This window comes from Streptomyces sp. NPDC001450 (genome assembly GCF_053597295.1).
Map to the genome: position 1 here is coordinate 57,672 of NZ_JBSFHY010000016.1, position 55,130 is coordinate 112,801.

Annotated in this window: 51 protein-coding genes, 1 tRNA gene and 4 pseudogenes (2 of these 56 cut by a window edge); 30 read left to right on the forward strand and 26 right to left on the reverse strand. The window is 70.9% G+C overall.

Translation table 11 applies throughout. From position 1 onward, the window contains the following. On the forward strand, positions 1-480 hold the 3' portion of the coding sequence (locus ACWC5O_RS19390; RefSeq protein ID WP_450584561.1) for a DNA polymerase III subunit alpha. It extends 2,961 nt beyond the left edge of the window; 480 of the gene's 3,441 nt are visible here — the last part of the coding sequence; its start codon lies beyond the left edge, outside the window; it ends in the stop codon at positions 478-480. Then, positions 477-1,451: a DNA polymerase Y family protein gene (locus ACWC5O_RS19395; RefSeq protein ID WP_450584559.1), complete on the forward strand. Its 975-nt coding sequence runs from the start codon at positions 477-479 to the stop codon at positions 1,449-1,451. The genes ACWC5O_RS19390 and ACWC5O_RS19395 overlap by 4 nt, the downstream gene beginning before the upstream one ends. Before the next feature lie 17 nt (positions 1,452-1,468). Here ACWC5O_RS19395 and ACWC5O_RS19400 read toward each other — a convergent pair whose 3' ends face one another. Then, positions 1,469-1,843 carry a cupin domain-containing protein gene (locus ACWC5O_RS19400; RefSeq protein ID WP_450584558.1) on the reverse strand — a complete coding sequence of 125 codons (375 nt, stop codon included), beginning with the start codon at positions 1,841-1,843 and terminating at the stop codon, positions 1,469-1,471. A gap of 85 nt (positions 1,844-1,928) precedes the next feature. On the opposite strand from ACWC5O_RS19400, the gene ACWC5O_RS19405 reads away from it, so the two are divergent. Together ACWC5O_RS19405 and ACWC5O_RS19410 are read left to right on the forward strand one after the other, a co-directional pair. Next, positions 1,929-2,375: a MarR family winged helix-turn-helix transcriptional regulator gene (locus ACWC5O_RS19405; RefSeq protein WP_450584556.1), complete on the forward strand. Its 447-nt coding sequence runs from the start codon at positions 1,929-1,931 to the stop codon at positions 2,373-2,375. A 171-nt stretch (positions 2,376-2,546) separates the two neighbouring features. Next, on the forward strand, positions 2,547-3,410 hold the full coding sequence (locus tag ACWC5O_RS19410; RefSeq protein ID WP_450584554.1) for an esterase/lipase family protein: 864 nt from the start codon (positions 2,547-2,549) through the stop codon (positions 3,408-3,410). A gap of 55 nt (positions 3,411-3,465) precedes the next feature. On the opposite strand, the gene ACWC5O_RS19415 is transcribed toward ACWC5O_RS19410, so the two are convergent. Continuing rightward, positions 3,466-4,419, reverse strand: a complete 954-nt coding sequence (locus ACWC5O_RS19415; protein ID WP_450584552.1) for a lytic polysaccharide monooxygenase auxiliary activity family 9 protein — start codon at positions 4,417-4,419, stop codon at positions 3,466-3,468. A gap of 634 nt (positions 4,420-5,053) precedes the next feature. On the opposite strand from ACWC5O_RS19415, the gene ACWC5O_RS19420 reads away from it, so the two are divergent. From ACWC5O_RS19420 to ACWC5O_RS19430, 3 genes are all read left to right on the forward strand, one after another. Further along, complete coding sequence (locus ACWC5O_RS19420) at positions 5,054-5,518, forward strand: RICIN domain-containing protein (protein WP_450584550.1); 465 nt, start codon at positions 5,054-5,056, stop codon at positions 5,516-5,518. A 112-nt stretch (positions 5,519-5,630) separates the two neighbouring features. Then, positions 5,631-6,038 carry an RICIN domain-containing protein gene (locus ACWC5O_RS19425; RefSeq protein WP_450584549.1) on the forward strand — a complete coding sequence of 136 codons (408 nt, stop codon included), beginning with the start codon at positions 5,631-5,633 and terminating at the stop codon, positions 6,036-6,038. 442 nt (positions 6,039-6,480) lie between these two features. Next, positions 6,481-7,425 carry a methylenetetrahydrofolate reductase gene (locus ACWC5O_RS19430; RefSeq protein ID WP_355944478.1) on the forward strand — a complete coding sequence of 315 codons (945 nt, stop codon included), beginning with the start codon at positions 6,481-6,483 and terminating at the stop codon, positions 7,423-7,425. 48 nt (positions 7,426-7,473) lie between these two features. On the opposite strand, the pseudogene ACWC5O_RS19435 reads toward ACWC5O_RS19430, so the two are convergent. After that, positions 7,474-8,725, reverse strand: a pseudogene (locus ACWC5O_RS19435) (IS256 family transposase). 262 nt (positions 8,726-8,987) lie between these two features. Here ACWC5O_RS19435 and ACWC5O_RS19440 point away from each other — a divergent pair. Next, a complete protein-coding gene (locus tag ACWC5O_RS19440; RefSeq protein WP_450584547.1) occupies positions 8,988-9,494 on the forward strand; it encodes a hypothetical protein in 507 nt (168 codons plus the stop codon). Between the two features lie 381 nt (positions 9,495-9,875). Here the strand turns inward: ACWC5O_RS19440 and ACWC5O_RS19445 are convergent. After that, positions 9,876-9,989, reverse strand: a tRNA-OTHER gene (locus ACWC5O_RS19445). A 256-nt stretch (positions 9,990-10,245) separates the two neighbouring features. Here ACWC5O_RS19445 and ACWC5O_RS19450 point away from each other — a divergent pair. Together ACWC5O_RS19450 and ACWC5O_RS19455 are read left to right on the forward strand one after the other, a co-directional pair. Continuing rightward, positions 10,246-10,449, forward strand: coding sequence for a hypothetical protein (locus tag ACWC5O_RS19450; protein ID WP_450584546.1), 204 nt, complete (start codon positions 10,246-10,248; stop codon positions 10,447-10,449). A 252-nt stretch (positions 10,450-10,701) separates the two neighbouring features. Then, positions 10,702-11,322 carry a hypothetical protein gene (locus ACWC5O_RS19455; RefSeq protein ID WP_450584544.1) on the forward strand — a complete coding sequence of 207 codons (621 nt, stop codon included), beginning with the start codon at positions 10,702-10,704 and terminating at the stop codon, positions 11,320-11,322. A gap of 496 nt (positions 11,323-11,818) precedes the next feature. Here ACWC5O_RS19455 and ACWC5O_RS19460 read toward each other — a convergent pair. Together ACWC5O_RS19460 and ACWC5O_RS19465 are read right to left on the reverse strand one after the other, a co-directional pair. Continuing rightward, a pseudogene (locus tag ACWC5O_RS19460) lies at positions 11,819-12,127 on the reverse strand (transposase family protein); the annotation flags it as partial. A gap of 112 nt (positions 12,128-12,239) precedes the next feature. Then, positions 12,240-12,965, reverse strand: a complete 726-nt coding sequence (locus ACWC5O_RS19465; RefSeq protein ID WP_450584542.1) for a hypothetical protein — start codon at positions 12,963-12,965, stop codon at positions 12,240-12,242. A 115-nt stretch (positions 12,966-13,080) separates the two neighbouring features. Between ACWC5O_RS19465 and ACWC5O_RS19470 the strand changes: the two genes are divergently transcribed. Both ACWC5O_RS19470 and ACWC5O_RS19475 read left to right on the forward strand, forming a co-directional pair. Beyond that, positions 13,081-14,157, forward strand: a complete 1,077-nt coding sequence (locus tag ACWC5O_RS19470; RefSeq protein WP_450584541.1) for a medium chain dehydrogenase/reductase family protein — start codon at positions 13,081-13,083, stop codon at positions 14,155-14,157. Positions 14,158-14,201: 44 nt separating this feature from the next. Then, positions 14,202-14,651, forward strand: coding sequence for a GNAT family N-acetyltransferase (locus ACWC5O_RS19475; RefSeq protein WP_450584539.1), 450 nt, complete (start codon positions 14,202-14,204; stop codon positions 14,649-14,651). A 27-nt stretch (positions 14,652-14,678) separates the two neighbouring features. Here ACWC5O_RS19475 and ACWC5O_RS19480 read toward each other — a convergent pair whose 3' ends face one another. Beyond that, positions 14,679-14,813 carry a hypothetical protein gene (locus ACWC5O_RS19480; RefSeq protein WP_450584537.1) on the reverse strand — a complete coding sequence of 45 codons (135 nt, stop codon included), beginning with the start codon at positions 14,811-14,813 and terminating at the stop codon, positions 14,679-14,681. 138 nt (positions 14,814-14,951) lie between these two features. Between ACWC5O_RS19480 and ACWC5O_RS19485 the strand changes: the two genes are divergently transcribed. Continuing rightward, a complete protein-coding gene (locus tag ACWC5O_RS19485) occupies positions 14,952-15,572 on the forward strand; it encodes a class I SAM-dependent methyltransferase (protein WP_450584535.1) in 621 nt (206 codons plus the stop codon). Between the two features lie 52 nt (positions 15,573-15,624). On the opposite strand, the gene ACWC5O_RS19490 is transcribed toward ACWC5O_RS19485, so the two are convergent. Beyond that, a complete protein-coding gene (locus ACWC5O_RS19490; protein WP_450584534.1) occupies positions 15,625-16,125 on the reverse strand; it encodes a DUF402 domain-containing protein in 501 nt (166 codons plus the stop codon). Beyond that, positions 16,106-17,071 (reverse strand): GNAT family N-acetyltransferase, encoded by a 966-nt coding sequence (locus ACWC5O_RS19495; RefSeq protein ID WP_450584533.1) that lies wholly within the window; start codon positions 17,069-17,071, stop codon positions 16,106-16,108. The genes ACWC5O_RS19490 and ACWC5O_RS19495 overlap by 20 nt, the downstream gene beginning before the upstream one ends. A gap of 72 nt (positions 17,072-17,143) precedes the next feature. Between ACWC5O_RS19495 and ACWC5O_RS19500 the strand changes: the two genes are divergently transcribed. After that, positions 17,144-17,515 (forward strand): GntR family transcriptional regulator, encoded by a 372-nt coding sequence (locus tag ACWC5O_RS19500; protein ID WP_450584532.1) that lies wholly within the window; start codon positions 17,144-17,146, stop codon positions 17,513-17,515. A 60-nt stretch (positions 17,516-17,575) separates the two neighbouring features. Here ACWC5O_RS19500 and ACWC5O_RS19505 read toward each other — a convergent pair whose 3' ends face one another. Continuing rightward, entirely contained in the window at positions 17,576-18,349 is a 774-nt protein-coding gene (locus tag ACWC5O_RS19505; RefSeq protein ID WP_450584530.1) for a DUF72 domain-containing protein, read from the reverse strand. 49 nt (positions 18,350-18,398) lie between these two features. After that, positions 18,399-19,493 carry a DUF5925 domain-containing protein gene (locus ACWC5O_RS19510; protein ID WP_450584529.1) on the reverse strand — a complete coding sequence of 365 codons (1,095 nt, stop codon included), beginning with the start codon at positions 19,491-19,493 and terminating at the stop codon, positions 18,399-18,401. A 110-nt stretch (positions 19,494-19,603) separates the two neighbouring features. Here ACWC5O_RS19510 and ACWC5O_RS19515 point away from each other — a divergent pair, with 110 nt between their 5' ends. After that, the gene (locus ACWC5O_RS19515) at positions 19,604-21,025 is read left to right on the forward strand and encodes a GH39 family glycosyl hydrolase (RefSeq protein WP_450584650.1); all 1,422 of its coding nucleotides are present in this window, start codon (positions 19,604-19,606) and stop codon (positions 21,023-21,025) included. 18 nt (positions 21,026-21,043) lie between these two features. Here the strand turns inward: ACWC5O_RS19515 and ACWC5O_RS19520 are convergent, their stop codons facing one another. The 5 genes from ACWC5O_RS19520 to ACWC5O_RS19540 form a co-directional block, all read right to left on the reverse strand. After that, on the reverse strand, positions 21,044-24,832 hold the full coding sequence (locus ACWC5O_RS19520) for a lipopolysaccharide biosynthesis protein (RefSeq protein WP_450584527.1): 3,789 nt from the start codon (positions 24,830-24,832) through the stop codon (positions 21,044-21,046). Beyond that, positions 24,825-25,625 carry a polysaccharide deacetylase family protein gene (locus ACWC5O_RS19525; RefSeq protein ID WP_450584525.1) on the reverse strand — a complete coding sequence of 267 codons (801 nt, stop codon included), beginning with the start codon at positions 25,623-25,625 and terminating at the stop codon, positions 24,825-24,827. Before ACWC5O_RS19525 ends, ACWC5O_RS19520 begins: the two co-directional genes overlap by 8 nt. Positions 25,626-25,659: 34 nt before the next feature. After that, positions 25,660-26,691, reverse strand: coding sequence for a glycosyltransferase (locus tag ACWC5O_RS19530; protein ID WP_450584523.1), 1,032 nt, complete (start codon positions 26,689-26,691; stop codon positions 25,660-25,662). Further along, positions 26,688-27,509 carry a glycosyltransferase family 2 protein gene (locus ACWC5O_RS19535; protein WP_450584521.1) on the reverse strand — a complete coding sequence of 274 codons (822 nt, stop codon included), beginning with the start codon at positions 27,507-27,509 and terminating at the stop codon, positions 26,688-26,690. Before ACWC5O_RS19535 ends, ACWC5O_RS19530 begins: the two co-directional genes overlap by 4 nt. 389 nt (positions 27,510-27,898) lie before the next feature. Continuing rightward, positions 27,899-28,333: a hypothetical protein gene (locus ACWC5O_RS19540; RefSeq protein WP_450584520.1), complete on the reverse strand. Its 435-nt coding sequence runs from the start codon at positions 28,331-28,333 to the stop codon at positions 27,899-27,901. A 263-nt stretch (positions 28,334-28,596) separates the two neighbouring features. Here ACWC5O_RS19540 and ACWC5O_RS19545 point away from each other — a divergent pair, with 263 nt between their 5' ends. After that, entirely contained in the window at positions 28,597-29,403 is an 807-nt protein-coding gene (locus tag ACWC5O_RS19545) for an SGNH/GDSL hydrolase family protein (RefSeq protein ID WP_450584518.1), read from the forward strand. Between the two features lie 3 nt (positions 29,404-29,406). On the opposite strand, the gene ACWC5O_RS19550 is transcribed toward ACWC5O_RS19545, so the two are convergent. From ACWC5O_RS19550 to ACWC5O_RS19565, 4 genes are all read right to left on the reverse strand, one after another. Then, complete coding sequence (locus tag ACWC5O_RS19550) at positions 29,407-31,026, reverse strand: protein kinase domain-containing protein (RefSeq protein ID WP_450584516.1); 1,620 nt, start codon at positions 31,024-31,026, stop codon at positions 29,407-29,409. Positions 31,027-31,052: 26 nt separating this feature from the next. Then, a complete protein-coding gene (locus ACWC5O_RS19555; protein WP_450584514.1) occupies positions 31,053-32,678 on the reverse strand; it encodes a HoxN/HupN/NixA family nickel/cobalt transporter in 1,626 nt (541 codons plus the stop codon). Further along, on the reverse strand, positions 32,675-34,360 hold the full coding sequence (locus ACWC5O_RS19560) for a tetratricopeptide repeat protein (RefSeq protein ID WP_450584512.1): 1,686 nt from the start codon (positions 34,358-34,360) through the stop codon (positions 32,675-32,677). The genes ACWC5O_RS19555 and ACWC5O_RS19560 overlap by 4 nt, the downstream gene beginning before the upstream one ends. Positions 34,361-34,457: 97 nt before the next feature. After that, the gene (locus ACWC5O_RS19565; protein WP_450584511.1) at positions 34,458-35,999 is read right to left on the reverse strand and encodes a DUF4331 domain-containing protein; all 1,542 of its coding nucleotides are present in this window, start codon (positions 35,997-35,999) and stop codon (positions 34,458-34,460) included. A gap of 211 nt (positions 36,000-36,210) precedes the next feature. On the opposite strand from ACWC5O_RS19565, the gene ACWC5O_RS19570 reads away from it, so the two are divergent. The 3 genes from ACWC5O_RS19570 to ACWC5O_RS19580 all read left to right on the forward strand — a co-directional run bounded on the left by ACWC5O_RS19570 (position 36,211) and on the right by ACWC5O_RS19580 (position 37,964). Next, positions 36,211-36,753, forward strand: a complete 543-nt coding sequence (locus ACWC5O_RS19570; protein ID WP_450584510.1) for a sigma-70 family RNA polymerase sigma factor — start codon at positions 36,211-36,213, stop codon at positions 36,751-36,753. Next, positions 36,750-37,568 (forward strand): anti-sigma factor, encoded by an 819-nt coding sequence (locus tag ACWC5O_RS19575; protein ID WP_450584509.1) that lies wholly within the window; start codon positions 36,750-36,752, stop codon positions 37,566-37,568. The genes ACWC5O_RS19570 and ACWC5O_RS19575 overlap by 4 nt, the downstream gene beginning before the upstream one ends. A gap of 126 nt (positions 37,569-37,694) precedes the next feature. Then, on the forward strand, positions 37,695-37,964 hold the full coding sequence (locus ACWC5O_RS19580; protein ID WP_450584507.1) for a hypothetical protein: 270 nt from the start codon (positions 37,695-37,697) through the stop codon (positions 37,962-37,964). A gap of 53 nt (positions 37,965-38,017) precedes the next feature. Here ACWC5O_RS19580 and ACWC5O_RS19585 read toward each other — a convergent pair whose 3' ends face one another. The 3 genes and pseudogenes from ACWC5O_RS19585 to ACWC5O_RS19595 form a co-directional block, all read right to left on the reverse strand. Further along, positions 38,018-39,214 carry a CaiB/BaiF CoA transferase family protein gene (locus ACWC5O_RS19585; RefSeq protein ID WP_450584505.1) on the reverse strand — a complete coding sequence of 399 codons (1,197 nt, stop codon included), beginning with the start codon at positions 39,212-39,214 and terminating at the stop codon, positions 38,018-38,020. Between the two features lie 44 nt (positions 39,215-39,258). Next, the gene (locus ACWC5O_RS19590) at positions 39,259-40,041 is read right to left on the reverse strand and encodes an ABC transporter permease (RefSeq protein ID WP_450584503.1); all 783 of its coding nucleotides are present in this window, start codon (positions 40,039-40,041) and stop codon (positions 39,259-39,261) included. Next, a pseudogene (locus tag ACWC5O_RS19595) lies at positions 40,038-40,992 on the reverse strand (ATP-binding cassette domain-containing protein). The gene ACWC5O_RS19590 and the pseudogene ACWC5O_RS19595 overlap by 4 nt, the downstream one beginning before the upstream one ends. A 63-nt stretch (positions 40,993-41,055) precedes the next feature. Between ACWC5O_RS19595 and ACWC5O_RS19600 the strand changes: the two are divergent. Further along, a complete protein-coding gene (locus ACWC5O_RS19600) occupies positions 41,056-41,778 on the forward strand; it encodes a TetR/AcrR family transcriptional regulator C-terminal domain-containing protein (protein ID WP_450584502.1) in 723 nt (240 codons plus the stop codon). Between the two features lie 16 nt (positions 41,779-41,794). Further along, positions 41,795-42,106, forward strand: a complete 312-nt coding sequence (locus ACWC5O_RS19605) for a hypothetical protein (RefSeq protein WP_450584500.1) — start codon at positions 41,795-41,797, stop codon at positions 42,104-42,106. Here the strand turns inward: ACWC5O_RS19605 and ACWC5O_RS19610 are convergent. From ACWC5O_RS19610 to hmgA, 3 genes are read right to left on the reverse strand one after another with little or no spacing between them, the layout of a single operon-like run. Further along, positions 42,103-43,266 (reverse strand): type ISP restriction/modification enzyme, encoded by a 1,164-nt coding sequence (locus ACWC5O_RS19610; RefSeq protein ID WP_450584499.1) that lies wholly within the window; start codon positions 43,264-43,266, stop codon positions 42,103-42,105. The genes ACWC5O_RS19605 and ACWC5O_RS19610 overlap by 4 nt on opposite strands. 26 nt (positions 43,267-43,292) lie before the next feature. Continuing rightward, on the reverse strand, positions 43,293-44,042 hold the full coding sequence (locus ACWC5O_RS19615; protein ID WP_450584497.1) for a GntR family transcriptional regulator: 750 nt from the start codon (positions 44,040-44,042) through the stop codon (positions 43,293-43,295). Positions 44,043-44,087: 45 nt separating this feature from the next. Beyond that, on the reverse strand, positions 44,088-45,425 hold the full coding sequence (gene hmgA / locus ACWC5O_RS19620; RefSeq protein WP_450584495.1) for a homogentisate 1,2-dioxygenase: 1,338 nt from the start codon (positions 45,423-45,425) through the stop codon (positions 44,088-44,090). A 154-nt stretch (positions 45,426-45,579) separates the two neighbouring features. Here hmgA and ACWC5O_RS19625 point away from each other — a divergent pair, with 154 nt between their 5' ends. The 9 genes and pseudogenes from ACWC5O_RS19625 to ACWC5O_RS19665 form a co-directional block, all read left to right on the forward strand. Further along, complete coding sequence (locus ACWC5O_RS19625; RefSeq protein ID WP_450584494.1) at positions 45,580-46,107, forward strand: hypothetical protein; 528 nt, start codon at positions 45,580-45,582, stop codon at positions 46,105-46,107. A gap of 88 nt (positions 46,108-46,195) precedes the next feature. Continuing rightward, positions 46,196-46,813 carry a TetR family transcriptional regulator gene (locus ACWC5O_RS19630; protein WP_450584492.1) on the forward strand — a complete coding sequence of 206 codons (618 nt, stop codon included), beginning with the start codon at positions 46,196-46,198 and terminating at the stop codon, positions 46,811-46,813. Between the two features lie 163 nt (positions 46,814-46,976). Continuing rightward, a complete protein-coding gene (locus ACWC5O_RS19635) occupies positions 46,977-49,208 on the forward strand; it encodes a molybdopterin oxidoreductase family protein (protein ID WP_450584491.1) in 2,232 nt (743 codons plus the stop codon). Between the two features lie 123 nt (positions 49,209-49,331). Further along, positions 49,332-50,726 (forward strand): CitMHS family transporter, encoded by a 1,395-nt coding sequence (locus tag ACWC5O_RS19640; protein WP_450584489.1) that lies wholly within the window; start codon positions 49,332-49,334, stop codon positions 50,724-50,726. A 23-nt stretch (positions 50,727-50,749) separates the two neighbouring features. Further along, positions 50,750-51,348: pseudogene (locus tag ACWC5O_RS19645) on the forward strand (MFS transporter); the annotation flags it as partial. A gap of 102 nt (positions 51,349-51,450) precedes the next feature. Continuing rightward, positions 51,451-52,137, forward strand: a complete 687-nt coding sequence (locus tag ACWC5O_RS19650; RefSeq protein WP_450584487.1) for a hypothetical protein — start codon at positions 51,451-51,453, stop codon at positions 52,135-52,137. Further along, the gene (locus tag ACWC5O_RS19655) at positions 52,124-52,825 is read left to right on the forward strand and encodes a class F sortase (RefSeq protein WP_450584486.1); all 702 of its coding nucleotides are present in this window, start codon (positions 52,124-52,126) and stop codon (positions 52,823-52,825) included. Before ACWC5O_RS19650 ends, ACWC5O_RS19655 begins: the two co-directional genes overlap by 14 nt. 216 nt (positions 52,826-53,041) lie before the next feature. Then, on the forward strand, positions 53,042-54,382 hold the full coding sequence (locus ACWC5O_RS19660; RefSeq protein ID WP_450584484.1) for an ABC transporter ATP-binding protein: 1,341 nt from the start codon (positions 53,042-53,044) through the stop codon (positions 54,380-54,382). Positions 54,383-54,579: 197 nt separating this feature from the next. Then, positions 54,580-55,130, forward strand: partial view of an aldehyde dehydrogenase family protein gene (locus ACWC5O_RS19665; protein WP_450584482.1) — the 5' end (the start) only. The gene runs 838 nt beyond the window's last position; only the first 551 of its 1,389 coding nucleotides appear in the window; the start codon lies at positions 54,580-54,582; its stop codon lies off the right edge, out of view.

Genomic DNA, 55,130 nt, shown 5'->3' on the forward strand with positions numbered 1-55,130 from the left:
GAGACGGTGCTGGTCGCGGGTGCCAAGGCGGCCACCCAGACCCCGCCGATCCGGTCCGGCAAGCGGGTCATCTTCAGCACGCTGGACGACGGCACGGGCCTGGTCGACCTCGCCTTCTTCGACGACTCGCACGATGCCTGCGCCCACACCGTCTTCCACTCCTGGCTGCTGCTGGTGCGCGGGGTGGTGCAGCGGCGCGGGCCGCGCAGCCTGAGTGTGGTGGGCTCGGCCGCCTGGAACCTCGCCGAACTGGTCGAACTGCGTGCCGAGGGCGGTCTCGACGAGGTGGCCGCCCGGCTGGCGGAGCCCGTTCGGGAGGGCGCGGGCGGGGAGGACCCGACGGGTGGCCGCCGGATCCATCTGCCGACCGGGTACGAGATGCATCCGTGGGCCGACCTGCGGCCCGCGGGTCAGGAGGCCGCACAAGGGCCTTCAGCGGTACGGAAGTTGTGGCACCAGAGTCCGGGGAGTGCGGGATGACCATTCTCTGCGTACGTTTCCAGCTGCCGCCGATGTACGAGGCGGCCCTGCCCGGGCTGCTCGGGCTGCTGGAGGAGTTCACCCCGGTCGTGGAGGCCTTGCCCCCGGACGGGGCGCTGGCCGATCTCCGGGGTGCCGAGCGGTACTTCGGGCGCAGCGCCGTGGAACTGGCCTCGGTGATCCGGGTCCGGGCCCTCGCGCTGTACGGCGTCGACTGTGTGATCGGCGCCGGACCGGGGCCGATGCTGGCCCGCGTGGCGTTGCGCGACGCCCGTCCCGGGGTGACCTGTGCCGTGCCCGACGAGCCGGACGCCATCGCGGAGTTCCTTGCCGAGCGGCCCGTGTCCGCACTGCCCGGCGTCGGTACGGCGACCTCCCGCACCCTGTGCGAGTACGGCCTGGACACGCTGGGTCTGGTCGCCGCCGCACCCCTGTCCACGCTGCAGCGGCTGATCGGTGCGAAGGCGGGGCGTGAGCTGCGGGAGAAGGCGAGCGGCGTCGACCGGGGGCGGGTCGTACCGAACGCCGTCTCCCGGTCCCTCGCCGCCGACCGCTCCTTCGACCTGGACGAGCTGGACCCCGACCGGCACCGCACGGCACTGCTGTCCGCCGCCGAGGAACTCGGGGCCCGGCTGCGTGCGGTGGGGAAGGTCTGCCGCACCCTGACCCTCACCGTGCGCTACGCCGACCGCTCCTCGACCACCCGCAGCCGCACCCTCAAGGAACCGACCGCACACTCGGCGTCCCTGACGCGGACGGCCTACGGCATGTACGAGGCGCTCGGCCTCCAGCGCGCCCGGGTCCGCGCGCTCACCCTGCGCGCCGAGGGCCTGGCCCCTGCCGACCAGGCCTCCTACCAGCTCACCTTCGACCCCGTGGACGAGAAGGTCCGCCGCATCGAGGAGGTCGCGGACCGGGCCCGGGCGAAGTTCGGGGCACGGGCCGTGATGCCGGGGGCGTTGGCGGCGTAACGCCCTGTCCCACGAAGTCAGTTGGCCCACGGCGGGGTGAGGACCGTGCCGTCGGCCAGTTCCGCCGTGAGGCCGACGGAGGTGGTGACCCAGGAGACCGCGGTGTGGTCGGTGGGGTTCTCGACGGCCAGGGTCGAGCCGGGGTTGATGATCACCGTGTCGCCGGCGGAGATCCGCTCGGTGCGGCCGTCGAGCGTGATCAGCAGTTCGCCGATGAGCAGGAGGAAGATCTCCTCCCGGTTGACGGTGTGGGCGGGCGCTTTGGTCCCTGCGGGGATCTCACCCCGCCAGGCGCACAGTTCCTTGCTCCCGGTCAGGGGGGTCGCGTACGACACGAAGCGGGCGCCGTGGATCTCGTGGGTCACGGCCTCGGACGAGCGGACGACTGGCACGGTGGTCTCCGTTTCATTTGGTCAAGTAACTTGACTACATGGTCAAGCTGCTTGACCGATCCGTCAAGGGTGTTTCAATGCCTCCGTGCAGAACTCCGAAGCCATGGCCCTGTCCGCAGCCCTGCTCGCCGCCGCGGGCGATCTCACGCAACGCATCCACGACGGGGTCGTGGCCCGCGGCTTCACGGACCTCCGGCCGGCCCACGGCTTCGCCTTCGCGCGGCTCGCGCCGGGCGGCGCCACCGTCACCGACCTCGCCGCGCACCTCGGGGTGACCAAGCAGGCCGCCAGCCAGCTGGTGGACGAGATCGTGCGCAAGGGATACGCCGAGCGGCGCCCGCATCCCGAGGACGCCCGGGCCCGGCTGATCGTGCTCACCGAGCAGGGGTGGGCCTGCACCCGGGCCGCGGAGGCGGCGGCCGCCGAGGTCGTGGGCGCGTGGGTCGAACTGCTGGGCGAGGGTGAAGTGCGGGTGTTGCGGGACCGTTTGACGCGGATCGCGCCCTACGGTCCGATCAGGCCTGCCTGGTGAAGGTTCATCGGCTACTGGATGAGCCTCTAATTATCACTGGAAGTTTTTACTGACGCGTAACTTCACAGCTGCGCTACTCGCCCGTAACTTGACGAGTGAACAGCATCCTCGTGATCCGGATCACAGGGTTAGGCCGTCGCACCTCCCCTTGAGCCGCAAGGAGATCACCCGATGCTGCCCTGGAAGCGAGTATTCAGGCCCCTCGCAGCGCTGCTCCTGACCGCCGCCGTGGCCGCCGTTCCCACCGCCACCGCCCACGCCGCCGACGCCGCTCCCAGCAGCGGCTGGAACGACTACTCCTGCAAGCCCTCCGCCGCCCACCCCCGCCCGGTGATCCTGGTCCACGGCACCCTGGGCAACTCCATCGACAACTGGCTGTCCCTCGCACCGTATCTGAAGGTCCGCGGATACTGCGTCTACTCCCTCGACTACGGCCAACTGCCCGGCGTCCCGCTCTTCTACGGCCTCGGGCCCATCGACAAGTCGGCAGAGCAACTGTCCGCCTTCGTCGACAAGGTGCTCTCCGCGACCGGGGCGGGCAAGGCCGACCTGGTCGGCCACTCCCAGGGCGGCATGATGCCCCGCTACTACCTCAAGTTCCTCGGCGGAGCCGCCAAGGTGAACTCCCTGGTCGGCCTCGCCCCCGACAACCACGGCACCGACCTGGACGGCCTCGCCAACCTGCTGCCGTACTTCCCCGGCGCCGAGGACCTGATCAAGGCCACCACCCCCGGCCTCGCCGACCAGATCGCCGGCTCCGCCTTCCTCACCAAGCTCAACGCGGGCGGCGACACCGTCCCCGGAGTGCACTACACGGTCATCGCCACCAAGTACGACGAGGTGGCCACACCCTGGCGCGACCAGTACCTGAGCGGCTCGGACGTCCACAACGTCCTGCTCCAGGACCTGTGCCCGCTCGACCTCTCCGAGCACGTCGCGATCGGGCTCTTCGACCGCATCGCCTTCCACGAGGTGGCCAACGCCCTCGACCCGGCCCACGCCAAGGCCACCACCTGCGCGTCGGCCTTCAGCTGACGCGCCGCCGGGGCCTGTCCGACCTGAGCCGCCGGACAGGCCCCGGAGTCCTGGATCACCGCCCGTGCCGGCCGCCCGCGGCACGCCGTCGCACCGACATGAACAGCGCCGCCGAACCCAGCGCCAGCGCCGCAGCGCCACCGATCGCCACGTACGTGGTGCCGGTGGAGGCGCCGGTCTCGGCGAGGTTCTCCGAAGTCCCGGCGGTCTTCGGCTCGTTGGCCGGGGTCGCCGGGGCCGCGGTGGTCGGCTCCGCGGACGTGCTCGCGTCGTCGTCCCCGTGCCCGTGGTGCTCGATCGTCGACTTGTCGGCACCGTCCGCGATCTGCTCGTCGGAGGGCGCGGAGGCGCTCGGAGCGGGGGTGCTGCCGCCCGCCGAACCGCCGCCGAAGTCGACGTCGGAGCAGGAGTAGAAGGCCTCCGGACTGTCCGAGCGCTGCCAGACCGCGTACAGCAGCTGCTTGCCCGAGCGCTCGGGAAGGGTGCCCGAGAAGGTGTAGAAGCCGCCCGAGGAGACCGGGTCGGTGGCCGTCGCGACCGGGTGCTCCAGATCCAGGTCGCCCCAGGCCAGCGGCTTCGACGGGTCGTAGCCCGGCTTGGTGAGGTAGACCTTGAAGGTGCCCTTGTGCGGCGCGGTCACGCGGTACTTGAAGGTGTACGACCCGCTGCGCACACTCGTCGCCGGCCAGTCCGCACGGGCCAGGTCCAGCCCCTTGAACTCCTCGTTGTCGGCGCTGCACAGCTTGCCGTCCGGAATCAGCTGCTGGTGCCGTCCGGCGGCGTCGCCGATGCGGATGCCGTTCCAGTCGTACAGCGCCTGCGTACCGCCCGCCGCGACCGCGGCCTTGCACGCGGCCGACCTGGGGCTCTCCGGCCCCTCCGCGTAGCACTGCGACACCCTGCTGACCGGATCCCCCATCGAACCGTGCGCGGAAGCGGGCGCGGCGGACAGCGTGAGCGCGGCGCTGCCGAGGGCGGCGACGACGGCGGCCTTACGGCGTGCGGACATGGGGAACTCCTCGGAACGGTCCTCGGGGGGGTGGGGTGAATCCCGTGGGGGTGATCAGAAGCTAGCCCCAAGAATCCGTGAAATCGCCTGTTGGGGGCGGGGGATGGAGATCCTTATGGTGCCGTTAAGGCGGGGCTAACTGGGGGCTCAGGAAGGAGCGCTGGGGAGCCCCGTGGCACCTGCTTCCGAGAGGTGTCGCCGTCCGTGGAAGTCCGCGTTCGTCCGCGCTCGTCCGCAGCCGGACGCCTCGGTTGGCTCCCGGAATGGCTCCTGGCGAGGCTGCCTACGTGGCTTGCCCCACGAGGATCCGAACCTGCGCACGCGGCTCCGGAGCCCAGGTGAGGGCGAGGACCTCCGAGGGCTCTGACCTGCGGGGGAGCGGTGCCAGGAGTCGACCCCGACCAAGATCATTATCGTGGGACGTCCCAGGGATGCGGAGGCTCGGTGTCCCAAGTCGCAGGTCACGTCGGTGAGATGGCGGCGGGACGCGTCCCAGCAGTCTTTGCGTACTGCTCGGCGGGGGGCGGCTGCATACGGTTGCGTGGGGCGTCGGCGGGGAGTCGGCGCCTGCGTGGTCCGGACTCCGGATGAGTCCGGAAAAAAATGACCGAAGTGCGAAACAGGGGGAACAGGCATGCGTGTCAAGCGCGTTGCTCAAGCGGTCGGAACGATGGCGCTCGCTCCGCTCTTCGTGCTGGCGACGAGCGTGGCGGCTCACGCCGACTCGGACGTCCACTGGACCCACAAGCGGGACAACATGTGCCTGGAGCCGAGCTACAACTGGGCAGGCACGCCGGACGACGTCGAGGTCGACAGCTGTCACAACACCGTCGCCTTCTGGCACGACGTGCACCAGAGCGACGGAAGCTGGCTGGAGAAGGACGCGACCAACCTCGGCTACTGCATGACGGCCTACACGGACCATGACGTCTACCTGGAGTCCTGCAGCGGAAACAACTACCAGCGCTGGGACGAGATCGACACCGGTAACGGCTGGAAGCTGCGGAACCGTCAGACGCGCGAATGCCTCGACAGCAACGGGAGCTCCGTCTACATGCACGAGTGCAACGACGGAAACGTCTACCAGCTCTGGTACTGAGACCGAGACAACCTGCCGCAGATCGCCACAACGAGAGGGAACCAAATTGATTCGGCAGCGTATTGGGCGCGTGCTGGGGGCAGTACTTGTCGCGCCGCTTCTGGTCGTCGGGGTGAGCACCGCAGCCCATGCCGACGGTGACGTCGTGTGGAACCACAAGCGCGGTGGAGGCTGTCTCTCCGGCATGTGGGACCACCACTTCGGCTGGAACGACGTGGGCCTCTACCCTTGCTCGTTCGGCGCCGCGAAGTGGCATGACGTCAATGTCGGAGGCGACGTCTGGATCGAGCAGATGGGGGAGGTCCCGGGCTCGTGTCTCGCCGGGTACACCGACCACGACGCCTACGTGGAGGCCTGCAGCAGCGGCCGAAACAACTACCAGCGCTGGCACGAGATCAATACCGGTGACGGCTGGAAGCTGAAGAACGTGGCTACCGGCGAATGCCTCGACGCCAACGACGCCAACAAGGTCTACACGCACGAGTGCAACGACGGAAATGTCTACCAGCTCTGGTCGTGACGGACTGACCGCCCGACGACCCCGCGCGTCCCGTGGGGTGAGACGGGTCCTGGGGTGACCAGGGCCCGTCTACGTCTACGCCGGCGAGGAGAGGAGGGATGGCGCCGTCTTCGGATACAAGCTCCGGCGGCCGGCCTGCGATGACAGCTTCGGAGCCCTCAGCTTGGGAAGCTTGGGTTCTCAGTGAGAGGCTGCTTGGCTGAACTGCGGCGGAGCGGGCGCGGGGCCTCACAGACCGGCGGCCTGGTCCCCGCCATTCCCCGTGGTTCCCCGCACGATCTGGCACGTGTCTGGCACGGGATCGCCCGTCCGATCTGGAGCAATTGTCAAATCCTGTGGATCTGGTCCGCGCGGCCGGACGTCAGTTGGTTCAGAACCGAGTCCGGTCTCACAGGGTGGTGTTCGCCTGCCGCATGGCGGATGAGCTGCTAACTTCCGCGTCATGGCGAACCAGAGCGACGGCACAGATCTCCGAAGCCGGGTGGCCGATGCCGACAGCGGTGTCCTGTTGTTCGGCATCACGCCGCCCCGCCTGAGCAACACTCCCGAGCGGATCCGGGAGATCACCGCAGCCACCCTGGCACGGTTGGAGTCCCTCGATGTCGACGGTCTGGCGCTGTACGACATCGACGATGAGAGCGACCGTAATCCGGCGCAGCGGCCGTTTCCGTACCTGCCGACCATCGACCCTGCCGTGTACCACGCGGACTATCTCGGCAAGTGGAACCGCCCGGTGGTCGTCTACCGGTGCGTCGGCAAGTACTCCCAGACGGAGCTGCGGACCTGGCTGCGGACGGCCGACGCCGACCGGCTGCTCGGCGTCTTCGTCGGCGCGTCCTCGAAGGGGAAGGCGGTGCGGACCGGCCTGTCCGAGGCGCAGGACCTGCGCCGCGATGTCCGCCCAGACCTGCTGCTCGGTGGCGTGGCCATCACCGAACGCCCCGAGGAGCATCTGCGGCTCGTCGCCAAGCAGGTGGCCGGATGCGCGTACTTCATCTCGCAGGTCATCTACAGCGCCGACGCGGCGAAAAGCATGGTCTCCGACTACTACTACGCCTGCCGCGAGCGGGACCTCGAACCGAGGCCCGTCCTGTTCACGCTCTCGGTGTGCGGCTCGGTGAAGACGCTGGCGTTCCTCCAATGGCTCGGCGTCGACGTCCCGCGCTGGCTGGAGAACTCCCTGCGCCATGCGGACGACACCCTGGCCGAGTCATACCAGCACTGCTTGGCGAACGCCCGGGACCTGATCGCCTTCTGCCGCAAGCTCGGCATGCCGTTCGGCTTCCTCGTGGAGAGCGTGTCCATCCGCAAGGTCGAGATCGACGCCTCGGTCGCCCTGGCCCACGAGCTCAGCAGGCTGCTCGGACGAGGTACACCCTCGGTGTGAAGCCGGGCACGAACGTGCGGCTGTCGAATCCCGCGATCGGGACGCGGCTCAGGCCGCGCTGGCGTCCTCCCGTTCGACGAGGACGCCGCGCTTGAAGCGGGCTCCGGCTCGCACAAGGGCGACCAGGTGCGGCGCATTGACCGCGCGCCAGCGTTCCTGGGCGGACTCGATCAGCTTGAACGTCATCGCCAGAGCGGCCGACCGCGACCCGGCGCCGCGGGTGACCTTGGTGCGCAGCCGCACAGTGGAGAAGGTCGACTCGATCGGGTTCGTGGTACGCAGGTGGATCCAGTGCTCGGCCGGGTGGTCGTAGAACGCCAGCAGCACGTCCTCGTCGTCGACGACCTTCGCCACGGACTTGGGGAACTTCGCGCCATACTGCTTCGCGAACGCCTTGACGGCGGCCCTGGCCTGGTCTTTGTCCTCGGCATTGTAGATGTCTGCGATCGCGTTCTTCGCCGCCGGCTGCGCCGACTTCGGGAGAGCGTCCAGGACATTTGCCGTTTTGTGCACCCAGCATCTCTGCTCGCGCGCTTCGGGGAACACCTCGCGCAGCGCCTTCCAGAAGCCCAGCGCGCCGTCACCGATGGCCAGTACCGGGGCGCGCATGCCGCGCCGGGCGCAGTCGCGCAGCAGGTTCGCCCAGGACTCGCCGGACTCCCGGTAGCCCTCGTCCAGGGCTATCAGCTCCTTGCTGCCGTCGGCCCGAACGCCGACCATGACCAGCACGCATGCCTTGGCCTCGTCCAGGCGCACCTTCAGGTGCACGCCGTCGGCCCACACGTAGACGAAGTCGGTCTTCGACAGGTCCCGTTTCTGGAACGCTTTGTGATCGTCGCTCCACTGCGCGGTCAGCCGCGACACGGTCGCCGACGACAGCCCGGCGGCCGAGCCGAGGAACTGTTCCAGTGCCGGGACGAAGTCGCCGGTGGGCAGGCCGTGCAGGTACAGCAGCGGCAGCACCTCCGATATCTTCGGGGTCTTGCGGGCCCACGGCGGCAGGATCGCCGAGGAGAATCGTTTGCGCTCCCCGGTCTCGGCATCGATCCGCCGGTCGTTCACTCGGCGCTTTGACCTGCACCGGCCCGGCCGAGGTGGCTATCGTCCGCTCTGCGTGGAAACCGTTGCGCACGACCAGACGGCGACCACGCTTGTCACGCTGGTCGGCCAGGTCAGCGAGATAGCCGTTCACCTCCGCTTCCAGCGCGGCAGCCAGCATCCGCCGGGCGCCCTCCCGGACGATCTCGTCGATCAGGAAGCCGTTCGGCGTCGTTCCGGCGGCATCAACTACGGTAAGCATGGGCGTGCCCTCCCAGCCGACGCGCCAACGCCGGCCTACTCAATGACCTTCGAATCGATCACTCGGGAGGGTGCGCCCTCACCGAGCCGATCCACAGGTTCTGAGCATTGCTCTCCGATCTGTACGTCTGCCTTGAGCCACGGACTACTCGTACGTGATCACAGCTCGTAGAGCTTCTGCGAAGAAGCTCCAGTGACCGCTGGCGGGCAGATTGCGACCGGCGTTGCTGTACCCGCCGTCCGCGTCGTCCAGGTGGTACGGGTTGATCGAGGAAGGCAAACGGCGCACGCAGCAGGTGATCGACAACGACCCCGTGCTGTCGTTCATGCTGAGTCTGCGCGATCAATCGGAGCCACGAGGTCTTCCGGCGTTGACGGCGCACATTCTCGCCTCGTCAGCGAAGCCAACGCGCAAGGAACAGACGGACGTTGCACAGCACTGGCAAGGTCGAAGTCGGGTTACCCGGGGCCTTCCAGGGAAAGATCTCGAGTGCATCTCAGTGAGTCGGAGGGGGCTGCTCATGAGCGGTACATCACGTTCGCGTCACGACAGGACAGAGCCGGGGCCGCCGCCCGAGCGCGGCTCCGATCGCTTCAGCGACGATCCCCCTGATCCCCTCGCCTCCCTGCTGGCCAAGGTCAACAAGGGGGAACACATTTCGACTCCCGGAGACAACGCGGGCGGCGAAGACCGCGACCCCCATGACGAGGAATGGCGGGAACATGATCGCCACGGCCCCTATGCGCAGGGGCGTCGCCGGAGGAACTAACGCACAGGGCGGAGTCCCCGTCTGCGGGAGCGCAGGCGGGGACTTGGCGTGAGGGCTGCTCACGCGGGCTGGAGCGGGGCGGCTTGCGAATCGACGAGCAGACAGCGCGCGCCGGGGGACAGCTCGCCGCTGTACGGGCACCTGTGGCCCGACTGTCTCAACGCGGTGGCCGACGCTCGTGACGTGACGCGTCAGTTCATGCTCGCGCGACGGAGGAACTCGTGTCGTTCACCGGACTGCCGCGCGGGCTGCTCGATCAGTGCGCAATCGAAGTGGCGGCCCGGGCTGGCGATCTTCTGGAGGGTGTACACAATGTGTACGGCCCGCCTGGGCAGTCCCAGACGGGCCATCACGGAACGCCCTCTGAAAAGGCGTTTCCCTTGGGGCCCCGGCAGGATTCGAACCTGCGACACCCGCTTTAGGAGTTCGATCCGAGCGCGACCTGGCGGCGTCAGTGGGTGGTCGGGTTATACGTGCTGGGCCGCGCACGGGTGCCTGTGTCCGGCACTGTTGATGTCAGCCGTGGCTAGCGCTTCCTTCTCCTTGGGCGTTCACCTGCGTTCATGCCCGTCTGATTGTTCAGCGCGAGCCGACGGCCGGACGCCCGCCTGACCAGGTGCGCTCCTCGATGCGAACTATCGGCGCGACGGTCTCGATTGGCTGGCCGTTGGCTTGCCAGGGGGCTTACTCGGTTGACTGTGGTCTGTGCGGTTGTTGTACTCCGCTGCTGTACAGCGACTTCGGGGGACCCGTGACCACATTGCCGGCAAGCGTAGATCGCGACATCGTCGATCATCGGATCGTCTCGGCGCTCAAGACGATCTGCGAAGTGTTGGGCTGTACGGTTCATGAAGCCATCGACGTGTTCGCGGTCCGGTATGAGGAACTGCGCCGTGATCGTCCGGACGACTTCAGTGTCGGGCCTGAGGAGTACGGCCGGGGCTTCTACTCCTGATCGGCGACGTACGAGTTTGGAAGATCGCGTACGCGGATGACAGGAGGCACCAGTACGGCCGTGATACCCGGCCTTTCAGGGCGATCCGTCCTCAGGTCCGTGACTGGCAGCCGGTGCGGACGAAGGCATTCGGTGATTGAGCCGTTCGGTTGGTTCCCGCCCGTTGTGCCAAGCCTTGTCCTGTCTCTGGCCTTGTGTCATGCGCTACTGGGGTCGCTGATGCATCCCCTCACCCCTCAGGAGTCTTGGCGGATGAACGCAAGAAGCCTTTTCAAGGCCATCGCGCGGGCCGCGGCCCACCGCGGACGGCTGTGTGCCCCCGCCGCGATGGCGCTCGCGCTGGCAGTGGGCCCGGGCTCCGCCGTGGCGGCCGAGCACCGTGACGGCGTACCCGCGTGTCCCATCACCCAGCTGCCCGCCCCGAGCACCACCGTCCAGGTTCCGGCCACGGCCGGTCCCACCGGGATCCCCGGCGCCACGGGCGTGATCGACACCGGCGTATGCGTACGCAGCGCCGTGAAGATCACGGCGACCGGAACGATCGCGATCCAGCGCAACGTCACCACGACCGAGACTCCGTGGGGCGTCAGCACGACGCTCGCGGGCTCGGACTTCCCGCTGCCGGGCGTCCCTGCCTGGTCGCTCATCGCCCGGATCGGAAACGGACCCTGGCACTACATCGGGGCGGGCCCGACGACCCTGGTGGGTACCGGAGAGCTGTACCTCGCGGTCAACGACAACGTCGACTCCGACAACAGCGGGTCGTTCACGGCGACCATCACACCGTGCGTGTGCGGTGACCACTTCTGGCCTGTCTCCACCGGTTTGGCGGACGGCCACCGGCCAGGGCCCGGCACGCCCTGCTCGGACTGAGGCGCAGTACGGCGAAGGCGTGAGGGCGTCGACGTGCGCCCTCATGTCCTCCTCCCTCGGCACCGCCGCCAAGTGCTCCGTTTGGTCATCCGCGATCACCTGCCGCTCGGATGGCCTGAGCTGGCCACTCTTCCAGCAGCCACCACTTACCCCCCGGCTCCCATCCCGTCTGCCGTCGACCCACACACCGTGGAGCGGGCGTGGGCCCTGGCGTCCAAGTGGAGCGCGCCACTGAACGAAGACCTGGACGCCAGGGGCCACGCCCGCTCGACTCTGTCTGGGCCGATGGCAGGCAGGATGGGAGCCCCCCCCGCGCACGCCACTCCACGGCCGCACTCGCAGACGGCGCCCCATCCGTCTCGGAGCCTGAGCGCCCCCGCCGGAGGCACGTTCTGACCGTGGCCGCATTCTGCGGTGCTCGAGCCCACACTCGTCCATCTGTGACCGGTTCTTCCTTCTCCGGCGAGGTGTGTGGGAGGTGCGTCGCGAACACCGCGAGGGCTTCGATGATCCCGTGCTGCCGCGCGGCGGTCAGGTCGTGAGTCGAGCCGGGCAGAGCCGACGAGGCCCAGAGCAGCCGTCCGAACGGATCGGTGGGGACCTGGACGTTCATGCCGTGGCGTTTGTGCTTCCCGGAGTAGCAGGTGTCGCCGCACCGCAGGTGGGCCAGGGCGAGCAGGGCCTGACGTGCGGCGGAAAGGTGCCGCCACCGCGTCCCGATCTCCTGCCGACTGGCTGTCAGCTGTCCGGTCAGGAACCGCAAGGTATGGCGGGACAGATCAATCGAGGACGGGTGGACATGCACGCGAAGCTCGTGGCGGGCGCGGGTGATCTTGGTCGAGAACCCGTCTACCAGGAGCTTCTTCGTTGCGCAGGACTGTCCAACTCGCGGTCAGCACCGTCGGCTTGGAAAGGGCTCACTGTGTCAAGAGCATGTAGGTGTTCTCAAGCTCGTCCTGGAGGACGTGCGCCTCTCCGGTCACGGTACGCAGCGAGAGGTCGTGTGCCGGGGTGTCCTCGCGGTAGGTCCATCCATCCGGGAGTTGCAGCCGGTCCGCCAGCCTGGGAAGCGCGTCCATGGTGAGGGTGTCGTCCACGATGTGTGAGTACGCCTGCATCACATACGTACGGCCATCGGGATCGAGCAGTTGATGGACGGGCTTGCCCGCAGCGAACAGCCATTCGGTGTCCCGGTTGATCACCACGTCCTTGTAGAAGCGCTCATTTCCCCTGCCGTTGAGGTCCAAGCCCGCGGGAATCTCCAGTGCGGCGACCCAGCGTGCCTCAAGCCCCTGGAACGAGCGGATGTCGCCGACCCTGGACGCGGTGATGCGGTCCATCAGCCAGAACCGTGGACCGTTCAACCAAGCGGCAGGCACCTCGGCTTCGCGGGCAACGCTGCCTGCGTCCAGAGCCGACCACTTCTCCGGCGGGCAGTCGTTGAGACCCATGGTGTTGTACACCTCGGCCCGAAGCTCTCCCCGTTCCCCAGGGCTGATCAGGACGATCTCTCCGTAGCGGGCGTTGCGGACCTCGTCGAGCTGCCTGGTCTCGTGGGTAGTTGACATCAGGAACTCCCTGCCGAACGTCTGGCCGACCTCACGCCAACCACGTTCGTCGCCGCTTTGGGCCGTGAGCGTCACCCTTCAGGGGTGAATGCCGGGCTGTACCGTCGCGAGGGGTTTCCCGGCGCCATTGCTGATCGAGCCGCAAGGCCGATCGGATGCGAGGGCAGTGCGGTCCGCCTAGCCTGAGGAGATGAAGCGCGTCGTCATTGATCATTTCGGCGGCCCCGAGGTCTTGAGGGTCGTGGAGGACGACGATCCACGGCCGGGGCCGGGCGAAGTGTGCGTCAGGGTGCTGGCCGCAGGCGTGTCGTTCACAGATGCCCAGCTGCGCGCCGGCACGTATCTCGGCGTACCGAAGCCGCCGTTCACGCCCGGCTATGAACTCGTCGGCACTGTCGAGGAGCTCGGGCCGGGCTGTTCGAGACTGCGCGTGGGGGACCGCATCGGTGCGCTGACGGTGTGGGGCGCGGACGCGGAGCGCGTGTGCGTGCCGGAGGCCGAGGCGGTCGAGGTGCCCGAGAACCTCGACCCGGCGGAGGTCCTGAACCTCGTCTTCACCTACATGACCGCCTTCCAGCTGCTTCACCGCGTGGCGAAGGTGAAGCGCGGCGAGACGGTGCTCGTGCACGGTGCTGCCGGCAGGGTGGGCACCGCGCTCCTCGAGCTCGGAGCGGTCGCCGGGCTTCACCTCTACGGAACTGCATCCGCCCGCGACGGCGCCGCTGTCGAACGGCTCGGCGCAGTGGCGATCGACTACCGCACCGAGAACTTCCTGGAGCGGGTGCGCGAGCTCCCCGGGAAAGGCGTGGACGTCGTGCTCGACGGGCTCGGCGGCGCGGTGTCCCTGCGCTCCTTCCGCGCGCTGAGGCCCGGCGGACGGCTTGTCGTGTACGGCCACTACGCCACGCTCGAGCACGGGCACAAGAACTGGCGAGCCTGGGCGGAGTGGTACGCGGCGACCGGGACCGTCTGGCTGTGGAGCCTGCTCTCGCCCCGCCGGCAGGCGCTCGCCTACCGGATCCAGAAACTGCACGGTCATCACCGCCAAGTGCTTCCCGTGGCCGGCGCCCACCCAGCACTTCCCGTGGGGGGCGGTCCCCGCGACCCGGACCAGTTCCGGGCGGACTTCCGCGCGCTGCTCGAGCTGCTCCGCGAGCACAGGATCCACCCGGTCGTGGCGGAACGCCTACCGCTGTCCGAGGCTCGTCGCGCGCACGAGATGCTCGAGCGCTCGGCGGCGAAGGGAAAGCTCGTGCTCGTGCCATAAGCCTCCGATGCTCGGACTGCGCTGAGGTGGATAGCGTTCCCGGCATGACGAACGACGAGATCCGGCCCGCTCGGGCCGCCGACGTGCCGACCGTGAAGGCCGTGACCGATGCGGCGTACCACCACTACATCGAGCGCATCGGGGTGGTGCCGCAACCCATGGAGGCGGACCATGCGGCGGACGTGGCCGCGGGCAGGGTGTTCGTGTTCGGGGAGCCGGTGGTCGGGCTCGTCGTCGTCGAGGCTCACGACGACCACCTGTTTCTCGACAGCATCGCCGTCCATCCCGACGCGCACGGCAAGGGAGTGGGGCGGCGCCTGCTGGAGTTCGTGGACGCGCACGCGCGTGCGCTCGGTCTGCCCGGTGTCAGGCTCTACACGAACGCGCTGATGTGGGAGAACCAGACGATCTATCCGAGGTTCGGTTACGAGGTCGTGGAGCGGCGCGTGGACGGGCCGTACGACCGCATCCACTACCGGAAACGACTGGTCTGACACCGGCGCCGGAAAGGGCTGGTCCGGTCAGCTGTCCGGCCACCAGGTGCGGGCGATGTCCTTGCGCACCTCCGGACGCCCCGCGGGGCGCTCCTCCGCCTCTTCGCGGATCCGGCGGCTGTCCGTCCTCTTCAGGGGCTTCTGCACGGTCACTCGGCGCATGACTGCCTCCTCCAGTGCCCACCTGGATCCGTGGTGCCACGGAGGCAGACCCTTTGGGCGAGAGTTCCTCATCGGTGCCGGTCTGTCAGTGGCGGCTGTCACGTCGGGACTGTCAGTGGCGGGTGTCACTCTTGGGGAATGACGAACGAGAGTGAGCATCTGGTTGCGGTGGGTGCCGAGGTGGACTGGGACGCGGCGGCCACCGCGTTCGACGACGAGCCGGACCACGGCCTGCGCGCACCCGAGGTGCGTGCCGCCTGGGCGGCCCTGCTCCGGTCCTGGCTGCCCGAGCACCCCGCCGACGTCCTGGACCTCGGCTGCGGCACCGGCAGCCTGTCGCTCCTCGCCGCCGAGCAGGGACACCGGGTGACCGGGGTCGACAGCTCGCCGGCCATGGTCGAGCGGGCCCGGGCCAAGCTCGCCGGGCGGGACGCCGTGGTCCTGCACGGGGACGCCGCCGCGCCGCCGGTGGGGGAGCAGCGGTACGACGTCGTCCTCGTCCGGCATGTGCTGTGGGCGCTGCCCGACCCCGCGCGCGTCCTGCGGCACTGGCGCACCCTGCTGCGGCCCGGAGGCCGGTTCGTGCTGGTCGAGGGGGTCTGGGGGACCCTCACCCCGGTCGGCATACCGGCCGAGCGGCTCACCGCCCTCCTGGCGCCCGTCGCCGGGCACGTGCGCGTGGAGCGGCTGTCCGACGACCCCGTGCTGTGGGGGAAGACCGTGGACGACGAGCGGTACGCGGTGGTCGCGACGGGGTAGCCGGGGTAGCCGGTGTAGCCGGTGTAGCCGGGGGGTGGGGCGTCCCGAGGCGTCAGGCCAGCAGCTTTCCGAAGCCGCCCTCGCGGGCCAGCGCCTCCAGTTCGTCCAGGGCGGCCACGGCGGCGGACGCGGCCTCGGGGTCCGTCTCCGCCAGCCCGCTCTCGGCGAACTCGTCCTCGTCCAGACGCCGTACGTCCCTGCCGTCGGCGGAGCGCCACAGGTCCAGGTCCAGGTCCTCGACGACCAGCTCGCTGCCGGACAGGACGGCCGGGCGGGTGATGTCGCAGTACCAGCCCTTGACGGTGCCGTCCCCGGCCCGGACCTCCTTCACCGAGTACCAGCGGTCCCGCCAGTAGTGCTCGGTGAAGACGTCGCCCGCCTCGAACCGCACGAAGCCGAAGTCGCGCACACCCTCGCCCGCCCACGGGGCACGGACCGAGACGCGGACGCCGTCGTCGGCCAGCAGCTCCGCCGGATAACGGATCTTCGTGCGGCCGCCCTTGACCAGGACGACCTCCACCCGGGCAGCGGCCTCAGCCGAGTTCGCGGACATAGCGCACCTCCGTCGCGCAGATCTCGTACCCGAGCCACTTGTTGATCGCGATCATCGGGTCGTTGCCGGCATCGTTGCCCGTGAAGGCCTCGGTGAGGCCGGCGGCACGTGCCCGGTACAGGGAGTGGATCTTGGCGAGCTTGGCCAGGCCGCGGCCGCGGTGGGCCCGGGCGGTGCCGGTCATCGCGGTGGTCATGGGGGTCCCCCCGCGCGAGCCTGTTCGAGCGTGGGGGAGGGTGGCGCCGGCGGTGTAGGCCACGCTGAAGGCGACCGGGCGGCCGTCGACGACCGCGGCCATGGACAGCTCGGGGTGCAGCAGCGGATGCTGCCACGTCTGCTCCAGCCAGGCGTCGTAGTCCGTGAACTCGACGTTGATCTCGCCCGGTTCGTCCGACACGGTCTCCGCGTCCAGCTCGAACAGCGGTCGCGGGTCGTCCGCGAAGTCGGCGGCCGGGCGCAGCTCCACGCCCGGCGGGACCTCCGGGAGCGGCGGGAGGGTGCCGTGCGCCAGGTCCAGACGGAGGAAATGCGCGGGGCGTCCCCGGGTGTAGCCGTGCCGTTCGGCGAAGGCGCGATGGGCCGGCTCGTCGAGGACCCAGGTGTACAGCTTGGTCGCGCCCACAGTGGTGAGATGCTCCTCGGCGGCTCGGGCGAGGAGCCGGCCGGCACCGCGGTGGGTGCGGTCCGGGCGTACGTAGATGTTCAGGTACCCCTGGCCCGGCTCCGTGCTGTCGTGCGCGAGGGAGACCCCGGCCGCGCCGATCACCTCGCCGTCCTCGACCGCGATCAGCGCGCGGAAGCGGGCGTCGGGGTGGCTGTGGGTGAGGGTGTGGCGGACGGACTCCGGGGTGAACAGGATGTACGGCAGGGCGAGATGGCGGACCTGGGCGTAGCCTTCGGTGTCGGCCTGGACGTCGGGCTGCAGGTCGCGCACGATCACAGTCATGAGGAGGCACCGTACGGGGAGATGTGCGGGGGATGCCTCTGATTTTCCGGTGGGTGCGGGACAATCGGCCTTGTGAGCCTGAAGATCCACATCGATGACAGCGCGCCGCCGTACGAGCAGGTGCGGGCGCAGATTTCCGAGCAGGCGCGGTCCGGGGTGCTGCCGGTGGGGTACCGGCTGCCGACCGTGCGGGGGCTGGCCGAGTCGCTGGGGCTCGCGGTGAACACGGTGGCCAAGGCGTACCGGGCGCTGGAGGGCGACGGGGTGATCGAGACGCGGGGGCGCAACGGCACGTTTGTGGCCGCCGCCGGCTCGGCCGCGGTGCGGGAGGCGTCGCTGGCCGCTCAGGCTTACGTGGAGCGGGTTCGGCGGCTCGGGCTTACCGAGGACGAGGCGTTGGCCGCTGTGCGGGATGCCCTGCGGGCGGCGTACGGGGAGGGCTGAGCAGGTTCGGCACCGCCGGGAAGGGCCGTCGTGGCTGAGCCCCGTTGTGGCCGACATCGCCTAACGGCGTGATGAGAGGGCACTCGGCGTTCGTGTCACCGTCAGGCTCGCTCTCGTCGCCGCCGTCCCGAACGTCACCGCGTCCTCCACCGCCGCTCCGCCGGGATCGTTGTTGAAGTACGCATACACGTCACATGCGTCGGACCAGGTCGTCGCGATGCGGTCCACCCAGGTCTCCAGAGACCGTCGGCCGTAGTGCGGCCACGGCTGGGCGCGGCCCTCGTGGAAGCGGACGTAGCCCCAGTCCGTCGTGCGCCACAGGGGAGTCACCGGCTGGGCCCGGACGTCGGCCCAGCACAGGGCCGCGCCTCGGGACTCCAGGACCTCCCGCACCTCGGGTGTCCACCACGAGTCGTGGCGTGGTTCGACCGCGACTCTCGTGTCGGAGGGGAAGCAGGCCAGGCAGGTGCCCAGCAGGGACGGGTCCACGCGCAGGGTGGGTGGGAGCTGGAGGAGGACCGGGCCGAGGCGGGCGCCCAGGCCCGCCGCGTGGGTCATCAGGCGGTGGACCGGCTCCTCGGGGTCCTTCAGCCGCTTGATGTGCGTGAGGTACCGGCTCGCCTTCACCGCCACCACGAAGTCGTCCGGCACCCGGTTCCGCCAGGCCTCGAAGTTCTCCCGCGTCGGCAGCCGGTAGAAGGCGTTGTTGATCTCCACCGTGGCGAAGCGCGTCGCGTACTCCTCCAGCCACAGCCGGATCGGACAGTCGCCCGGGTACAGGACCCCCCGCCAGTCCTTGTACTGCCACCCGGACGTGCCGACGAACAGGGTCATACATCCATCAAAGCACCGGAGGCGACCGGCTACAGGTACAACCTCGCGGCTACAGGTACAACCCCGCGTCCGCGCCGTCCCGGGCCCCGGGGACCGACGTGGGTGTCGTGCCCCGGCGCAGTGCGAACAGCTCGGCCAGGGTCGCGCCCTCCCGGCCGACGCCCTCCTCGGCGCCGAGCCAGTTCACCGCCTCGCGGCGGGTCAGCGGGCCCACCTCGATGCGGGCCAGGCAGCGGCCGGGGCGGACCACGGCCGGGTGCAGGCGCTCCAGGTCCTCGTTGGTGGTGACGCCGACCAGGACGTTGCGGCCCTGGCCGAGCAGGCCGTCGGTGAGGTTGAGCAGCCGGGACAGGGCCTGGCCCGCGGTGTGCCTGGCCTCGCCGCGGATCAGCTCGTCGCAGTCCTCCAGCAGGAGCAGCCGCCAGCGGCCCTTGCCCGCGCTGTCCTCCTCGCCGATCGCGATGTCCATGAGGTAGCCGACGTCGGAGAAGAGCCGCTCCGGGTCCAGCACACAGTCCACCTGGCACCAGTCCCGCCAGGAGCGGGCGAGCGTGCGCAGCGCGGAGGTCTTGCCGGTCCCGGGCGGACCGTGCAGCAGGAGCAGCCGACCCGCGATGTCCTCCGGGGTCGTCTTCATCAGGCGGTCCATCGCCTCCGCCACGGGGGCCGTGTAGTTGGGGCGCACCTCGTCCCAGGTGCCGGCGGAGATCTGGCGGGTGGTGCGGTGCGGGCCGCGCCGCGGGGAGACGTACCAGAAGCCCATGGTCACGTTCTCCGGCTGCGGTTCCGGTTCGTCGGAGGCGCCGTCCGTAGCCCGGTCGAGGACCGTCTTCGCCAGCTCGGCGCTGGTCGCGGTCACCGTGACGTCCGCGCCCCGGTTCCAGCGGGAGATCAGCAGGGTCCAGCCGTCGCCCTCCGCGAGGGTCGCGCTGCGGTCGTCGTCGCGGGCGACCCGCAGCACCCGGGCGCCCTCCGGCAGCAGGGTCGCGCCGGAGCGCACGCGGTCGATGTTCACCGCGTGCGAGTACGGCTGCTCGCCCGTCGCGAAGCGGCCGAGGAACAGCGCGTCGACGACGTCGGACGGCGAGTCGGAGTCGTCGACGTGGAGCCGGATCGGCAGAGCGTCGTGTGGGTTCGCGGCCATGCCGCCATGATCCGGCACCGATGCCCTCCGCGCACGGCATTTCCACCCCTTGTCCCGGGTGTTCCCAAGACCTGCCCCGTACGTGGTCTGCGCCGTTACTGTTGTCCATGATGGGACGTCATGAGTGGTATACGGGGACTCGGCGATGGCGGCTCACCGCCCTGCTCGGTGTGGGCGTTGCCGCTCTGGCCCTGGTGGTCACCCTGATCAGCACGCTGCCCGGCAGCGGAAGCACCGTCGGTACCTCGCGCGACGGCGACAAGGTCCACGGCACGCCCGCCACCGCGTCCGAGCGCCCGGAGCCGTTCGTGGGCTGGGGCTTCACCCACACCCAGTACAGCGCCGACCAGGGCAGCGGCGCGGCCACCGACCGGGTCGCGGAGCTGCTCGCGAAGAACGGCGGGCTGCCGCAGGACCAGGCCCTCATGGGCTGGGGCGCCGACAACCCCGAGCCGGTGAAGGGCCATTACGACTTCGGCGCCATGGACCGCCGGATCGACTTCATCCGCAGGTCCGGCGGCACCCCCGTGGTCACGCTGTGCTGCTCGCCGGACTGGATGAAAGGCGGCAGGGCCGGCGTCGACAACACCGACTGGAGCCAGGCCGCCCTGGAGACCGCGCCCACCCCGGACCACTACCAGGACTTCGCCGAGCTCGCCGCGACCGTCGCCAAGCGCTATCCCGACGTACGCCATTTCATCGTGTGGAACGAGTTCAAGGGCTTCTGGAACAACGCCGAGGGCCGCTGGGACTACGAGGGCTACACGACGATGTACAACCTCGTCTACAAGGCGCTGAAGAAGGTCGACAAGGACATCATGGTCGGCGGGCCGTACCTGGTCATGGACAGTGTCGACCCACGGCAGAAGGAGAACGCGTCGACCGCCCTCCGGGGCGCCTGGGGCGCGATGGACCAGCGGGTCCTCGACGCCTTCGCGTACTGGAACAGCCACAAGACCGGCGCCGACTTCGTGGTCGTCGACGGCTCCAGCTACACCAACGACGACGACCTGCTGCCCGACGAGTTCGCGGCCACCGACAAGCTCACCGCGGTCGGCCAGTGGGTACGGCAGCAGACCCATGACCTGCCCCTGTGGTGGGCCGAGTACTACGTCGAGCCCGCCGACGGCAAGGACGAACGCAGGGGCTGGTCCGAGGCCCACCGCCGCGCCGTGCACGCCACGGGGATGATCGCCATGGTCAAGGGCGGCGCCGACTCCGGCTTCTACTGGAACCCGGAGGAGAAGACGGGCACCGACTGTCCCGGCTGCCTGTGGACGCCGACCGACGTGCCCGGCGGGGGCGGGGAACTCCCCATGTACGACCTGGTGTCCCGGTTCGACCGGGCGTTCCCGCCGGGCACCCGGTACGAGACGGTGTCCGTCGCCCAGGACGACGTGCCCAACGTGCGGGTGCTGGCCAGCAGCAGGACGGTCCTCGTGGTCAACACCCTGGACCGGCCGATCAGCGCCCAGGTCGACGGGAAGCGGTTCGACATGCACGCGTACGAGGTGCGGTGGCTCGGCCGCTGAGCCACCACCCCGCACCCGTCACTTCATGGTCAGGAAACGCTGCACCAGTGAGGCCAGCAGCACCGCCAGCAGCGGCAGCGAGAACCAGAAGCTGCCCTGCAGCCGTCGCAGTTGCCGGGTGCTCGGCCGCGCCGCGACCCGGACCACCTCGCGCGCGGTGAGCAGCAGGATCAGCGTGACGGCGGCCAGCGCGCCGACCACCGACCACGGCGTCCACGTCACCTGCGGCCCGATCCGGCCCGGGTTCGGCTTCGGCACCGGGCCCGCCGGCTGCTTGCGCAGCGCGAACACGGTGACGTCGTCGTTGACCAGGACCTTCGTCAGCTCCTGCCGGTTGTCCAGGTTGTGGATCAGCCGGGACTTCCAGGTCGCCGAGTAGCCCGCGTCCAGCTCCAGATAGGTGACCTGGCTCTCGTTGATCATCAGGTACGAGTTCGGGCCCGCGTCCTTGAGCGCCTTCACCAGGCCGGACACCAGCACCGGGTCGACGGGTGCCGGCGTCGGCACGTAGTTCACCCGTTCCATGTCCCGGGCGCCCCACGGCATGGCCGGCGTCACGTCGTTGACCGTGTCCTGGCTCAGCCACAGCAGCCGTACCGTCGGCCGGTCGTGGGCGTACACCCAGTCCATGGCCGTGACCTCGCCCGGCCGGGTCCGCTCGAACGACTCGTTGCCCCACCGGGCCACCAGGAAGCCGCCCATCAGCAGCAGCCCGGCCAGCAGCGCGGCCAGCGGGGCGAGGCTGACCCGCTCCTTCTCGCGCTCCTTCGCGGTGACGCCGGTGCGCGGGAACAGGGCGAGCGCGCCCAGCAGAGCCGCGCCCGGTACCGCGAACATGAAGACGCGCAGGGCCATCTCGCCGCCGTACGACTGCATGCCGAAGCCCAGGAACGGGACGAAGGTGAGCACCAGCAGGGACCGTTCGCGGTACCGGTGCAAGCGCCGCCGCCACCAGCCCCAGCAGGCGAGGGCCAGCACCGAGCCGGCCAGCAGGACCCTGGTGTACAGGACCAGCTTGTGGGTCGAGTTCCCGCCCTGGATACGGCCGGAGACCGAGGTCGAGACGTTGCTGCCGACGCCGCCGACCCCGCCGAAGAGGTCGTCGAAATGCCCGGACCAGTACGGCTCGGCCATGAAGCCGACCCAGACCGCGACCAGCACCGCGAACAGGATGGGCAGCCCGCGCAGTTCGGAGCGGCCGAGCAGCACCAGCGCGGCGAGCACGCCGAGCATCACGAACGGGGTGAGCTGGTGCGCCGGGACGCTCGCCGCGTACAGACCGATCAGCACCAGGAGCAGCACGGCCCGTTGGCGCCGGTCGGTGGGTTCGACCTCGGCCTCTCCCGGACGGAACTTCGTCCAGATCACGTGAGGAGCGCGGAACCACACCAGCAGGATCGCCACGAAGACGAGGTAGAGGAGGAACGTGAAGCCCTGCGGGGAGAAGTAGTCCTGGCCGACCCAGCCGCTGAGCACGAAGAGCCACACGCCGGTCCACTTGGCCCGCCAGCTCGCCCGGAGCGACCGGGTGAGCAGGAACATCGGGGCCAGATAGGCGAGTTGGATGGCCGTCGGCCACCAGCGGATGATCTCCGTGAAGTCGTCGACCCCGCACGCCCGGGCGACGAACGCGGCCACCGCGAAGAATCCCGGCCAGCTCCAGCGGGCGTCCAGGTCCGGTACGGCGGACCCGGTGCGGTCGATGTAGTCGATGAAGCCGAGGTGCTGCCAGGCCGTCGCGAACCGTGGCTCGGTCTCCAGCACCGCGGGCAACGCGTGCAGGGACACCACGGTCGCCAGCAGCGTGACCAGCAGCAGGGCCCGGTGTTCACGGCGCAGCCAGAGCAGCGAGGCGAACACCGTGATCAGCAGGGCTGCCCCCACCAGCGTCGGCAGCGGCAGCACGGAGACCAGGCCGAGCCCGCCCATCCCGTCGAGGTCGGCCTCGCCGAGCCGCAGCGCGGGCACCCAGTACAGCAGGAGCGCGGCGATCAGCAGACAGCCGAGGACGACACCGGAGCGGGTGAGCCCCGGACGGATGGGCGGCGCGGGTGGCTCCTCGTCCACGGCCTCGTCCATGACCTCGCGCATGGCCATGTCCAGGGATTCGTCCGCGACTTCGTCCATCACCGCATTCTGGGGTGCCGCCGCCTCGAACGGCGCGTCGACCTCCGCCTCCTTCAGCAGCGCCGCCTCGGCCGGACCCAGCGACGCCTCCGCGCCCGGTTCCGGCTCCTCGACCGGTCGCGGCACGGGCGTGCCCGCGGGCGGGGTGCCGGGGCCCGGACGGACGTCCGGCCGGCGTTCGACGTGGTCGAAGTCGACGTGGATGCCGAGGGCGAGGGTGTCGTTGTCCAGCGCCCAGGCCGGGCTGTGCCGGGGCACTTGGGTGACGGCGGGCACCTCGCGCGCCCCCAGGTCGGCGAGGTCCCCGTCCGGTGCCGCCGTCTCCGGCAGGAGGGCAGGGGGTGCGGACCGGATGGTCAGCCACAGCTTCGGCGCGGCGACCGCCACGATCACCGCGAGGCTGGAGATCTCGGCGACGCCCGCTCCGGTCAGGCCCATCCGGGGCAGGAGCAGCAGCGTCAGGCCGAGCACGAGCACGCACAACAGGCCCTGCAGCCAGGCGAGCGGGGCGGTACGGCTCTGTGCGCGCAGCACCGCGAAGTACGTCTCCATGACGACCCGCAGCACCGTGCCCACCGCGAACCAGCGCAGCAGCGGGGTCGCCGCGTCCGCGTAGCCGGCGCCGAAGACGCCGAGGATCCAGGGCGCGCCGACGAACAGCACGCTCGCGATCGGCAGCATGATCCGGGCCATCCGCTTCAGCGCGGCGCGGGTGTTGGCGGCGAGGCGTCCCGGGTCGTGCGAGCCCTCGACCGTGAGGGACGCGCCCATGTTGATGGCGAGCAGGTTGGTCGTGCCGCCGATGGTGGTGGTGATGTAGAAGTACGCGTTGTCCTCGGAGCTGATCTGCGAGGCGATGATCACCGGGACGAGGTAGACCACGGCGAGCGAGAACAGCGAACCGGTGTAGTCGCCGGCGAGGAACCGCCCGATCTCCTTGAGCGTCGGCGGCTTGGCGTGGTCCTCGGTCGCCTTGACGTGCCGGGGCACCAGCCGCCGGAACACCAGCCAGCCCAGCGGCACCACCGAGGTGGCGATCGCGGCGACCCAGGACACGAAGACGCCGGTGGTCGGGATCGCCACGGCGAACGCGACGAGCAGCCCCAGCTTCACCGCCGAGAACACGGTGTTGCCCACCGGCACCCAGGGCGCGCTGCGCAGCCCGGTCAGCACGCCGTCCTGGAGGGTGAGCAGGTTCCAGGCGACGACGGCCAGGATGAAGCCGAGCCCGTTGATCGGCCCGTGCAGGAAGCGGTACGACGGCCCCCACACGTCCAGCGTCAGCAGGAAGATCCCCGCCGCCACCGCCACCAGCAGCGAACTGCCCGCGTAGGTACGGAAGACGAGCCGTCCGGTGCGCTGTCCGGACACCGGGATGAAGCGGGCCAGGGCGCCGGTCAGGGTCACCGCGGTCAGCCCCGCGAGCAGTTTCATCGCGGCGATGGCGGCGGAGCCCTGCCCGACCGCCGACTCGGAGTAGTAGCGTGCCGCGGCCAGCCAGAAGCCCAGCCCGAGGACGGCGGAGATGCCGGTGTTGAGCATCAGCGCGTAGGCGTTGCGGAACAGCTGGTTGCCGCCGGACCCCCGGCCCGTCCCGGGCAGGCGGAGGCGGCGCCCCGACTGCTCGGGCGCCTGGTCCTCGGCCGTTGCGGCCTCGGTTGTGGTGGTCGTGTCAGACACGGGAACGGATGGCCTTCCGGCGGACCTGGCGGGTTCTGCGGACGAGGGCGTACCCCTTGGTCAGAACGCGGTCCTTGGCGAAGTTACGGGTGATGGCACGGCCCTGGAGCAGCCGCTCGAACTCCTCGGCGTCCGTGCCGCGGCGGACGGTGACGCGTTGCAGGGCGTACGGCCCCTGGCGGCGGCGGGCGAGCCCGTTGCCGACGGCGAGCGCCTGGGCGTACCCGGCCTCCCGCACCGCGGCGCGGACCCGGCGGCTGGAATAGCCGTAGGGGTAGGCGAACGACACCGGCCGTGCGCCCAGTTCGCCGGTGACGATCTCCGTGCTGCGGACCAGTTCCGTGCGCAGGCCGGCGTCGTCGAGCTGGTCGAGCTGCGGGTGGGAGTGGCTGTGCCCGCCGATCTCGATCCCGGTGTCCGCGAGGTCGCGCACCTGCTGCCAGTCGAGCATGGCGTCCAGGCCGCCTCCGGTGTCGTACGCGCCCCTGATCCAGCCGGTGGAGACGAACAGCGTGGCCGGGAAGCCGTGCTTGGCGAGCACGGGCAGTGCATGCCGGTGGACCCCCTCGTAGCCGTCGTCGAAGGTGATCAGCACCGGCCGCTCGGGCAGTGGGCGGCCGGACCGCCAGCGGGCCGCGAGGTCGGCGGTGGTGACCGGGGTCAGGCCCAGGTCACCGATGAGCGCCATCTGCTCGGCGAAGGCCTCCGGCGCGACCGACAGGGCCCGGGTGGCGTCGTTCGGCGCGCTCGCCACCGCGTGGTACATGAGGATGGGTACGGCGGTGTCGCTCATGGGCGTTCCCCCTTGATCCATACGCCCGTGCGGCTCATGGACGTTCCCCCTCCTCCATTCCCGCGCCCGCCTCGCTCCCCGGTGTTCTCCCTGTCCCGACGGGCACGACGGAGAACGTCGGCCCGCCTCGCCGCGCCCGCACGCTGCCCACCACGTAGCCGCCCGCCGCGGTGAGCACCCCCGCGACGATCGCGCCCGCGCGTCCGGCGCCGCCCGGGCGGGCGAGCAGGGCGTCCCGCAGGCCGCGGGCGATCCCGGCGGGCAGGACCCGGGTGGTGTACCGGCGTTCGGACTCGAGCCCCTTGCCGGCGCCGACGCTGCGGGCCACCAGCGCCTTGGACAGGCCCTCGGCGTAGGCGCGGGTGCGGAAGTACGCGAAGTGTTCGCGGGTGGCGGGCACCCGGTGGTGGATCACCGCGCGGTCGTCGATGAGCAGGACCGCGTCGGGGCGGGCCCGGGTGAGGCGGATGCACAGTTCCGTCTCCTCGCAGCCCAGTGGGCGCCGGTCGCCGCCGCGGCCGATGCCGGTCGCGAAGCCGCCCGCCGCGTCGAACGCCGTACGCCGGAAGGAGGCGTTTCCGCCCAGCACGTTGCGCACCCGGACCCGGCCCGGCGGCAGGCCACGGTAGGTGCAGCCCACCACCCAGTCGAACTCCTGCGGGAACCAGACGGGACGCCGGCCCGAGGCCCAGACGGGCAGCGTACGGCCGCCGACCGCCATCACCCGCGGGTCGGCGTACCCCTCGGCGAAGCGGCGCAGCCAGTCCCGCTCGGCCACGGCGTCGTCGTCGAGGAAGGCGATCACCTCGCCGTGCGAGGCGACGACTCCGGTGTTGCGGCCGGCCGACAGACCGCGCGGGCCGGCGTTGGCGAGCACCCGCACATCGGCGGCCTCCTTGTACTCGCGGGCCAGCCGTTCCAGCAGGGCCCGGTTGTGGTCGACGACCAGGAGCGTCTCCAGCGCCGGATACGACTGGGCGCGCACCGAGGAGACCGCCGCGAGGATGTCCTCCCAGCGCTCCTCGGTGTACACGCAGATCACGACGGAGATGCCGGGATCTCTCAAGACACCTCTCCCCGTCCGGTGTTCAGCAGTCGCTCGTGGTGGGCCTGGCGGCGCAGGGCACGCCGGTTGGAACGCTCCTTGAGGATGACCTTCAGCACCCGGATCCCGTCCCGCACGGCCCGCAGATTGCTCGTGCCGTGGATGCGGAGGTATTCGTGGCTGGGGATCTCCTGAACCTTCAGCCCCGCCTTGACCACTCTGATGTTCATCAGCGTCTCGACCTCGAAACCGGTGCAGTCGAGGTCGATCTTGTCGAGGCAGTGCCGCCAGAACGCGTTGTATCCGTAGCAGAGGTCGGTGTAGCGGGCGCCGAACTTGCGGTTGACGATGGTGCACAGCGCCCAGTTGCCGAGCTTGCGGATGAAGGTCATGTCGTCCGTGCCGCCGCCGTTGGCGAAGCGCGAGCCCTTGGCGAAGTCGGCGCCCGAGACGAGGGCGGAGACGTACGACACGATCTCGTCGCCGTCGGCCGAGCCGTCCGCGTCGACCATCACGATGATGTCGCCGGTGCATGCCTCGAACCCGGTGATCAGGGCATCCCCCTTGCCCTTGCCCTGCTGTTCGACGACGCGCACCGCGGGCCACAGCGAACGGGCCACGTCGACGGTGTCGTCGGTGGAATTGCCGTCCACAAGAACCACTTCGTGTATCCAGTCCGGAAGGGTCTTGAAGACGTAGGGCAGATTCTCCGCCTCATTCATGGCGGGAATCACCACGCTCACCGGCGGAGTGATCGCCAGGTGAGAGGAGATGGGCCGGTAGTGGGTGGCCATTAACGGATCTTGGCCCGAACTCGGCGGATGCAGAACGGAACTCATGAGTGTGGTCCCTCTCGTCCGGTGGACCGCCCGCCCCTGGGCGGCCCGGCTCTTTGTCCGGTTCGAAAGGGGGGTTCTCATCCGCGGCGCGGCGAAACGGTCTCCGTGCACGCAGACGAGCTGGCAAAGCTGGCCGGTCTGCCGGAAAAGGACGGCAGCCGGTCGCGCGGCACGACTCGGTCACAAGTGCGGTCACCGAGCACGGCACCCCCCTACCGCGCCCCGCGCCGGAACGTCACGGCCCTGAGCCCTCCCCTGAACCGTGTACTGACGGACCGATGCGGGTGAGATGTACGACGGTATTGACGATTGAAGCAGAATGGCAAGACCTGGAACGGCGTCTCACGTTTTTATTGGTTTGGCCGTTACACAACTTTGGCCTGGCTTCGTCACTCTTGGGCGGGTTTCCTCGAACGGAATTTCTCCCGGCCGAGGACGAGCAGGAGCAGCAGCATGCTGAGCGCGGTCACCGCGACCACTCCGCCGCGGACCGACCAGCGGTGCACGGCCAGCATGCCCTGGGCAACCAGCATGTCCAGTACGACCGAGCCCGCAAGCGCGGTGAGCGCCCGGCCGTAGGGATCCAGCCCCCGCAGTGCCGCCCCGATCGCCACGGCCGGCGCCGCCAGCAGGAAGAACAGCGTGCACGGACCGCGCAGCGGTGAGTCGGCGTCGGTGAGCGCGAGCAGTGCGCCGACCGCGCCCGCGGCTGTGGCCGCCCCCGCGAGCAGCGGAGACAGGTCCCTCCCCGGACCTGGCCGCGCCCGCTCGGCGTCGTCCCCGGCGCTGTCTGTCGAAGGTGTCTTGATACGCAAGGTCTGCATTGGCGACTTTGCCCCCCGACGCGCCGGATGCCGGGCTTCAATGTGGCGCAGGCCCGTGTGGGCCGTCAAGATGACGACTCTTCGTACGGGTGACGAAATGTCAGCAGAGATGACATGCGCACGCAATATCTGGAGCGTGAACGTCCTGAGTCGATCCCGTTGAGACGTCGTTGAGGGCTAAAAAGTCTTGGCATGAACACTTCCAGTCAACACGCGTAGTTGCTACGACAGTTGTGGCAGAGATCCTGCTAAAGGGAGGTTCCATGAGACGTTCCCGATTTACGGCATACGTGACCTCGCTCCTCCTCGCCACCGGCCTCGCCCTCACCGGGGCCGCCACGGCGCAGGCCTCCACGGCTGTCGCGAACGGCGGTTATGTGGCGCTCGGCGACTCCTACTCCTCCGGAGTCGGAGCGGGCAGCTACATCAGCTCGAGCGGCAGCTGCGACCGCAGCACCAAGGCGTACCCGTACCTGTGGAACGCCGCCCACAGTCCGTCCTCGTTCGCCTTCAACGCCTGCTCGGGCGCCAAGACGGACGACGTGCTCGCCAATCAGCTCGGCTCGCTCAACTCCTCCACCGCCCTGGTCTCGATCACCATCGGCGGCAATGACGCCGGCTTCGCCGACGTCATGACGACCTGTGTGCTCCAGTCCGACAGCTCGTGCCTGTCCCGGATCAACACGGCGAAGGCGTACGTCGACTCCACGCTCCCCGGCAAGCTCGACGCCGTGTACAACGCGATCAGCGCCAAAGCCCCGTCCGCCCGGGTGGTCGTCATCGGCTACCCCCGCTTCTACCAGCTCGGCCAGACCTGCCTGGGCCTCTCCGAGACCAAGCGGTCCGCGATCAACAGCGCGGCCGACTACATCGACGCCGCCATCCAGAAGCGCGCCCTGGACCACGACTTCGTCTTCGGCGACGTCCGCACCACGTTCACCGGCCACGAGATCTGCTCCGGCGACTCCTGGCTGCACAGCGTCAACTGGCTCTCCATCGGCGAGTCCTACCACCCCACCGCGGCCGGCCAGTCCGGCGGCTACCTGCCGGTGCTCACGAACGCGGCCTGACCGTCACGAGGCCGAAGGTGAAGCGGAGGCCCCGTCCGACGGGGTCTCCGTCGTCGCGCAGGTCACCGTGAACGGCACAGAGTTCGACGTGGTCCGCACCGGACTGCGCACCTCCACGCTGATCTCGTTCTCGATCGTCCCGCTGTCGGAGTAGGCGGTCACGACCACCTGCACCTGCTGGGTCTTCCCGCCGCCCGCGGGGAACGACAGCGTCTTCCACCCAGGGTCGGAGACCGACCCGTGCGCGAGCACCCACCGGTACTCCACCTGCGTGGGCACCCGCCCCACTGTGAACGTCGCCGTGAACGTGGGCGCCTGCGCGGTCGGCGGCGGGCAGCTTCCGTCGTACTCCGTGTGCGCGCCGGTCAGGGTGACCCGCACGGACTGGACCGGCTGACTGCTCGCCGTGGCGCTGCTGCTCTGCGCCGGGGGCGGCGCGGCGGTGTCCGAGCGGGTGCTGGTGCTCGGGCTGGGGGAGTGCGTACTGCCGCTCGCCCGGCTGGTGTGTGCGCCGGTGTTCCCGCCACCGCCGCCGTTGTTCCGGTTGAGGAGCGCGTACGTCAGTCCCGCCACCGCCAGGACGACGGCGAGGAGACCGGCCACCAGCACCACGCCGGCCCGCCGGTTGCGGCGCGGCTCGACGGTGGTGGTCCGCGGCTCCGGACACCCGGTGGACAGGGGCATCGGCGGTGTGGGAGAGGGGCGTTGGGACTCGGCCGCGATCGTCGGGGTGTACGGCGAGGCCTGCACCGGCTCCGTGCGCGCCGGCCCGAGGGTCCCGCCCGCCGCCACGATCCGCAGCTCGTGCTCGGCCCCTTCGCCGGACAGCCGCTCGGCGGGGTCCTTGCGCAGCAGCCCCTCGATGACCGGGGCGAGCGGTCCGGCCCGGCGCGGCGGCGGCAGCTCCTCGTCCACCACGGCACGCAGGGTGCTCAGCGGAGTGTCCTGCCGGAACGGGGTGTTGCCCTCGACGGCCGCGTACAGCAGCACGCCCAGCGACCACAGGTCCGACTCCGGGCCCGGCGTACGGCCCAACGCCCGCTCCGGAGCCAGGAATTCGGGCGAGCCGATCACCTCACCCGTCATGGTCAGCGCCGAACTGCCCTCGACCGTCGCGATACCGAAGTCGGTGAGGACGACCCGGCCGTCGTTGGCCAGCAGCACGTTGGCCGGCTTCACGTCCCGGTGCAGCACCCCGGCCGCATGCGCGGCACTCAGCGCGGCCAGCACCTCGGCACCGATGTGCGCGGCCCGCTGCGGCGGCAGCGGACCCTCGGCCTCCAGCTGGTCGGCGAGGGACAGCCCGCGCACCAGCTCCATCACGACCCAGGGGCGGCCGCCCTCCATCGCCACGTCGTACACCGTGACCACGTTGCGGTTGGCGACCCGGGCCGCCGCCCACGCCTCGCGCTCCAGGCGCGCGTACATCCGCTCGACGTCCGAAGCGGGCAGCCCGGCCGGGGCCCGCACCTCCTTGACGGCCACCTCACGGTGCAGCACCTCGTCACGGGCGCGCCACACGGTGCCCATGCCGCCCTCGCCCAGCGGGGACAGCAGACGGTAGCGACCCGCGATCACACGTTCACGGCCCGGCTCTTCGGACACGGGCGACCCCCACGGCATCTCGCGTGATTTCTCCACAAAGTAGCTCAGCCGAGCGCGGATGCGGCCCCCTTGAGCACCAATCCGGCACCCAGGGCGACGACGACCAGCGCGGACGCGAGCGGCAGGGTCCGGCGCACGAGGGTGGCAGCCGGGTGGACGGTCCAGCGCGGGCGCCGGTCCAGCACCCGGGTGACGCCCGAGCCCAGCCGGACGACGGCGAACCCGGCCGCGGTGAGCGTCAGCGCCAGCCCGGCGCCGTACGCCACGACGAGCAGCAGCCCGAACCAGGCCTTCCCGAGCGCCGCGGCACCGACCAGCACCACGACCGCGGAGGGGCTGGGCACCAGACCGCCGGCGAACCCGAGCAGGATCGTGCCGCGAAGGGTGGGGGCGGTGGGGTGGCTGTGAGTGTGGCCGCCGTGGGTGTGCACCACGCCGTGCTCGTGCTCGTGCTCGTGGTCGTGATGGTGGTGGCCGTCGTGGTGATGGTGGCTGTCGTGGTGGTGGTGATGGCTGTGCTCGTGGGCTGCTTCCTGGTCCTGGGCTGCGCCCACCAGGGCCAGCGGGCGTTCTTCGGCTTCCTCGTGCGCATGCGGGTGGGGGTGGGGGTGGGGGTGGGGGTGCGGATGTGCTTGTGCGCGGTTGCGCCAGGCGCGTCGTACGAGGTTCGCGCCCGCGACGAGCACGAGGGCGCCGCTGGCGATGCCCAGCCAGGCGATCACCGAGGGCGTGGCGGCGGAACCGGCCGTGACGAGCAGGCCCAGGGCGACCACGCCGAGGGTGTGCGTCACCGTGACCGAGGCGGCCAGCGGCAGCACGTCCCGCAGCCGGGCCCGGCCCCCGCGCGCGGCCGCCGTCGCGGCCATCAGGGTCTTGCCGTGGCCCGGTGCGAGGGCGTGCATCGCGCCGAGGAAGACGGCGATGAGCAGGGCGAGCGAGGCGAAGCCGAGGGTGAGGTCGTGGCGGGCGACGAGGTCGTCCAGGGCGCGGGTCCAGCGGTCGGCGCCCCGGGGCAGTACCGAGGCGCCCGGGACGTCCTGCCGCTCCTGGGCGAGGGCCGGGCCGCCGGGACGCACCCGCAGGGAGGCGGCGGCGGTGTCGGCGGGGGAGGACAGCAAGTCCTTGGGGTAGCTGGTGAGTTCGTGCGAGACCGACTTCTTCGGTACGTCCGTCGCGGTGAGCGTCATGCGGTCGCCGCGCGCGGTGATCTCCCGCCAGCCGGGCCCGGTGGTGGCACCCGCGCTGTGAAAGCCGAGCGCGACGGACTTCCCGCGGGGAAGCGACGCGGTGAACCGGCACTCCACGCGCAGCGTGTTGAGCCCGGCCTGCCCGGGCCGCAGGCTCGCGCGGGCGGAGCCGGGGGTGAGCGGGGCGGGGCGTCCGCCGACGGTGAGCCTGCTGCCCTTGGCGGCCTCGGCGCACCGCTGCTCGGCCCACGTCGACAGGCCCAGTCGCTTGATGTCCGGCCTGGCCTGGGTGGCCGGGATCTCGGCGAGGTCCTCCACATGGTCGACGCGGAGCTGTCCGGGGGCGGCGACGAGACCGTCGTAGCGGTTGACGGTGAAGTTGCCGAGCGGGTGTGCGCTCGCGGCCGTGGCCGGGGTGAGCACGAGGGCGCAGGCGGCGGTGAGGACGGCCGCGGCACAGGCGAACGGGCGACGGAGGTTCACTGGGCGGCCTCCAGTGCCTTGCGGGCCTGGGCCGCGCCCAGGGTGGAGAAGCCGGGGTTCAGTTTCAGGGCCGCCTTCAGCGAGGCGCGGCCGTCTTCACTGTGGCCCGTGGCCAACTCGATCACGCCGCGGTGGTAGAGGAAGGCGGCGTTGCGGTAGCCGGTGGCCGTGGCCCGGCGGGCGTAGGAAAGAGCCTCCTTGTCACGGCCGTTGACGTGCAGCGCCCAGGCGAGGGCGTCCGCGGTGTGCACGGTGTGCCGGCGGGCCCACTCGGCGCGGGCCGCGCGCAGGGCGGACGTCTTGTCGCCGTGGTCGGCGGCGGCCAGCGCGGTGTCCAGGTCGGCGTTGACGCCGTTGGCGCGGGCCAGGGCGATCCAGGCGTCCACCAGCGCGTACTGGTCGTGCGCCCTGGCCTTGTCGCCGGCTGTGCCACGGGCCTCGTACAGCTCGCCGAGTTCGACGAGCGGTCCGGGCAGCGGATAGCGGGCGACCACGGTCTCCAGGCCCTTGATCGCCTCGTCCCGGTCGCCGCTCGCCGCTTGGGCGCGGGCCCGGCCCTCCAGCGCGGGGAGGTAGTTCTCGTCGGCGGCCAGGGCCCGGGCGTAGTAGGTGAGTGCGGATCCGTAGTCGCCCTGGTTCCAGGCGAGTTGGCCGAGCTGGGCGGCCACGTACGCGACGTCGCCCGGCGAAGTGGCGGCGGAGAGAGCCTGCTTGAGTACGCGCCGGGCGGTCGTCACGTCGCCCCGCAGCTCGTGGACGTACGCGTACCGCGTGAAGACCGGCACGCCCGGCTTGCGTGTGTCGGCGGTCTTGGCGGCCCCGTCCGCCTCGGCGTACCGGCCCAGTTCGACCAGCGCGTCGATGCGCGAGGACAGGGCGCGCTCGCTGTACGGGTTCTGCTTCAGGGCCTGGTCCGCGTAGGTCAGGGCGTCCTTGAAGTCGTGCCGCGCGGCGGCGAGGGCGGCCCGGCCGGCCAGGGCCTGGTCGTTGCCGGGGGACAGGTCCAGGGCCCGCTTCAGGGCCTTCTCGGCCTGCGGGTACCGGGCCGGGTCGCCCTTGGTCCGCGCCTGCTCGACGTAGGCCAGGCCGAGGGTGGCCCAGCTGCCGAAGTCCTTTGGCTGGGACCGCAGATGTGCCTGAAGTGCGGCAATGCTCGCGTCCAGGTTCCCGCTGCCCAGCACCCCGGGATCGACGGCGGTGGAGGCGGCCGCCACCGCGGGCCCGCCGTCCCGTGCCGCCCCGAAGGCGATCGCTCCACCTGTCAGTGCGACCGCCAACAGTGCTGCACAGCTGATGAGTTGCACCGACCGCCAGCTCCGTCGGGTGGCGGCGACCCGACGGACGGCGGCCACGCGCTGATCGGTGCCGGACGCGGAGGAGCACGGCTCGGAGACGACGGCCGCGGCTTCCGGCACGGCGGGGTCTGCCCTGCCCGCGACCGGCTCTGCCTGGGATCCGGCCGGCATGGTCTTGGACTGGGCTTGGCCCGTTTCGGAGTCGGTCGGCTCCGCCTGGGATCCGGCCTGCCCCGCCTCGGACTCGGCCTGCCCCGCCTCGGATCCGGCCGGCTCCGTCTCGGACCCGGTCGGATCGGCTTCGGGAGTGGAAAGTGCCGAAGCGCCATCCCCGCCCGTGCTCACCGGCCGCTCGCCGGACTCGTCGCTACTCGTACGCGGGGACATGCCCTCTCCTCGGTCGCCTGGTCGTGCTCGAAGGGGAATGGGCGCGGCCCGCCGTGGGGGAGGGGGATACGGGCCGCGCCGGTCAGTGGGGTGTGGGTCAGTACGGGCGCTGCACCCGGCGGCGCCACCAGGCGAAGGCGGTGCCGATCAGCAGGATCCCGGCCGCACCCGAGGCCGCCGAGGCGGCGATCAGCATCGTGTTGCCGGAGCCGCCGGAGGACGACCCGGCCGGCTGCAGGGCGTCGCCGAGCTGGCTGCGGACGTCGGCGTTGCCGGACGTGCCCTTGGCCAGGGCGCCACGGGAACCGGCCGTCGGTTCGGCCACGTACGGGAAGTACTTCTCGAAGCCCCTGTCGTTCTTGTCGACCGCGTCGCCGAGGTCGTTCTTGGAACCGACCAGTTCGCCCTCGACCACCTGGAGGGAGGCGTCGATCACGTCGTCCGTGAGGCGACGGCCGTTCGGGAAGCCAGCGTTGTCACCGTCGAGGACGCCCAGCCGCTTGGGGTGCATGCTCGGCTTGATCGAGGTGTTCAGCCGCAGCTCCTCCGCGGGCTTCACGTACGGCGGCTGGTTGAGGCCCTTGACGCCCTTGAGGAACACGTCGACCAGGTCGTTGCGCGGCTCGGCGGGTGCCTTGATCTTGTAGATCGACTCGATGAGCTTCGGCAGCTCGGGGTTGGTCACGTTCTTCAGGAACTGCGCGTCGTACCAGGGCTGGGACGCGTTGAACTTGTCCTTGTCCTTCTGCGGGTTGACGACCTCGTTCACCAGCGGGTTGCCCAGGCGTGAGACCTGCTCGTAGTACCCCTGCGCGTTCTTTCGCTGCGTCGTCGACCAGATGCCGACGATCGGCTGCTTGGACGACTCGCGGATCAGGTCGTTGGGCACCTGGAGCGCGATCGTGTTGACGTTGTAGCCCTTGAGCGTGTCCCGTCCGACCTCGGAGAGGTTCCCGCCGTAGAGCAGGTCGAAGACGCGCAGGTCGGCGAAGAACGGGTCGTCGGCCTGCCCGGCGAAGGTCGCGCCACCGCCCGCGGTCTTGTAGATGGCCTGGGAGCGCAGCTTGGCGTAGTCCGGCATCGACGCCTTGCCCACGTTCGACGGCGCGACCGGCACGTTGTCCGCGAGCCGTGTCTTGGAGACCACCTTCTGGTTGTGCAGCTTGACCAGGTCGATGTCGTAGGTCTGCGTGATGTTCAGGTTCGGGTCGTTGAGGCTCTTCACCGCTCCCGTGTTGTAGAGGAAGGTGTTCTTGTTCTTGACGTGCGTCTTGAACGTGTAGCGGAACAGCAGCTCGCCCTGCGCGTCACCGTTGTTGTCGATGTGGATGTCGTACTGGGCGTCGTCCGCGAACGTGTAGAAGTTCGGTCCGCCGGCCGGCTCCTCGAAGGGGATCCAGTTGGCCACGATCGTCGTGGTGTCCGGCTTGTCCGGGCTCACGAACGCGTACAGGTCCGTGTTGTCGTACTGCGGGGTCCCCGAGATCAGCGGGGCCTCCCGGTGGGAGGAGGCGGAGGCCGCCCCGGGTTCCAGCGTGGCGACACCGGCGGCTGCGAGCCCTCCGGCGGCCAGCGCACCACAGATGAGCGTGACCAGGCCCTTGCGTCCCGTGCCGCTCCTGGAGATGAGAGGTGTCATGCCGTCCGTCCTCAGTGCCAACTTGCCTTGACGGACGGGTATACGGAGCCGAGGAGCCGATCGGATTGGTCGGACGGAAAAAATCTTTTCGGCTTTTCAAACCCGCGTTTTCGGCCCGCCGATCCGTATCACCCGCCGGAGGTGTGCGCTCGTGCGGATGCGTGGAGTCAGAGGCAGGGCGGCCGGCTGTGGCCACGGAAGGGGGACCGGGGTGGAGGCGGACGAGCTACTCGTGCTCGTGGCGGGCGGGGACCAGCAGGCGTTCGAGGATCTGTACGGACTGGTGTCCGGACCGGTGTTCGGGCTCGTACGGCGGGTGGTGCGCGACCCCGCCCAGTCCGAGGAGGTCGCCCAGGAAGTGCTGCTCGAACTGTGGCGCTCCGCAGCCCGGTTCGACCCCGCCCGGGGCAGCGCCCTCTCCTGGATCCTCACACTCGCCCACCGCCGTGCCGTCGACCGGGTGCGCAGCGCCCGCGCCGCCGGCGAACGCGAACAGCGTGAGGCCATGCGCGCCGGGGAACCCGCCTTCGACCATGTGACCGAGGAGGTCGAGGCCGGTCTGGAGCGCGAGTGGGTGCGCCGCTGCCTGGCCCGGCTGACCGCGCTGCAACGCCAGTCCGTGACGCTCGCCTACTACGACGGCTACACGTACCGTGAGGTGGCCGAACGGCTGAAGCTGCCGCTGGGTACGGTCAAGACGCGGATGCGCGACGGACTCACCCGGCTGCGCGAGTGCCTGGGAGGTGCCGCATGAGCATCCTCGGCCGCATGCTGGGCCGCGGGGATCTGCACTCCCTCGCCGCTCCCTACGCGCTCGACGCCCTCGACCCCGCCGAGCGGCGCCGCTTCGAGAAGCACCTCAGAGGCTGTGACCGCTGCGCAGTCGAGGTGCGGGCCCTGTCCGAGGACGCGGTGCGCCTCGCCTGGTCCACGGCGGCCCCCGCACCGGCCGCCCTGCGCGCCCGGGTCCTGGCCGCCGTCCGTACCACCCCGCAGGAACAGGCGCCCGCGCCCGCGCGGGAGCGCTCACCCCAGCTGCCGCCGCACGTCTGGGGCACCCAGCCCCCGCCGTCGCGCACCCGTACGCCCCGCGGGCGCCCCCTCTTCGTCCCGTTCGCCACGGCGACCGCCGCCGCGGCCCTCGTCGTCGCCTCGCTCTTCGCGGTCCAGGCGAACCGCACCCGGGACCAGCTCGACACCGCTCGGGCCCAGGCACGTGAGATCGCCCACGTTCTGGCCGCTCCCGACGCCCGCGCCGTGAGCAGCGAGGACGCACGGGGCCGCAGTATCGGAGTAATCGCCTCCGCATCACAGGGGCAGGCCGTCGTCACCCTCAGCGGATACGGCACCCCGTCCGGCGGCCGCGTGCACCAGCTCTGGCTCATGCGCCCCCATGTGCAACCACGCTCCCTCGGGCTCTTCGCGGGCGACACGCCCTTGGTCGCCAAGGGTCTCGGCAAGTCCTCGACGTCACTCGCAGTAACCGTCGAGCCTGACGGAGGGTCAGCGCAGCCCACCAGTCAGCCGCTTGTCCAACTCACCCTGAAATCGGTCGGATTCGGAGAGTAGTCGTCGAGGGATGGTCAACCGCCTTGCAGAGAAGGTGAATCCTGTGGGCGCGATACACGCGTGCCCCCCTGGGGAGATAGGGTTACTCTGCCCGGGCCGGGTGGACTCGTACGGGTGGGGAGTGACATGGAGCAGATAACAGTGCGCAGCAGGGCCAGGGTCCCTGCTATCACCTGCGGGAGCAGCGCGACCAGTTCGCGCCTCGACCGCCATCTTTCGGTGCTGGCGGGTCCCGCCGTACCGCACCAGAAGGCGGCCGAGGCGACTTCGCTGATGCGTGAGCTGACGGCACGTGACACTCCGCACGAGCGCAGTGACCGAGGCAGGCGGGTCAGCCGTGTCTCCCTCTTCGCTCCGCTGCGTCGGCTGCGCCGCTCGCTGTTCGGCGGACACTGAGCGGTCGCTGAGCGAACCGGCAGTACCTGGAGCCTGATCCAGGAGGCCCGCGCTCAGGCCGCCACGCCGTCCCGGCGCAACGCTGCGATCTCGTCGTCCGTCATCCCCACGGCACGCAGCAGCGCCCCGGTGTGCTGTCCGAGCGCGGGCACATCCCCCATCCGTGCCTCGTCCCCGCCCGGCAGTGTGATGGGAGGAAGCAACGCCTTCAGCGGCCCGACCGGCGAACCCACCTGACGCCACCGCTCCCTGGCCGCCAACTGCGGATGCTCCGCGAGTTCGTGCACATCCCTGAGTCGCGCGCAGGCGATGCCCGCCTGCTCCAGCCGGGCCAGCGCCTCGTCCGCGCTCAGCGTGCCGAGCGCCCCGGCGACCAGCTCATCGGTCCGCTCCCGGTTGGCCACTCGCGCGGCATTCGTCGCACAGGCCGGATCCGTCCCCAGTTCCGGCCGTTCTATGACCTGCTCGGCGAGCCGTCGCCACTCCCGGTCGTTCTGCACCGACAACAGGACGCGCCCGCCGTCCGCCGTCGCATAGGCGTCGTAGGGAGCGATGACGGCATGCGCGAGCCCGGTACGGGCCGGGGGCTCACCCCCGTGCATCGCGTGGTGCAGCGGATGCCCCATCCACTCGGCCAGCGCCTCCAGCATCGACACCTCCACCGGCCCGCCCCGACCGGTCGTGCCGCGCCGCACCAGCGCGGCCAGCACCCCCGAGAAGGCGTACATGGCCGCCGCGATGTCCGCCGCCGGAATCCCCGCCTTGACGGGCTGCCCGGGCGTACCGGTCACCGACACCAGCCCCGCCTCGCACTGCACGAGCATGTCGTACGCCCGCTTGTCCGCGTACGGCCCCGAACCGCCGTACCCCGAGATGTCCACGGCGATCAGCCGTGGATGCGCCGCGCACAGCGTGGCCGCGTCGAGCCCCAGCCGGGCCGCGGCCCCCTGGGCGAGGTTCTGCACGAACACGTCAGCGTCCGCGACCAGCCGCCGTACGACGTCCAGGCCGCGCGGGTCCTTGAGGTCGAGGGCGATGGACTCCTTGCCCCGGTTGCACCACACGAAGTGCGAGGCGAGGCCTTGGGCCGCGGTGTCGTACCCACGGGCGAAGTCGCCGCCGTCGATCCGCTCCACCTTGACGACCCTGGCCCCCAGGTCGGCGAGCTGCCGGGTCGCGAAGGGCGCGGACACGGCCTGTTCGACGGCGACGACGGTGATGCCCTCCAGGGGCAGCGGGAGAAGGTCCATGGGGTGGATGATCTCCCCTGACCGGCGACTTTGTCAGCAGTGGGTCATCGCTCGCCGTGCGCGTACCGGTGCACGGCGAGAGGCAGGAACACCGCGGTCAGGGCGAGGCTCCACAGCAGCGACCCGGCGACCGGGTGCGCCACCGGCCAGGCGGAGTCCGCCGGGACCGGCGCGTTGCCGAACAGCTTCCGCAGGGCGGTGGTCACCGCGCTGATCGGGTTCCACTCGGCGAGCGTGCGCAGCCAGCCGGGCAGGTTGCCGGTGGGAATGTAGGCGTCGGACAGCAGCGGCAGCACGAAGGAGGAGGCGCCGAGCTGCCCGGCCGCGTCCTCGCTGCGGGTGAGCAGCCCCAGGAAGATCCCGGCGCAGGTGCAGGCGAACCGGAACAGCAGCAGGAGGCCCACGGCTCCGGCGGCCGCGAGCGCGGAGCCCTCGATCCGCCAGCCCACCGCGAGCCCCACCAGCAGCAGGGGCACGGTGCCGAGGGTGGTGACGACGAGGTCCGCCACCGCCTGCCCGAGCGGTACGGCGGCCCGGCTCACCGGCATCGTGCGGAAGCGGTCCATCACACCCCGGTGCGTGTCCGCGGCGGCCTGGAACATCCCGGTCATCAGCCCACCGGCGGCGGTCGCGACCAGCAGCCCCGGCACGAGGAAGGAACGGTACTCGCGGCCGGGCATCGCCAGGGCGCTGCCGAAGACGTAGCCGAAGAACAGCAGCATGTTGACCGGCATCAGCTGGGTCAGCACGGCGAGGCCGGGGTTGTTGCGGACCCGGCGCAGCTGCCGGCCCGTCATCGCCAGTCCGTCGTGGGTCAACGCGCTCATGCCACCAGCTCCTTGTCGTCGGCGGACTGCCCGGTGAGCCGCAGGAAGACGTCGTCGAGGGTCGGCGGGCGCAGACTCGCGTCGAGCAACGGCACCCCGGCCGCGTCGAGTTCGCGCACCAGGCGGGGCAGGGTCAGGGTCGGGTCGGTGGTGACCGCGCCGACGGCGTTGCGCTCACGGTCGAACGCGGGTGCGGAGCCGGTGAGCCGGTCGAGTACGGCAGCCGCGTCCGGCAGGCCGTCGGCATGCGCGACGACGGCCTCGGCGTACGACCCGATGAGCGCCTTGAGTTCGGCGGGCGACCCGGTGTGGGCGATGCTGCCCCGGTCCACCAGGGCGATGTCGTCGGCGAGTTGATCGGCCTCCTCCAGGTACTGCGTGGTGAGCAGTACCGTCGTGCCCTCGACCTTCAGCTCGCGCACCGCCTCCCAGATACGGGTGCGGCTGGCCGGGTCGAGTCCGGTGGTCGGCTCGTCGAGGAAGAGCACGTCGGGCCGGCGGATCAGGCTCGCCGCGAGGTCCAGCCGGCGCCGCATGCCGCCCGAGTAGGTGGACGCCCTGCGGTCCGCGGCCGCGGCCAGCCCGAACCGCTCCAGCAGCTCGTCGGCGCGGCCGGCCGGGCCCCGCACCCGGTGCAGCCGCGCGAACAGCCGCAGGTTCTGCCGGCCGGTGAGGTCCCCGTCGACCGAGGCGTACTGCCCGGTGACCCCGATCCGGCGCCGTACCGCGGCCGGGTCCCGTACGAGGTCGTGCCCGGCGACCCGCGCAGCCCGCGTCGGGCCGCAGCAGCGTGGTCAGCAGCCGCACCGCCGTCGTCTTCCCCGCGCCGTTCGGGCCCAGCAGCCCGCACACCGTCCCCTGCCCCACGGCAAGGTCGAGCCCCCGCAGGGCGTGCACGGCGCCGAAGCGCTTCTGCAACCCCTCGCTAAGTACAGCGTACGTAGTAGTCATGCCGCGACCATAGCGCACTACGTACGTCGTACGTAACTACGATGGTGGGCGAGGTGATGATCGATGGCAGTCCGAGGGGCCGTCCCCGAGGTGATCTGGGCGCGCCCCGAGCGCACGGGCCGGGGCCCGAAGCCGGCGTACACGCGCGACGACATCGCGGCGGCGGCCGTCCGGATCGCCGACGCGCAGGGGCTCGACGCGGTGTCCATGCGGCACGTCGCGGCCGAGCTGGGCTGCGGCACCATGTCGCTGTACAACTACGTCCCCCGCAAGGAGGACCTGTACGAGCTGATGATGGACGCCGTGAGTGCGGAACACGTCCCGTGGGAGCCCAGCGGTGACTGGCGGGCGGATCTGCTCCGGGTGGCGCACGAGACGCGCGCGCTGATGCACCGCCACCCGTGGGTGCCGCGCCTGATGTCCCCGGTCTACGGCTTCAGCCCGCAGGCTCTCCGCTATCTGGAGCACTGCCTGGCGTGCCTGGACCCGCTGGAGGTGTCCAACGGCACCAAATTCGAACTGATCGCGATGCTGAACGGTGTGGTGACCACCTACGTCCGCAACGAGTTCGACACGGCTGAGCGGGTACGTGCGCTGCCCTGGTCGGAGGACGAGGAGAACGCGGCGCGCTCTGCGTACCTGGGCGGCCGGCTCGCCTCCGGCGCGTATCCGAGGATGGCCGCGGCGTTCAGTGAGGATCCGGGGCCTGTTGATCTGGAGGCGGTCTTCCAGCGGGCGTTGGAGCGGGTGCTGGATGGCTTCGATCCGGAGCGTGGAACCCCGTGAACGGGAAGCGGGCGAAGTGCCAACTCGCCCTGATCGACAGCTCGACTTCGCCAAGGACGGCCTGGACAGCAGCTTCACCCTGCTGGACCGGGACGCGGCGGGGCGGATCACGGTCGCCGGCGGACTCTGGGCCGGGACTCCCTGGCCCGACGGGCTGCTCGACGCCGAGCCGGGGCGCATCGGCGAGCTGGAGGCCCCGATCGTCAGCCCGCGGGCCCAGATCGAGATCAAGCGCATGATGCCCGTCTGGGATCCGTCGCGGCCCCGCCGGACGAAGGACGTCGAGGACGTCGCACGGCTGCGGGCCGCCCTGGACAGTCGGCGCTAGAGCAGCGCGAACTGGCCCTCCGGGCCCTCCTCGTGGTGGTCGAGGACCGAGGCGGGGCGGTGGGACGAGTCCGGTACCGGGAGGATGGCCGCCTTGTGGAGGTCGGTCGCGGTGATCGTCGAGATTGGCTTCAAGTCGGCCCGCTGTGGGCGGAGTTCCGCCAGCAGGGCCAGGACCGTGATCAGTTCGAGGAGTTCGGAGGTCCAGGGCTGGGGCCAGGTGGTCGGCCGGATGGCGGCCAGAGTGCCCGGCTCGGCCGGCGCCGTGCGGGTGGCGAACCAGGTCTCCAGGACGCGGACTCCGGACACCTCGTAGTCCCAGGCCTCCGGTGGGACCGGGGAGATGCGGCCCTCGTCCAGGTGGAGCGTCTCCTCGCCGCGGTCGTAGTCGAGGGTGAGGGGGCGGCTGGGGAGGGGCGCGCGGACGTACGGGCGGCGGCCGCCGGGGAGCTTGGGGCGGTCGCCGTCGCGGCGCATCAGCCACAGCATGCGGTGGCCCAGCCGGACGCCGCTGGACCAGAGTCCGGTGTCCTCGGTGAGCGGCACGGTGAGGTCGGGGCGGATCGTCGCCAGGATCCAGGCCAGTGCGTCCGGTGGGGCGGGGCGTGTGCCGAGGCGGGCGGAGAGGTGGTCCAGCAGGCCCGGTGCCAGGTTCGGTTCCGTGCCGCCCGGGCGGCGGTAGAGCGGGCGGATACGGCCGGTGCGGAGGGTGGGGAGGAGGGACGTCGCCAGCAGCGGTGTGTGCTCGGTCGTCTCCGCGCCTGTCTCCACCATGAACACCTGGTGCTCGTCCGCCACCCGCCACAACTCCGGACGGGCCGTGTCGATCAGCCGGTGGTCCGGGATCAGCCACTGCTCGTCGAAGGGTGCCGCCAGGACCCGTACCGGCTCGGCGCAGGGGCCCTCGGCGCGCGCCAGCCGCTCCGTGCCGGTGGACTGGCCGGGCAGCTGCCCGACCGCGGACTGCGGGGTGCGGGAGCGGGTCGGCTCGAACAGGGTCTCCCGGTCCGGCCCTTCGGACCCCAGCAGGGCGTCCCAGCGGGCCTTCAGGGAAGCCGCGTCGGGTCCCGTGGGCCAGGCGCGGCCCGGCCGCAGCGGTGCGACGGACCACGGCATGAGGTCCGCGAGCAGCGGAGCGTCGTCGTGCGTCACGCTGGGCATGGTACGGCCTGCTTCCGCGCGCCGGGTCAGGTGGCGTCCAGGGTCACCGTGAAGGAGAAGCGGTCGCCCCGGTAGTGGATGACCGCCACGTCCAGGACCCGGCCGTCGGCGTCGTACGTCACGCCCGTGTAGTGCAGGATCGGGCTGAGCAGCGGCACCTCGAGCAGGCGGGCGGTCTCCGGGTCGGCGAGCCTGGCCTCCACGGTGTCCGTGATGCGGCTGATGTCCGCCCCGACGACGTCCCGCAGCACCTTCGTCATCGGCCAGCGGACCAGGTCGTCCAGGTCGATGCGCGCGGCCAGTTCGGGGCGTACGTGGTTGAGGGCGTGGTTGGTCGGCTCGCCGGTCTTCTCGTCGCTGCGCAGGCGGTGGTACGTCGCCACCTCCGTGAGATCCGGGAAGTGCTCGGCGAGATCGGCCGGCACGGGGATGCTGCCGTGGTCCAGCAGTTCGGTCGTCATACCGGACTGCTGGGCCACGATCGCGTCCACCGAGCCGAGGAGCCGCACCGGGGCACCGCGTCGGACATCCGGCTCGATGAACGTGCCGCGCCGCCGGTGCCGGCTGATCAGCCCCTCGTCCTCCAGCTCCTTCAGCGCCTGCCGCATGGTCAGCACGCTGACCCCGTAGTGCTCGGCCAGCTGCTCCTCGGTGGGCAGGCGCAGCGGGTCCCGTGGCGAGCGGCCGAGTATCGAGGCGCGCAACGACTGCGACACCTGGTACCACAGCGGCAGCTTGCGGTTCAGGACGATCGAATCCGGAGCGAAGGAGGTCACATGGCTATCCGTACCTGTTGAGGAACGTTCGGTGCAACGCAGGCGTCACAGCGCGCGGAAGTGACGCTCGAGTCCCTGCCACACGTCGTCGTACCGCTGCTGGAGGTGGTCCGCCTCGGCCGCGTGCGGGGTGAGCGTCACCGGCCAGCGCGTCTCGAACATGAACGCCAGCCCGTCGTCGATCTTCTGCGGCTGCAGTTCGGCGGCGCTCGCCTTGTCGAAGGTCTCCCGGTCCGGGCCGTGCGCGGACATCATGTTGTGCAGCGAGCCGCCGCCCGGCACGAAGCCCTCCGCCTTGGCGTCGTAGGCGCCCTCGACGAGGCCCATGTACTCGCTCATCACGTTCCGGTGGAAGTACGGCGGCCGGAAGGTGTCCTCGCCCACCAGCCAGCGGGGCGCGAAGACCACGAAGTCGACGCCGGCCAGGCCCGGGGTGTCCGACGGGGAGGTCAGGACCGTGAAGATGGAGGGGTCCGGGTGGTCGTACGAGATGGTGCCGATCACATTGAAACGGCGCAGGTCGTAGACGTAGGGCACATGGTTGCCGTGCCAGGCGACCACGTCGAGGGGCGAGTGGTCGTACGTCGCCGTCCAGAGGTTGCCGCAGAACTTGTTCACCACCTCCACCGGGCCCTCCACGTCCTCGTACGCGGCGACCGGCGCCCGGAAGTCCCGGGCGTTGGCGAGTCCGTTGGCGCCGATGGGTCCGAGGTCGGGGAGCTGGAAGGGCGCCCCATAGTTCTCGCACACATAGCCCCGCGCAGTCGGGCTCTGCCCGCCATTCGATGCAGTGTCCAGCAGCTCCACACGGAAGCGCACCCCACGCGGAATCAGCGCCACATGGGCCGGTTCCACATGAAGCCTGCCGAACTCGGTGTGCAGCAGCAGCCCGCCGCGCTCCGGCACGATCAGCAGCTCCCCGTCGGCGTCGGAGAAGACCCGCTCCATCGAGGAGTTGGCGTGGTACAGGTGCACGGCGATGCCGGTGCGCTGGCTCGCGTCGCCGTTGCCGCCCAGGGTCCACAGGCCCGCCAGGAAGTCCGTGCCGGCCGGCGGCTCGGGCAGCGGGTCCCAGCGCAGCCGGTTGGGGTCGGGCACGGTCTCGGTGAAGGGAGCGGTACGGATCGCGCCGTTGCCGGTCCGGGTGAACGCCGGGTGCGCGGCCGAGGGGCGGATGCGGTACAGCCAGGAGCGGCGGTTGTGTGCCCGCGGCTCGGTGAAGGCCGAACCGCTCAGCTGCTCCGCGTACAGGCCGAGCGGCGCGCGCTGCGGCGAGTTGCGGCCCTCGGGCAGGGCGCCCGGCACCGCCTCCGAGGCATGTTCGTTGCCGAACCCGGACAGATACGACAGTCCCTCGGCGGTCTTCCGTGCGTCCCCGCTCATGATCGCTCCCTTGCGCTCCTCATTCCTATGTAACACCGTAGGAATGAGTGCGAGCGGGCGCAAGAGGGCTTCGTGTCGTCCTCCCTCCGGGGTAGGACCGGAACCAGACTTCAGAGGGATTCGGGTGGCGGAGCGTTGTTCTAATCTCCCCGGCATGTCGTGGACGTCGTGGAGGCGCAGAACCCTGGCCGCGCTCGCGGTCTGCGCCCTGCTGTTGCTCGGGGCGCAGGGCTGCGGGACCGGTGAGGCGCACGGGGGCGCCGGTGCCGTCTCGCCCTCGCCGGTGGGCAAGGTCCTGGACGACACGGACGGGACCGGCCGGCATCTGCGCGAGGTCGACAAGAAGGGCGCGCCCGAGGTCGGCGTCGAGGTGACCCCGGACGCCGCCGGCGGCTGGGACGTGCGGCTGCGGCTGCGCCACTTCCGCTTCTCCCCGGCCGGCACGCGGTCGAAGGCGGTCCCCGGGCGCGGGCTCGCGTCCCTCTTCGTCGACGGCCGTCCGGTGACCCGCCTGCGCACGGCCGGGTACCACCTGGCACCCCGTCTGGTCCCGCACGGCACCCACCACGTCACCGCCCGCCTGTACGCCGACGACGGCACGGTGTGGGCCGTGCGCGGCAAGCCGGTCCAGAGCACCGCCGACATCACGGCGTCCGGCGCGGAGACGGCGGCGACCCCCTGATGAGTGCGGGTGCCACCCCGATGAGTGCAACAAGCACCCGTTTCCGTACTGGGGGGCGAGGTTCACCAGACCCCGGCGGAAAGGCATCATGAAGTCCGTGCCCCACGCGACATCGCTTCGTCGCGCGCCTGTCCAGCGGCGCAGCGCCGAACGGCTGACCAGGATCCTGGACGCCTGCGCCGACCTCCTCGACGAGGTCGGCTACGACGCGCTGACCACCCGCGCGGTGGCCCTGCGTGCCGGAGTGCCCATCGGCTCGGTCTACCGCTTCTTCGGCAACAAGCGGCAGATGGCCGACGCCCTCGCCCAGCGCAACCTGGAGCGGTACACCGACCGCGTCACCCAGCGGCTCGAGGAGGCGCAGCGGGGCGACTGGCGGGGCGCCATGGACGCCGTACTGGACGAGTACCTGAGCATGAAGCGCACCGCGCCAGGGTTCTCCCTCGTGGACTTCGGCAACCAGATCCCGGTCGGCGCCCGCCAGGGCGAGCCCAACACCCGGGTCGCCGACCGCCTCACCGACCTGCTCTCCGGCTACCTCGGCCGCACCCCCGACGACGAGCTGCGACGCGTCTTCCTGGTCGCCGTGGAGAGCGCTGACACCCTCGTGCAGCTGGCCTTCCGGATCGACCCCCAGGGCGACGAGGCGATCATCCACGAGACGCGGGAGCTGCTGCGGGCGTACCTGGGGCGTGTGCTCGACTGAGCCTGCGCAGGCATGTCGGCGGCCTGGGGTCTGTCGTCGAATTCCCGTCTGCCTCGCGACGACAGGCCCTAGGGGCTCCCTTCCATGCCTACCGGTCGGTATGCTCGCCCGAGCCCGCCTGTGCCCGAGTGGCACGGCCGCCGCCGACCCTCCGGGAGGACCCGTGTCCCGCACCGCCCTGCGAATCTGCCCCCTGTGCGAGGCGACCTGCGGGCTGACCCTCACCATCGAGGGCAGCCGAGTCACCGGCGCCCGCGGCGACCGCGAGGACGTCTTCAGCAAGGGGTTCATCTGCCCCAAGGGCGCCTCCTTCGGCGCCGTCGACGGCGACCCCGACCGGCTGCGCACCCCGCTCGTCCGCGAGGACGGCACCCTGCGCGAGGCCACCTGGGAGGAGGCCTTCGACGCGGTCGCCGCGGGCCTGCGCCCGGTCGTGGAGCGGTACGGCCCCGACGCCCTCGGAGTCGTCCTCGGCAACCCCAACGTGCACACCATGGCCGGCGCCCTCTACCCGCCGGTCCTCCTCGGCGCGCTGCGCACCCGCAGCCTGTTCACCGCCTCCACGGTCGACCAGATGCCCAAGCACGTCTCCAGCGGGCTGCTCTTCGGCGACGCCAACGCCATCCCGGTGCCGGACCTCGACCACACCGACCACCTGCTCCTCATCGGCGCCAACCCCCTGGAGTCCAACGGGAGTCTGTGCACCGCCCCCGACTTCCCCGGCAAGCTCAGGGCCCTCAAGGCCCGCGGCGGCAGGCTCACCGTCGTGGACCCGCGGCGCACCCGGACCGCGAAGCTCGCCGACCGGCACGTCGCCATCCGGCCCGGCGCCGACGCCCTGCTGCTCGCCGCGATGGCCAACGTACTGTTCGAGGAGGACCTGACCGACCTCGGGGACCTCGCCCCGCATGTCCAGGGGCTGCCCGAACTCCGCGACTCCCTGCGGGAGTTCACCCCCGAGGCCGTCGCCGAGGCGTGCGACGTCGACCCCGGCCTCATCCGCACCCTCGCCCGCGAACTCGCCGCCGCCCCCACCGCCGCCGTCTACGCCCGCATCGGCAGCTGCACCGTCCCGCACGGCACCCTTGCGAGCTGGCTGGTCGACGTCCTCAACATCCTCACCGGCAACCTGGACCGGCCGGGTGGCGCCCTGTTCCCGCAGGCCGCCACCGACAAGACGCCCCGCCCGGCGGGCCCCGGACGCGGCTTCGCGCTCGGCCGCTGGCACTCCCGGGTACGGCAACTTCCGGAGGCCAAGGGGGAGTTGCCGCTCTCGGCGCTCGCCGAGGAGATCGACACCGCCACCGAGGCGGGCGAGCCCGTGCGCGCGCTCGTCGTGGTCGCGGCCAACCCGGTGCTGTCCGCCCCCGACGGCCGACGCCTCGACAAGGCCCTGGACTCGCTGGACTTCATGGTCAGCGTCGACCCCTACCTCAACGAGACCTCCCGCCACGCCGACGTCGTGCTGCCCCCGCCGCCGCCCGCGCAGAGCCCGCACCACGACTTCGCCTTCAACACCCTCGCCGTCCGCAACCAGGTCCGCTACAGCCGCCCGGCCGTGCCCCTCGAACCCGGCCGCATGGCCGAGACCGAGATCCTCGCCCGGCTGACCCTGGCCGCGATCGGCATGCACGGCGCCGACCCGGGCGCGGTGGACGCGATGGTGGTCGAGCAGACCCTCGGCAAGGCCGTCCAGGAGCCGCACTCCCCGGTGCACGGCCGCGACCCGAAGGAACTCGCCGCACAGCTCACCGGGGACACCGGCCCCGAGCGCCGGCTCGACCTGATGCTGCGCCTCGGCCCCTACGGCGACGGCTTCGGCGTACGGCCCGACGGGCTGAACCTGGACCGGCTGCTCGCCCACCCGCACGGCATCGACCTCGGCCCGCTGCGGCCCCGGCTGCCGCAGCCGCTGAAGACCGCGAGCGGCAAGGTCGAGCTGTTGCCCGAGCCGATCGCCGGCGACCTGCCCCGGCTCCGGGCGGCCCTGCGCGAGCGCCCCGCGGGGCTCGTCCTCGTCGGCCGCCGCCATCTGCGCTCCAACAACAGCTGGATGCACAACGTGCCCGCCCTCACCGGCGGCAGCAACCGCTGCACCCTCCACATCCACCCCGACGACGCGGAGCGCCTGGGCGTGCGGGACGGGGCGGACGTACGTGTGAAGGGGGCCGGGGGAGAGGTGGTCGCCCCCGCCGAGGTCACCGACGGCGTCCGGCCGGGCGTGGTGAGCCTGCCGCACGGCTGGGGGCACGACCGTCCCGGGACCCGGATGAGCCACGCGGTCCGGGAGCCCGGTGTCAACGTCAACCAGCTCCTCGACGGCAGCCTGCTCGACCCGCTGTCGGGCAACGCGGTCCTCAACGGAGTGCCCGTCGAAGTCGCCGCACAGCTGTGACCTGGAGTTTTGCGCTTATTGCTCGCCTGTCAACGTCTTGTTAACGCCGTTTGACGCGACCTAACGTCATCGCACCGCCGGCCCCAGGTGGGATGTTCAAGGGCGAACGTTAGGTATCCACTCATGCTGACCATCCTCGGCTTCGCCATGATCGCGACCTTCCTGGTCCTGATCATGCTGAAGAAGATGTCGCCGATCGCGGCGCTCGTGCTGATCCCGGCACTGTTCTGCGTCCTCGTCGGTAAGGGCGCCAAGCTCGGCGACTACGTCATCGACGGCGTCACCGGCCTCGCCCCCACCGCGGCGATGCTCATGTTCGCGATCGTCTACTTCGGTGTGATGATCGACGTCGGCCTCTTCGACCCGATCGTCCGGGCGATCCTGAGGTTCTGCAAGGCCGATCCGCTGCGGATCGTCGTCGGAACGGCCGTCCTCGCCGCGATCGTGTCGCTCGACGGCGACGGCTCGACCACCTTCATGATCACGGTCTCGGCGATGTACCCGCTGTACAAGCGCCTGAAGATGAGCCTGGTCGTGATGACCGGTGTGGCCGCCATGGCCAACGGCGTGATGAACACGCTGCCGTGGGGCGGTCCGACCGCCCGGGCCGCGACCGCGCTGAAGCTGGACGCCAGTGACATCTTCGTGCCGATGATCCCGGCGCTCGCCATGGGCCTGCTGTTCGTCCTCGCCCTCGCCTACGTCCTCGGCCGCCGCGAGCGGGGGCGGCTCGGCGTGCTGACGCTGGACGAGGTGCTGGTGGAGGAGACCCGGACGGAGACCGTGCTGGTCGGTGCCGGTACCGGCAGGGGCGCCCGGAGCACCGGTGGCTCCGGCACCGGCGCGGACCTGCCCGACGAGCCCGAGGACGAGGGCTTCCAGGGCCTCGACCCGAACCGCGCCACCCTGCGCCCCAGGCTCTACTGGTTCAACGCGCTGCTCACGGTCGCCCTGCTCACCGCCATGATCATGGAGTGGCTGCCGATCCCGGTGCTCTTCCTGCTCGGTGCCGCGCTCGCGCTGACCGTCAACTTCCCGCACATGCCGGACCAGAGGGCCCGCCTGGCCGCGCACGCCGACAACGTCCTCAACGTCTCCGGCATGGTCTTCGCGGCCGCCGTCTTCACCGGCGTCCTGCAGGGCACCGGCATGGTCGACCACATGGCCAAGTGGCTGGTGGAGAACATCCCCGACGGCATGGGTCCGCACATGGCCTTCGTCACCGGCGTGCTGAGCATCCCGCTCACGTACTTCATGTCCAACGACGGCTTCTACTTCGGCATCCTGCCGGTGCTCGCCGAGGCCGGACAGGCGCACGGCGTCTCCTCCCTCGAGATCGCCCGCGCCTCGCTCGTCGGCCAGCCGCTGCACATGTCCAGCCCGCTCGTCCCGGCCGTGTACGTCCTCGTCGGCATGGCCAAGGTCGAGTTCGGCGACCACACCAGGTTCGTCGTGAAGTGGGCCGCCCTGACATCCCTCGTGGTGCTCGGGGCGGGGATCGTCTTCGGCATCATCTGATCTCTCACGACGAGCGGGCCCCGATCTCCGGCGGCTGCGTCCTGAGCGGAGCCGTCAACTCCCCGTGGGCCATGGCCCTGTGGAGCGGAGTGACGGGGCTCGGCCACCTCTGCTTCGTGATCGGTGCCCAGTCCCTGGTGGCCCGCCAGTGCGCGCCTCACGAACAGGACCGCAACTCAGGGCACTTCACCATCGGCGCCGCCCTCGGCCGGATGGCCGCGGGCACGTTCACCGCCCGACGTCGCCTGTGCGCCGGGGTGGCCCTGCCCGTGCCGGTGTGGGCGCTCGGCCTCATGCTCACCGTCCTCGGGTTCTGCCTCGGCGTCGGGCAGCCGCTGTCCATGACCACGGTCGTCCAGGCCGCCCCCGAGGGTGCCCGCTCCACCGCGCTCGCGCTGCGGCTGACCGGCAACCGGCTCGGCCAGGCCGCCGCACCGGCCACCGCGGGCCTGGTCGCGGGCGTGGCGGGGGTGGCCGCGCCGTTCGTGATGCCCGGGGCGTTGCTGCTGCTGCTGCTGTCGTCGGGGGTGGCGCTGCGGTCACCCGGGCGACCGAAGGGCCGGGACGTGCGGCGGGGGAGCGGCCCAGGCGCTCGGTATTGCGCCGCACGAGCGATATCTGACGACGCGCCGGGCGCCGATGCCGCGGGTCGCGGTGCTCGTGAAGCAGAGTCCTGGCGAAAGAGCGATTTGTATGAAAATCGTCTGAACCCGGAGGAATGCGCATGCCTACCCTGACACTCCCACGTGCCGTCGGCTCCCGCGCGGGCGCCACTGTCGTCCTCACCGCCCTCGCCGCGGCGGGCGCGTCGTGGGTGGCGGCGCCGAACGCTGTGGCCCAAGGGGAAAACGGCGACATCAGGGTCCACCGGGCCTACGCGCTTCCCGGAACGGGCAAGGACGAGTCGCAGGTCTGCCGGTTCTATCTCGACGCCGTCAACTTCGACACCCTCTCCAGCATCGCCTACACCATCACGCCGCAGCCCCCGCTGCCCACGGCCGCCACCGTCACCGGCGCCATCCCGCTCGCCGGCGGCGCCGGGCACACCGACCCGCTGGGGCTGGCGGACGGTCAGTACAAGATCACCTGGATCGTCTCGGGTGCCACCAAGGAAAAGGTCTTCCGCGTCAACTGCCGCGAGCTCGCCAAGGAGGACGCGGCGCACGGTCCGGGCCAGATCGAGGACCACCAGCAGAACAACCAGCAGAACAACCACGATGACGCGGCCTGGGGTCAGGGCGGCGACCACAACGACGGCCCGAAGGGCGGTGTGCACGCGGGCGGTGGCGGCCTCGTCGACACCTCGGGTGCCTTCTCGCCCGTGGCCGCGGCCGCGGCCGTGGGACTGGTCGCGGTCAGCGGAGTGGCGTACCTCCGGCTGATCCGCCGTCGGCCGCATGGCGCCGCGTAGGCGCAGACGCAGGCCGTGGTACCGGACCCGCGCCTACCGTCTCGCCAGGACGGCCCTGCTCGCGGTCGTCCTGGTGACGGTGGGGGTCCGGTGCGGCGGAGACGGCGGACCGGCCGCCTCCCTCCAGGCGGGCGGCCCGGCCGCCGATCCGGGCTCCGCCCAGAGCGACGGGCGGGGCGCGGGCCGGGAGGATCCCGCCCCGGCCCGCCCGACGCCCCCGCCCCGCCCGCTGCCCCGCTCCCGGCCGACATCCCTCCGTATCCGGTCCCTCGGGATCGACGCGCCGGTGATCGGGCTACGGCTCGACCGGGACCGGCAGCTGGAGACACCACCGCTCGACCGGCCCAAGGAGATCGGCTGGTACCAGGGCGGCGCCACGCCGGGGGAGTCCGGCACCGCGATCGCCGTCGGCCACCGCGACACCAGGACCGGCCCCGCCGTCTTCGCCTCACTGGCCCAGGTGAAGCCCGGGAAACTGATCGAGGCCAAGCGGGCGGACGGTCGTACCGCCGTCTACACCGTGGACCGGGTGAAGGTCTTCGACAAGGCCGGCTTCCCCGACAAGGAGGTGTACGGCCCGGCCCGCCGCCCGGAGCTGCGCGTGCTCACCTGCGGCGGCCTGTTCAGCCGGCGCACGGGCTACACGAGCAACGTGGTGGTCTTCGCCCACCTGACCGCGACCAAGTGACCGCCTGGTGGGGCCGCGGCCGACCGCGGCCGACGACCCGAATCCCTCCGTCCGTTTCCGCTCCTGCCAGGGGCGCGGCGTCCGATACCGTGCCCCGTCTTCCCCGGCCGAGCGCATTCCGTTAACTTCCGTGACCCACAGGCCTCGTACGACCGGCACGCGGCCTTCGGACCCACGGAGCAGCGGCGCTCCGGACAGCCCCCGGGGACACCAGCCATGACACGCGCCATCTCTCTGCACGACGTGAGCAAGTCCTACACGCGGGGCGCCCGCGTGGTGGACCGGCTCTCGCTGGACATCGCGCCCGGCGAGTTCCTGGTCCTGCTGGGCCCCTCCGGCTGCGGCAAGTCCACCGTGCTGCGCATGATCGCCGGCCTCGAGGAGATCGACGAGGGCGAACTGCTCCTCGACGGCGAGTACGCCAACGACTGGCAGCCGTCCGCGCGGCACATGGCGATGGTCTTCCAGAACTTCGCTCTCTACCCGAGCATGACCAGCCGCGACAACATCGGCTTCCCGCTGCGCATCGAGGCCCCCGGCACCGACCCCCGCCCGCGCGTGGACGCGACCGCCCGCATGCTCGGCATCGAGGACCTGCTCGACCGCTTCCCCAGCCAGCTCTCCGGCGGCGAACGCCAGCGCGTCGCCATGGGCCGGGCCATCGCCCGCCACCCCTCCGCCTTCCTGATGGACGAACCGCTGTCCAACCTCGACGCCAAGCTCCGCAACCACTTGAGGGCCGAAATATCCCAGCTCACCCGGGAGTTGGGTGTGACCACGGTGTACGTCACCCACGACCAGGCCGAGGCCATGTCGCTCGGCGACCGGGTCGCCGTCCTGCGCGGCGGGGTGCTCCAGCAGGTCGGCAGCCCGCGCGAGGTGTACGCGCTGCCCCGCAACATCTTCGTCGCCGCCTTCATCGGCACCCCGCGCATCAACCTGCTGCGCGGGCTGGTCCGCGCTCCGCTGGACGGCGCCATGACCATCAGCCTCGGCAGACAGGCGCTGCGCCTGCCCGAACCCCTCTCCCCCGACCACCGGTTGCTGCGTGTGCAGCAGGGCCGCGAGGTGATCGTCGGGCTGCGTTCGGAGGCGGTCCGGATTGCCAAGCCCGCCGCCGCCCGGCCCGGCGAGGTGCCGATCAGCGGTCTGGTCGAGCACGTGGAGTTCCAGGGGCACGAGGTCCTCGTCCACTTCAACACCGGCTCGAGCCCGGCCGTCGTACCGGAGCTGGAGGCCCCGCGCCCGCCCCGCAGCCCCGCGCGGCGCCGCCGTCGGGAGGGCCCCACGGTCCTGGACCGGCTCAGGGGGCGGGCCGGTGCCCTGCGCGCCGGGCCGGTCGTGGTCCTTGAGGACCAGCCGGACGGCAGCCCCGCACCCGTGCCTCCGGAGGGCCGGCTGCCCGGCGACCTGGTCGTGCGCACCACCCCGGACATCAGTCTCCGGTACGGCATGCAGGTCCCCCTGCTGGTCGACATCGCCCACCTGTTCGTCTTCGACCAGCACGGCGAACGGATCTGCCCGTCCCCGGCGCGGCTGCCGGACCTGGAGGAGTGAGCCCGCCAAGACGTGATCCACCGAGGAGAACCGGCGCGCCTGCGAGAAGGCTTTCGGTCAGGAGTCCGTGGGGAGGGTGGACGAACGGGCGCAGGTCGGCTTCTGATATCCCGGGTTCGTCCGGTCATGTATGGCGCCTGAAAACTAACGCCGCTAGTTTGTTGCCGGACGACGCAGCCCTGCCGGGAGGAAGCAGCATGAAGGCACATGACGGCCTGTACATCGACGGCGCCTGGCGCCCCGCCGAGGGCCGGGACGTGATCGAGGTCGTGAACCCGGCCGACGAGCAGGTCATCGGCCGGGTCCCGGCCGGGAGCGCCCTGGACGTGGACACCGCCGTACGCGCCGCACGCGCCGCCCTCCCGGCCTGGGCCGCCACACCCCGGGCCGAGCGGGCCGCGCGCCTGGCCGCGCTGCGGGACGCGCTCGCGGCCCGCAAGGACGAGATCGCCGAGACCGTCACCGCCGAACTGGGCGCCCCGCCGGAGTTCGCGCTGGCGGTCCACGCGGGCGTGCCGATCGCCGTCGCGGGCTCCTACGCCGACCTGGCCGCGACCCACTCCTTCGAGGAGAAGGTCGGCAACTCCACCGTCCTGCACGAGCCGATCGGCGTCGTCGGCGCGATCACCCCCTGGAACTACCCGCTCCACCAGATCGTCGCCAAGGTCGCCCCGGCGCTCGCCGCGGGCTGCACCCTCGTCCTCAAGCCCGCCGAGGACACGCCGCTCACCGCCCAGCTCTTCGCCGA

What these genes read in the sequence shown, in the direction of transcription:
- ACWC5O_RS19395 (WP_450584559.1), top strand. Translation starts at nt 477, where the DNA reads ATGACCATTCTCTGCGTACGTTTCCAGCTGCCGCCGATGTACGAGGCG.
- ACWC5O_RS19410 (WP_450584554.1), top strand. Translation starts at nt 2,547, where the DNA reads ATGCTGCCCTGGAAGCGAGTATTCAGGCCCCTCGCAGCGCTGCTCCTG.
- ACWC5O_RS19415 (WP_450584552.1), bottom strand. Translation starts at nt 4,419, where the DNA reads ATGTCCGCACGCCGTAAGGCCGCCGTCGTCGCCGCCCTCGGCAGCGCC.
- ACWC5O_RS19420 (WP_450584550.1), top strand. Translation starts at nt 5,054, where the DNA reads ATGCGTGTCAAGCGCGTTGCTCAAGCGGTCGGAACGATGGCGCTCGCT.
- ACWC5O_RS19430 (WP_355944478.1), top strand. Translation starts at nt 6,481, where the DNA reads ATGGCGAACCAGAGCGACGGCACAGATCTCCGAAGCCGGGTGGCCGAT.
- ACWC5O_RS19455 (WP_450584544.1), top strand. Translation starts at nt 10,702, where the DNA reads ATGAACGCAAGAAGCCTTTTCAAGGCCATCGCGCGGGCCGCGGCCCAC.
- ACWC5O_RS19470 (WP_450584541.1), top strand. Translation starts at nt 13,081, where the DNA reads ATGAAGCGCGTCGTCATTGATCATTTCGGCGGCCCCGAGGTCTTGAGG.
- ACWC5O_RS19475 (WP_450584539.1), top strand. Translation starts at nt 14,202, where the DNA reads ATGACGAACGACGAGATCCGGCCCGCTCGGGCCGCCGACGTGCCGACC.
- ACWC5O_RS19480 (WP_450584537.1), bottom strand. Translation starts at nt 14,813, where the DNA reads ATGCGCCGAGTGACCGTGCAGAAGCCCCTGAAGAGGACGGACAGCCGC.
- ACWC5O_RS19485 (WP_450584535.1), top strand. Translation starts at nt 14,952, where the DNA reads ATGACGAACGAGAGTGAGCATCTGGTTGCGGTGGGTGCCGAGGTGGAC.
- ACWC5O_RS19490 (WP_450584534.1), bottom strand. Translation starts at nt 16,125, where the DNA reads ATGTCCGCGAACTCGGCTGAGGCCGCTGCCCGGGTGGAGGTCGTCCTG.
- ACWC5O_RS19495 (WP_450584533.1), bottom strand. Translation starts at nt 17,071, where the DNA reads ATGACTGTGATCGTGCGCGACCTGCAGCCCGACGTCCAGGCCGACACC.
- ACWC5O_RS19505 (WP_450584530.1), bottom strand. Translation starts at nt 18,349, where the DNA reads ATGACCCTGTTCGTCGGCACGTCCGGGTGGCAGTACAAGGACTGGCGG.
- ACWC5O_RS19510 (WP_450584529.1), bottom strand. Translation starts at nt 19,493, where the DNA reads ATGGCCGCGAACCCACACGACGCTCTGCCGATCCGGCTCCACGTCGAC.
- ACWC5O_RS19515 (WP_450584650.1), top strand. Translation starts at nt 19,604, where the DNA reads ATGGGACGTCATGAGTGGTATACGGGGACTCGGCGATGGCGGCTCACC.
- ACWC5O_RS19525 (WP_450584525.1), bottom strand. Translation starts at nt 25,625, where the DNA reads ATGAGCGACACCGCCGTACCCATCCTCATGTACCACGCGGTGGCGAGC.
- ACWC5O_RS19535 (WP_450584521.1), bottom strand. Translation starts at nt 27,509, where the DNA reads ATGAGTTCCGTTCTGCATCCGCCGAGTTCGGGCCAAGATCCGTTAATG.
- ACWC5O_RS19540 (WP_450584520.1), bottom strand. Translation starts at nt 28,333, where the DNA reads ATGCAGACCTTGCGTATCAAGACACCTTCGACAGACAGCGCCGGGGAC.
- ACWC5O_RS19545 (WP_450584518.1), top strand. Translation starts at nt 28,597, where the DNA reads ATGAGACGTTCCCGATTTACGGCATACGTGACCTCGCTCCTCCTCGCC.
- ACWC5O_RS19550 (WP_450584516.1), bottom strand. Translation starts at nt 31,026, where the DNA reads ATGCCGTGGGGGTCGCCCGTGTCCGAAGAGCCGGGCCGTGAACGTGTG.
- ACWC5O_RS19560 (WP_450584512.1), bottom strand. Translation starts at nt 34,360, where the DNA reads ATGTCCCCGCGTACGAGTAGCGACGAGTCCGGCGAGCGGCCGGTGAGC.
- ACWC5O_RS19565 (WP_450584511.1), bottom strand. Translation starts at nt 35,999, where the DNA reads ATGACACCTCTCATCTCCAGGAGCGGCACGGGACGCAAGGGCCTGGTC.
- ACWC5O_RS19575 (WP_450584509.1), top strand. Translation starts at nt 36,750, where the DNA reads ATGAGCATCCTCGGCCGCATGCTGGGCCGCGGGGATCTGCACTCCCTC.
- ACWC5O_RS19580 (WP_450584507.1), top strand. Translation starts at nt 37,695, where the DNA reads ATGGAGCAGATAACAGTGCGCAGCAGGGCCAGGGTCCCTGCTATCACC.
- ACWC5O_RS19585 (WP_450584505.1), bottom strand. Translation starts at nt 39,214, where the DNA reads ATGGACCTTCTCCCGCTGCCCCTGGAGGGCATCACCGTCGTCGCCGTC.
- ACWC5O_RS19590 (WP_450584503.1), bottom strand. Translation starts at nt 40,041, where the DNA reads ATGAGCGCGTTGACCCACGACGGACTGGCGATGACGGGCCGGCAGCTG.
- ACWC5O_RS19600 (WP_450584502.1), top strand. Translation starts at nt 41,056, where the DNA reads ATGGCAGTCCGAGGGGCCGTCCCCGAGGTGATCTGGGCGCGCCCCGAG.
- ACWC5O_RS19610 (WP_450584499.1), bottom strand. Translation starts at nt 43,266, where the DNA reads ATGCCCAGCGTGACGCACGACGACGCTCCGCTGCTCGCGGACCTCATG.
- hmgA (WP_450584495.1), bottom strand. Translation starts at nt 45,425, where the DNA reads ATGAGCGGGGACGCACGGAAGACCGCCGAGGGACTGTCGTATCTGTCC.
- ACWC5O_RS19625 (WP_450584494.1), top strand. Translation starts at nt 45,580, where the DNA reads ATGTCGTGGACGTCGTGGAGGCGCAGAACCCTGGCCGCGCTCGCGGTC.
- ACWC5O_RS19630 (WP_450584492.1), top strand. Translation starts at nt 46,196, where the DNA reads ATGAAGTCCGTGCCCCACGCGACATCGCTTCGTCGCGCGCCTGTCCAG.
- ACWC5O_RS19640 (WP_450584489.1), top strand. Translation starts at nt 49,332, where the DNA reads ATGCTGACCATCCTCGGCTTCGCCATGATCGCGACCTTCCTGGTCCTG.
- ACWC5O_RS19650 (WP_450584487.1), top strand. Translation starts at nt 51,451, where the DNA reads ATGCCTACCCTGACACTCCCACGTGCCGTCGGCTCCCGCGCGGGCGCC.
- ACWC5O_RS19655 (WP_450584486.1), top strand. Translation starts at nt 52,124, where the DNA reads ATGGCGCCGCGTAGGCGCAGACGCAGGCCGTGGTACCGGACCCGCGCC.
- ACWC5O_RS19660 (WP_450584484.1), top strand. Translation starts at nt 53,042, where the DNA reads ATGACACGCGCCATCTCTCTGCACGACGTGAGCAAGTCCTACACGCGG.